The organism is Luteococcus sp., from assembly GCF_043424415.1.
Lineage (GTDB): Bacteria > Actinomycetota > Actinomycetes > Propionibacteriales > Propionibacteriaceae > Luteococcus.
Window position 1 is genome coordinate 1 of sequence record NZ_JBHWOO010000077.1, and the last position, 48,825, is coordinate 48,825.

40 protein-coding genes and 2 pseudogenes are annotated in these 48,825 nt (G+C 68.8%); 22 read left to right on the forward strand and 20 right to left on the reverse strand.

The genetic code is table 11. The annotated features are described in order from the left end of the window. Positions 1-154: 154 nt before the first annotated feature. Positions 155-1,792, reverse strand: coding sequence for an arginine--tRNA ligase (gene argS, locus ACHFFZ_RS04590; protein ID WP_394275485.1), 1,638 nt, complete (start codon positions 1,790-1,792; stop codon positions 155-157). A gap of 179 nt (positions 1,793-1,971) precedes the next feature. On the opposite strand from argS, the gene ACHFFZ_RS04595 reads away from it, so the two are divergent. The 8 genes from ACHFFZ_RS04595 (at position 1,972) to ACHFFZ_RS04630 (ending at position 9,942) form a co-directional block, all read left to right on the forward strand. Further along, positions 1,972-2,802 (forward strand): ABC transporter ATP-binding protein, encoded by an 831-nt coding sequence (locus tag ACHFFZ_RS04595; RefSeq protein ID WP_394275486.1) that lies wholly within the window; start codon positions 1,972-1,974, stop codon positions 2,800-2,802. Next, complete coding sequence (locus tag ACHFFZ_RS04600; RefSeq protein ID WP_394275487.1) at positions 2,799-3,461, forward strand: ABC transporter permease; 663 nt, start codon at positions 2,799-2,801, stop codon at positions 3,459-3,461. Before ACHFFZ_RS04595 ends, ACHFFZ_RS04600 begins: the two co-directional genes overlap by 4 nt. Next, on the forward strand, positions 3,458-4,138 hold the full coding sequence (locus ACHFFZ_RS04605) for an ABC transporter permease (RefSeq protein ID WP_394275488.1): 681 nt from the start codon (positions 3,458-3,460) through the stop codon (positions 4,136-4,138). The genes ACHFFZ_RS04600 and ACHFFZ_RS04605 overlap by 4 nt, the downstream gene beginning before the upstream one ends. Beyond that, positions 4,135-5,055: an ABC transporter substrate-binding protein gene (locus ACHFFZ_RS04610; RefSeq protein ID WP_394275489.1), complete on the forward strand. Its 921-nt coding sequence runs from the start codon at positions 4,135-4,137 to the stop codon at positions 5,053-5,055. The genes ACHFFZ_RS04605 and ACHFFZ_RS04610 overlap by 4 nt, the downstream gene beginning before the upstream one ends. An 87-nt stretch (positions 5,056-5,142) precedes the next feature. Continuing rightward, positions 5,143-5,664, forward strand: coding sequence for a DinB family protein (locus ACHFFZ_RS04615; RefSeq protein WP_394275490.1), 522 nt, complete (start codon positions 5,143-5,145; stop codon positions 5,662-5,664). Positions 5,665-5,725: 61 nt separating this feature from the next. Next, entirely contained in the window at positions 5,726-6,550 is an 825-nt protein-coding gene (locus ACHFFZ_RS04620) for an aldo/keto reductase (protein WP_394275491.1), read from the forward strand. Between the two features lie 171 nt (positions 6,551-6,721). Then, on the forward strand, positions 6,722-8,062 hold the full coding sequence (locus ACHFFZ_RS04625; RefSeq protein WP_394275492.1) for a UDP-glucose dehydrogenase family protein: 1,341 nt from the start codon (positions 6,722-6,724) through the stop codon (positions 8,060-8,062). 440 nt (positions 8,063-8,502) lie between these two features. Then, complete coding sequence (locus ACHFFZ_RS04630; RefSeq protein ID WP_394275493.1) at positions 8,503-9,942, forward strand: sugar transferase; 1,440 nt, start codon at positions 8,503-8,505, stop codon at positions 9,940-9,942. 143 nt (positions 9,943-10,085) lie between these two features. Here ACHFFZ_RS04630 and ACHFFZ_RS04635 read toward each other — a convergent pair whose 3' ends face one another. The 7 genes and pseudogenes from ACHFFZ_RS04635 to ACHFFZ_RS04665 all read right to left on the reverse strand — a co-directional run bounded on the left by ACHFFZ_RS04635 (position 10,086) and on the right by ACHFFZ_RS04665 (position 18,462). After that, a complete protein-coding gene (locus ACHFFZ_RS04635; protein WP_394275523.1) occupies positions 10,086-10,613 on the reverse strand; it encodes a hypothetical protein in 528 nt (175 codons plus the stop codon). 312 nt (positions 10,614-10,925) lie between these two features. Continuing rightward, positions 10,926-11,057: pseudogene (locus tag ACHFFZ_RS04640) on the reverse strand (hypothetical protein); the annotation flags it as partial. Positions 11,058-11,220: 163 nt separating this feature from the next. Next, the gene (locus ACHFFZ_RS04645; protein ID WP_394275494.1) at positions 11,221-11,916 is read right to left on the reverse strand and encodes a vancomycin high temperature exclusion protein; all 696 of its coding nucleotides are present in this window, start codon (positions 11,914-11,916) and stop codon (positions 11,221-11,223) included. A 2-nt stretch (positions 11,917-11,918) separates the two neighbouring features. After that, positions 11,919-14,510 (reverse strand): sucrose phosphorylase, encoded by a 2,592-nt coding sequence (locus ACHFFZ_RS04650; protein WP_394275495.1) that lies wholly within the window; start codon positions 14,508-14,510, stop codon positions 11,919-11,921. A 261-nt stretch (positions 14,511-14,771) separates the two neighbouring features. Beyond that, positions 14,772-16,448, reverse strand: a complete 1,677-nt coding sequence (gene pgi / locus ACHFFZ_RS04655) for a glucose-6-phosphate isomerase (protein ID WP_394275496.1) — start codon at positions 16,446-16,448, stop codon at positions 14,772-14,774. A gap of 94 nt (positions 16,449-16,542) precedes the next feature. Next, the gene (locus tag ACHFFZ_RS04660) at positions 16,543-17,781 is read right to left on the reverse strand and encodes an SH3 domain-containing protein (RefSeq protein ID WP_394275497.1); all 1,239 of its coding nucleotides are present in this window, start codon (positions 17,779-17,781) and stop codon (positions 16,543-16,545) included. 111 nt (positions 17,782-17,892) lie between these two features. Beyond that, positions 17,893-18,462, reverse strand: coding sequence for a TetR/AcrR family transcriptional regulator (locus tag ACHFFZ_RS04665; RefSeq protein ID WP_394275498.1), 570 nt, complete (start codon positions 18,460-18,462; stop codon positions 17,893-17,895). A 164-nt stretch (positions 18,463-18,626) separates the two neighbouring features. Here ACHFFZ_RS04665 and ACHFFZ_RS04670 point away from each other — a divergent pair, with 164 nt between their 5' ends. Further along, the gene (locus ACHFFZ_RS04670) at positions 18,627-18,911 is read left to right on the forward strand and encodes a hypothetical protein (protein WP_394275499.1); all 285 of its coding nucleotides are present in this window, start codon (positions 18,627-18,629) and stop codon (positions 18,909-18,911) included. A gap of 56 nt (positions 18,912-18,967) precedes the next feature. Then, complete coding sequence (locus ACHFFZ_RS04675; protein ID WP_394275500.1) at positions 18,968-19,882, forward strand: DsbA family protein; 915 nt, start codon at positions 18,968-18,970, stop codon at positions 19,880-19,882. Positions 19,883-19,911: 29 nt separating this feature from the next. On the opposite strand, the gene ACHFFZ_RS04680 is transcribed toward ACHFFZ_RS04675, so the two are convergent. From ACHFFZ_RS04680 to ACHFFZ_RS04690, 3 genes are read right to left on the reverse strand one after another with little or no spacing between them, the layout of a single operon-like run. Continuing rightward, positions 19,912-20,559: a bifunctional 4-hydroxy-2-oxoglutarate aldolase/2-dehydro-3-deoxy-phosphogluconate aldolase gene (locus ACHFFZ_RS04680; RefSeq protein WP_394275501.1), complete on the reverse strand. Its 648-nt coding sequence runs from the start codon at positions 20,557-20,559 to the stop codon at positions 19,912-19,914. Between the two features lies 1 nt (position 20,560). After that, the gene (locus ACHFFZ_RS04685) at positions 20,561-21,379 is read right to left on the reverse strand and encodes a cytochrome c biogenesis protein CcdA (RefSeq protein WP_394275502.1); all 819 of its coding nucleotides are present in this window, start codon (positions 21,377-21,379) and stop codon (positions 20,561-20,563) included. A gap of 20 nt (positions 21,380-21,399) precedes the next feature. Further along, complete coding sequence (locus ACHFFZ_RS04690; RefSeq protein WP_394275503.1) at positions 21,400-21,999, reverse strand: TM2 domain-containing protein; 600 nt, start codon at positions 21,997-21,999, stop codon at positions 21,400-21,402. 106 nt (positions 22,000-22,105) lie between these two features. Between ACHFFZ_RS04690 and ACHFFZ_RS04695 the strand changes: the two genes are divergently transcribed. Both ACHFFZ_RS04695 and ACHFFZ_RS04700 read left to right on the forward strand, forming a co-directional pair. Continuing rightward, complete coding sequence (locus ACHFFZ_RS04695; protein WP_394275504.1) at positions 22,106-24,661, forward strand: DEAD/DEAH box helicase; 2,556 nt, start codon at positions 22,106-22,108, stop codon at positions 24,659-24,661. A gap of 127 nt (positions 24,662-24,788) precedes the next feature. Next, entirely contained in the window at positions 24,789-25,256 is a 468-nt protein-coding gene (locus tag ACHFFZ_RS04700) for a YbhB/YbcL family Raf kinase inhibitor-like protein (RefSeq protein WP_394275505.1), read from the forward strand. Between the two features lie 65 nt (positions 25,257-25,321). Here the strand turns inward: ACHFFZ_RS04700 and ACHFFZ_RS04705 are convergent, their stop codons facing one another. Together ACHFFZ_RS04705 and ACHFFZ_RS04710 are read right to left on the reverse strand one after the other, a co-directional pair. Next, positions 25,322-26,782: an amino acid permease gene (locus ACHFFZ_RS04705; protein WP_394275506.1), complete on the reverse strand. Its 1,461-nt coding sequence runs from the start codon at positions 26,780-26,782 to the stop codon at positions 25,322-25,324. A gap of 103 nt (positions 26,783-26,885) precedes the next feature. Continuing rightward, complete coding sequence (locus ACHFFZ_RS04710) at positions 26,886-27,722, reverse strand: siderophore-interacting protein (protein WP_301408076.1); 837 nt, start codon at positions 27,720-27,722, stop codon at positions 26,886-26,888. Positions 27,723-27,960: 238 nt separating this feature from the next. On the opposite strand from ACHFFZ_RS04710, the pseudogene ACHFFZ_RS04715 reads away from it, so the two are divergent. The 6 genes and pseudogenes from ACHFFZ_RS04715 to ACHFFZ_RS04740 form a co-directional block, all read left to right on the forward strand. Next, a pseudogene (locus ACHFFZ_RS04715) lies at positions 27,961-29,391 on the forward strand (catalase); the annotation flags it as partial. A 302-nt stretch (positions 29,392-29,693) separates the two neighbouring features. After that, a complete protein-coding gene (locus ACHFFZ_RS04720; RefSeq protein ID WP_394275507.1) occupies positions 29,694-30,182 on the forward strand; it encodes an acyl-CoA thioesterase in 489 nt (162 codons plus the stop codon). A 68-nt stretch (positions 30,183-30,250) separates the two neighbouring features. Further along, positions 30,251-32,029, forward strand: coding sequence for a glycoside hydrolase family 15 protein (locus ACHFFZ_RS04725; protein ID WP_394275508.1), 1,779 nt, complete (start codon positions 30,251-30,253; stop codon positions 32,027-32,029). A 415-nt stretch (positions 32,030-32,444) separates the two neighbouring features. Further along, on the forward strand, positions 32,445-33,509 hold the full coding sequence (locus ACHFFZ_RS04730) for a methionine ABC transporter ATP-binding protein (RefSeq protein WP_394275509.1): 1,065 nt from the start codon (positions 32,445-32,447) through the stop codon (positions 33,507-33,509). Next, positions 33,506-34,180, forward strand: coding sequence for a methionine ABC transporter permease (locus tag ACHFFZ_RS04735; protein ID WP_394275510.1), 675 nt, complete (start codon positions 33,506-33,508; stop codon positions 34,178-34,180). The genes ACHFFZ_RS04730 and ACHFFZ_RS04735 overlap by 4 nt, the downstream gene beginning before the upstream one ends. Positions 34,181-34,211: 31 nt before the next feature. Next, a complete protein-coding gene (locus tag ACHFFZ_RS04740; RefSeq protein ID WP_394275511.1) occupies positions 34,212-35,036 on the forward strand; it encodes a MetQ/NlpA family ABC transporter substrate-binding protein in 825 nt (274 codons plus the stop codon). Positions 35,037-35,575: 539 nt separating this feature from the next. On the opposite strand, the gene ACHFFZ_RS04745 is transcribed toward ACHFFZ_RS04740, so the two are convergent. Beyond that, positions 35,576-36,601: a lactonase family protein gene (locus tag ACHFFZ_RS04745; RefSeq protein WP_394275512.1), complete on the reverse strand. Its 1,026-nt coding sequence runs from the start codon at positions 36,599-36,601 to the stop codon at positions 35,576-35,578. Between the two features lie 145 nt (positions 36,602-36,746). Between ACHFFZ_RS04745 and ACHFFZ_RS04750 the strand changes: the two genes are divergently transcribed. Next, positions 36,747-39,014 carry an aminotransferase class I/II-fold pyridoxal phosphate-dependent enzyme gene (locus ACHFFZ_RS04750; protein WP_394275513.1) on the forward strand — a complete coding sequence of 756 codons (2,268 nt, stop codon included), beginning with the start codon at positions 36,747-36,749 and terminating at the stop codon, positions 39,012-39,014. A 93-nt stretch (positions 39,015-39,107) separates the two neighbouring features. Here ACHFFZ_RS04750 and ACHFFZ_RS04755 read toward each other — a convergent pair whose 3' ends face one another. Continuing rightward, the gene (locus ACHFFZ_RS04755) at positions 39,108-39,314 is read right to left on the reverse strand and encodes a cold-shock protein (protein WP_394275514.1); all 207 of its coding nucleotides are present in this window, start codon (positions 39,312-39,314) and stop codon (positions 39,108-39,110) included. A 286-nt stretch (positions 39,315-39,600) separates the two neighbouring features. Here ACHFFZ_RS04755 and ACHFFZ_RS04760 point away from each other — a divergent pair, with 286 nt between their 5' ends. Further along, positions 39,601-40,002 (forward strand): SRPBCC family protein, encoded by a 402-nt coding sequence (locus ACHFFZ_RS04760; RefSeq protein WP_394275515.1) that lies wholly within the window; start codon positions 39,601-39,603, stop codon positions 40,000-40,002. A gap of 228 nt (positions 40,003-40,230) precedes the next feature. Continuing rightward, the gene (locus ACHFFZ_RS04765) at positions 40,231-41,712 is read left to right on the forward strand and encodes an ATP-binding protein (protein ID WP_394275516.1); all 1,482 of its coding nucleotides are present in this window, start codon (positions 40,231-40,233) and stop codon (positions 41,710-41,712) included. 40 nt (positions 41,713-41,752) lie between these two features. On the opposite strand, the gene ACHFFZ_RS04770 is transcribed toward ACHFFZ_RS04765, so the two are convergent. Then, a complete protein-coding gene (locus ACHFFZ_RS04770) occupies positions 41,753-41,941 on the reverse strand; it encodes a hypothetical protein (RefSeq protein ID WP_394275517.1) in 189 nt (62 codons plus the stop codon). A gap of 104 nt (positions 41,942-42,045) precedes the next feature. On the opposite strand from ACHFFZ_RS04770, the gene ACHFFZ_RS04775 reads away from it, so the two are divergent. Beyond that, positions 42,046-42,225, forward strand: coding sequence for a hypothetical protein (locus tag ACHFFZ_RS04775; protein ID WP_394275518.1), 180 nt, complete (start codon positions 42,046-42,048; stop codon positions 42,223-42,225). An 89-nt stretch (positions 42,226-42,314) separates the two neighbouring features. On the opposite strand, the gene cydC is transcribed toward ACHFFZ_RS04775, so the two are convergent. The 4 genes from cydC to ACHFFZ_RS04795 are packed head-to-tail and all read right to left on the reverse strand — an operon-like array spanning position 42,315 to position 48,048. Continuing rightward, entirely contained in the window at positions 42,315-43,973 is a 1,659-nt protein-coding gene (gene cydC, locus ACHFFZ_RS04780) for a thiol reductant ABC exporter subunit CydC (RefSeq protein WP_394275519.1), read from the reverse strand. Beyond that, positions 43,970-45,565 carry a thiol reductant ABC exporter subunit CydD gene (gene cydD / locus ACHFFZ_RS04785; RefSeq protein WP_394275520.1) on the reverse strand — a complete coding sequence of 532 codons (1,596 nt, stop codon included), beginning with the start codon at positions 45,563-45,565 and terminating at the stop codon, positions 43,970-43,972. Before cydD ends, cydC begins: the two co-directional genes overlap by 4 nt. A 16-nt stretch (positions 45,566-45,581) precedes the next feature. Continuing rightward, positions 45,582-46,589, reverse strand: coding sequence for a cytochrome d ubiquinol oxidase subunit II (gene cydB, locus ACHFFZ_RS04790; RefSeq protein ID WP_394275521.1), 1,008 nt, complete (start codon positions 46,587-46,589; stop codon positions 45,582-45,584). 10 nt (positions 46,590-46,599) lie between these two features. Further along, a complete protein-coding gene (locus tag ACHFFZ_RS04795; protein ID WP_394275522.1) occupies positions 46,600-48,048 on the reverse strand; it encodes a cytochrome ubiquinol oxidase subunit I in 1,449 nt (482 codons plus the stop codon). Between the last annotated feature and the right edge of the window lie 777 nt (positions 48,049-48,825).

Consider the following 48,825-nt stretch of genomic DNA (forward strand, 5'->3'; position numbering starts at 1 on the left):
CACTATCGCCAGCAAGATCGGCCAGAGCGCCGGCAGCAAGCACATCGGCAGCTTCCAGCAGCCCTGACCGGTTGACGCGGGCGGAGCCCTTCAGGCCCCCATCACGGTTCAGGCCCCCATCACGGTTCAGGCCCCCATCACGGTTCAGGCCCGGTCACATGCGCTCGGGCGCGTCGATCCCCAGCAGGTAGAGGCCCTTGGCGAGCACGCCGCGGGTGGCCTGGCACAGCGCCAGGCGCGAGCCGCGCACCTCGCCCTCGCTCTTCATCACCGGGCACTGCTCGTAGAAGGTGGAGTAGGCACCGGCCAGCTCGTACAGGTAGGTGCACAGCTTGTGCGGCTGCAGGCTCTCGGCCACCTCGGCCACCACCTCGCCGAAGCGGCTCAGCAGCAAGGCCAGCTGCTGCTCGGCCGGCTCGTCGAGCACGGTGACGGCCGACGGCACCTCCACCTGCTCCGCCTCGGCCTTGCGCATGATCTGGCAGATGCGGGCGTGCGCGTACTGCAGGTAGGGCCCGGTGTCGCCGGTGGTGGCCGTCATCCGCTCCGCGTCGAAGGTGTAGTCCTTCTGCAGGCTGTTGGACAGGTCGGCGTACTTGATCGCGGCCAGCGCGATGTTCGGGGCCGCGTGCTGGTTGGCCTCGTCGAGCAGGTCGTCCAGGTGGACGGCGGTGCCCTCACGGGTGGAGAACTTCTTGCCGTCGGTGCCCAGCACCATGCCGTAGCCGACGTGCTGGGCGCGCACGTCCTCGGGCAGGTAGCCGGCCTTGCGGCAGACGCCGAAGATCAGGTTGAAGTGGTGGGTCTGCTCGCTGCCCACCACGTAGACCAGGCGGTCGGCCTCGAGCTCGCCGACGCGATAGCGCAGCGCCGCCACGTCGGTCACGTCGTAGCCGTAGCCACCCTGCGAGTTGCGCATGATCGCCGGGGCGTCGTAGCCGTCGACGAAGACCACCAGCGCACCCTGGTCCAGCTTGGCGATGCCGCGGGCCTCCAGGTCCTCGCAGACCTTGGGCAGCATGTTGTTGTACATGCTCTCGCCCGCGTAGTCCTTGGGTTCCAGCAGCACGCCGAGGCGACGATAGGTGCTCTCGAAGCCGGCCTTGGAGATGGCGATCAGCTTCTCCCACATCGCCAGGGTCTCGGGGTCGCCGGCCTGCAGCTTGACCACCCGATCACGCGAGCGGGTGGCGAAGGCCTCGTCGCTCTTGAGGTGGGCATTGGCGCGCTTGTAGAGCGCCTCGGCGCCGGCCAGGTCGAGGCTGTCCAGGTCGAGGCCCTCCTCGAGGGTCTGCTCGACGAGCATGCCGAACTGGCGGCCCCAGTCACCGATGTGGTTCTGCGGGATCACGATGTTGCCCTGGGCAGTGAGCACCCGGTTGAAACAGTCGCCGATGATCGTGGAGCGCAGGTGGCCCACGTGCATCTGCTTGGCCGCATTCGGTGCCGAGTAGTCGATCACCACGCGCTGCGGCTCGTCGGCCTGCACGATGCCGGCGTGCTCGTCGGCCATCAGGTCGGTGGCCGTCCGGGCGAGCACCTGGGACTTGATGCGGAAGTTGATGAATCCCGGCCCGGCGATCTCCAGTGGCTCGCACAGGTCGTCGAGCTGCAGCTTCTCGACGATCGAGGCGGCGACCTCTCGCGGCGGCCGGCCCTCGCTCTTGGCCAGGCGCAGTGCCACATTGGACTGGAAGTGGCCGAACTGTGGCTTGGTGGCGGGACGCATCTCGGGGTCGATCCCCGTGACGGACTGGACCCGCTCGGTGAGCTGTGAGGGCAGTGAAGACATGGCAGTCATTCTTCCACGCGCCGCGCCCACGCCGCTGCGGACGCACGGACCGCTTCCAGCACACGAGATTCCACCCCTTGAGGGGGAATTATGACCACCCAGTCAGGGTTGGATGGAAGAAGGCCTACCGCACGCCAGGCACCAGCCCGCCGTCCCCCGATGGCAGCGAAGGGAGCAGGATGGGTATCGAGTTCGAGCACGTCACCAAGCAGTACGGCGAGGCCCCGCCCGCCGTCGGCGACTTCAGCCTCGTCGTCCCCACCGGCCAGACCACCGTGCTGGTGGGCTCCTCCGGCTCGGGCAAGACCACCCTGCTGCGCATGGTCAACCGCATGGTCACCCCCAGCAGCGGCCGGGTGCTGATCGACGACGAGGACATCGCCGGCCAGGACCCGGTGAAGCTGCGCCGACGGATCGGCTACGTGATGCAGAACTCCGGCCTGCTGCCCCACCGTCGCGTCATCGACAACATCGCCACCGTGCCCCGCCTCAACGGCGTCGCCAAGAAACAGGCCCACGAGCGGGCCCTGGAGCTGATGGACCTGGTGGGTCTCGACGAGAACCTCGCCCGGCGCTGGCCCGCCCAGCTCTCGGGCGGCCAGCAGCAGCGCGTCGGCGTGGCGCGCGCCCTGGCCAGCAATCCCAACATCCTGCTGATGGACGAGCCCTTCGGTGCCGTCGACCCGCTGGTGCGCTCCGAGCTGCAGCACTGGATGGGCAGGATCCAGGCCGAGCTGCACAAGACCATCCTGTTCGTCACCCACGACATTGCCGAGGCCATCGCGCTGGGCGACCAGATCGTGCTGCTCAAGAACGGCGGCGCCATCGCCCAGGTGGGCACTCCCGCCGACCTCGTCGCCAATCCCGCCGACGACTTCGTCTCGTCCTTCCTGGGCCTGGACCGCGGCGAGCTCGACCTGCACCTGCAGCAGACCGCGCACGGCACCCTGGTGCTCGACTCCCGGGGGCGGCCGGCAGGACGGCTGGCCGCAGGGCAGGAGCTGCCGTGAGCTGGCTCGCCGCCAACCTCGACCTGGTCTGGGGCCTGGCCTGGTCACACCTGCTGATGACGCTGCCCGCGGTGGCGATCAGCCTGCTGCTGGCGCTCCCGGTGGCCTGGCTGGCCAACCGCTGGCGGCCGGGCCGCGCGGCGCTGGTGGCGCTGAGCGGGCTGGTCTACGCCATCCCCTCGCTGCCGCTGTTCATCGTGCTGCCGATGGTGATCGGCACCACGGTGCGCGACCGGTGGAATGTGGTGGCAGCCCTGTCGCTCTACGGCTTCGCGCTGATGGTGCGCTCGGCCACCGACGGGCTCGATGCTGTCGGTGAGGGGCCGCGGCTGTCGGCCACCGCCCTGGGCTATGGCGGGCTGCGACGATTCCTCACCGTCGAGCTGCCCCTGGCCGGGCCGGCCCTGCTGGCCGGCCTGCGGGTGGTGGCGGTGAGCACCGTGAGCCTGGTGACGGTCAGCGCGCTGCTGGGCGTCGGCAGCCTGGGATCGCTGTTCACCGACGGCTTCCAGCGCGGAATCCTGGCCGAGGTGATCACCGGCATCCTGGCCACCGCCCTGCTGGCACTGCTGCTCGACGCGGCGCTGATGGCGATCGGGGCGCTGCTGATGCCCTGGACCCGTGCCGCCGGCAAGGCCAGGACGGAGGCCCGGCGATGAACTTCGTCCGCGAGGCCCTCGCCTGGATCGGCGATCCTGCCCACCTGCACGGCCCGCAGGGATGGCCCTCCCATCTGGCCGAGCACCTCTGGTACACGGTCCTGGCCGTGCTGCTGGCCGGCCTGGTGGCGATCCCGCTGGGCTGGCTCGTGGGCCACACCGGCCGGGGCCGCAACCTGGCGGTGCAGCTGTCCGGCATCGCCCGCGCCCTGCCCAGCCTGGGCCTGGTCACCCTCTTCGGCCTGTGGCTCGGTGTCGGCCTGCAGGCGCCGATGATCGCGCTGGTACTGCTGGCCATCCCCTCGGTGCTGGCCGGGGCCTATGCCGGCATCGAGTCGGTCGACCCCCGCGCCGTCGACGCGGCCCGTGCGCAGGGCATGACCGAGTGGCAGGTGCTTCGCCTGGTCGAGATCCCGCTGGGCCTGCCGCTGCTGGTCGGAGGCATCCGCTCGGCCACCCTGCAGGTGGTCTCCACCGCCACCCTGGCGGCCTATGTCGGCGCCGGAGGCCTGGGCCGCGACCTCTTCCTGGGCCTCAAGACCCAGGACTACCCCCAGATGCTGGCCGCCTCGCTGCTCGTGCTGGGCCTGGCCGTCGCGCTGGAGCTGCTCTTCGAGCTGACCGAACGCCTGCTGCGCCGAAGCGTCCCCACCATCCAGACCCGGGAGTCATCGTGAACCGCAATCCCCTGCGCCTGCTCGCCGTCCTCGTCTGCCTGCTGCTGGCGGCCGGCTGCGCCAGCTCCGACCCGCTGGGCACACAGAAGTCCAGTCAGACCGCAGGTGCCTCGAAGACGCTCGTGGTGGGTTCGCAGCAGTACTACTCCAACGAGATCATCGCCGAGCTCTTCGCCCAGGCGCTGGAGTCGCGCGGCTGGAAGATCACCCGGAACTACCAGATCGGGCAGCGCGAGATCTACCTTCCCGAGATGCAGGCCGGCCGCATCGACCTGATGCCCGAGTACGGCGGTGCGATGCTGCAGTACTACGACAAGGAGTCCACCGCCTCGGCCACCAGCCAGATCATGACCGACCTGCGCAGCGCCCTGCCCGCCGGACTGATGGCGCTGGAACCGGCCGAGGCCACCGACCAGGACTCCTTCAATGTCACCCGCGGGACCGCGCAGAAGTACGGCCTGCAGACGATCGCGGACCTCAGGAAGCTGCCGGAGGTGACACTGGCCGCCAACTCCGAGATCGCCAAGCGCCCCTACGGACCCACGGGCCTCAAGCGGGTCTATGGGGTGGACGCCACGGTGCTGCCGGTGGAGGACTCCGGTGGCCCGCTGACGGTCAAGGCGCTCACCGACGGCAAGGTGCAGGTGGCCGACATCTACTCCGCGAGCCCCTCCATCAAGGCCCGTGACCTGGTGACCCTCTCGGATCCCAAGAACCTGGTGCTGCCGCAGAACGTGGTGCCGGTGGCCAGCTCGAAGGTGGGGGCCGATGCCGCCTCCGTCGTGGCGCTCGTCACGGCGCAGCTGACCACCGACGAACTCACCGAGCTCAACGCCCGCAGCGTGGAGAGGCAGGAAAGCTCGGCGACGATCGCGAAGGCCTGGCTCACCCGCAAGGGGATCATCGCCCAAGGCTGAACCAGGCCCTGACGGCTGGCCCACCGGCCGCCGGCGCGGCACAGTGGAAGGCAACGCACGTCGAGGTCGAGCACAGTGGGAGGACCCATGGATTCACGCGAGTTGTTGCGCGACAGTTTCGAGCGCGTCGCCGACGACCTGCCGGCCGTCCTGGACGGGCTGGATGCCGACACGGTGAACCGCCCGCCCGCGCCGGGGGCGAACTCGATCGGCTGGCTGGCCTGGCACCTGGCCCGGGTCGAGGATGCCCAGGTGGCCGACATCGCCCAGAGCCTCGGCCTCGGTGACGGCTCCCAGGTCTGGCACGACGGCTGGTACGAGCGCTTCGGCCTGCCCTACCCGATCGAGGCGCACGGCTATGCCATGTCGGCCGAGGACGCGGCGGCCTTCGCCGTCGACGACCCGGAGCTGCTGGCCGACTACCACCGGGCCGTGCACCAGGCCACGCTGCAGCTGCTGGAGCAGCTGGACGAGAAGTCCCTGGACCGCATCGTCGACGACTCCTACCAGCCCCCGGTGACGGCCGGGGTGCGGCTGGTGAGCACGGTCAACGACATCACCCAGCACCTGGGCCAGGCCGGCTATGCCAGGGGCCTGCTCGGCCGCTGACGGCTGCGGCACCCGCGACCAACCACACCAACCCCACCCATCCATCCATCCAAGGAGAAGCATGAACAGCATTCCCGAGGTCACCCTCAGCGACGGCAAGAAGATCCCCCAGCTCGGCTTCGGCGTCTGGCAGGTGGAGGACGAGCAGGCCACCCCCGCCGTCGCCAAGGCCCTGGAGACCGGCTACCGCCACATCGACACCGCCGCCATCTACGGCAACGAGGCCGGCGTCGGCCGCGCCCTGAAGAGTTCCGGAATCGCCCGCGACGAGCTCTTCGTCACCACCAAGCTGTGGAATGACATGCACCACAAGGCCGATGCCCGCAAGGCCATCGAGACCAGCCTGGAGAAGCTTGGCCTCGACCACGTCGACCTCTACCTGATCCACTGGCCCTCGACCGTCAAGCACGGCGATGCCTACATCGAGGCCTGGAATGCCATGCAGGAGTTCAAGGCCGAGGGCTTGGTGACCAGCATCGGCGTCAGCAACTTCCATGAGATGCACCTGGACAGGCTCGAGGGCGAGAGCCCCGTGATCGACCAGGTGGAGCTGCACCCCACCTTCCAGCAGACCGAGCTGCGCCGCGTCCTGGACGACCGCGACATCCGCACCGAGGCGTGGAGCCCGCTGGGCCAGAGCAAGGACCTGGGCAATGACACGATCGCGAAGATCGCCGAGAAGCACGTCCGCACCCCTGCCCAGGTGATCATTCGCTGGCACCTGCAGCTGGGCAATGTGGTGATCCCCAAGTCGGTCACGCCGGAGCGCATCGAGCAGAACTTCGACGTGCTGGGCTTCGAGCTGGACCAGGCCGACATGGAGGCCATCGCGAAGCTTGACGAGGGCAACCGCCTGGGCGCCAACCCGGAGGATGCCGACTTCTGAGTCGGTCACGCTTGCGAGTCCGTCGCGCGGCCCGGAAGGCAACACCGGCTCTGAGGAGCGACGGCCACCACGTGTGAGGGCCATGAGCAGCAGGGCCCCGACCTCGGTCGGGGCCCTGCTGCCCTCGCGGATCTTCATCTGCCCTTCATCTTGGGTGACTAGGCTCATCCCATGCGTCTGTCCACGATTGGTTGCGGATACCTGGGTGCCGTGCACGCTGCGTGCATGGCCGAACTCGGCCACGAGATGGTCGGCCTCGACGTCGACCAGGCCAAGGTCGACAAACTCTCCCGAGGCGAGAGCCCCTTCCACGAGCCGGGCTTCCCGGAACTGCTGCGGCGCAATGTGGAGTCCGGCCGCCTGCGCTTCACCACCGACCCGGCCGAGATCACCGATGCAGAGATCCACTTCATCGGCGTCGGAACGCCCCAGATGAAGGGGCGCTATGCCGCCGACCTGAGCCAGGTCGATGCCGCGGTGTCCACGGTGCTGGAGCACTCCCGCCCGCGGGGCGAGCGCCCGGTGCTGATCGCCGGCAAGTCGACGGTCCCGGTGGGCACCGCCGAGGGGATCGCCGAGCGCGCCGCGGCCAGCGGCAAGGACATCGCGGTGGTCTGGAATCCGGAATTCCTGCGCGAGGGCTTCGCGGTGAAGGACACCCTGCACCCGGACCGGATCGTCTACGGCCTGCCTGAGGATCGCGTCCGAGGCACCGTGATCCGCGAGATCCTCGACGAGTGCTATGCCCAGCTGCTCGAGGAGCAGATCCCGCGCCTGCTCACCAACTACCCCACCAGCGAGCTGGTGAAGGTGGCCGCGAACTCCTTCCTGGCCACGAAGATCAGCTTCATCAACGCGATGGCCGAGCTGTGCGAGGCCACGGGCGGCGATGTCACCAAGCTGGCCGAGGCGATCGGACACGATGACCGGATCGGCAAGAAGTTCCTGCGGGCCGGCATCGGCTTCGGCGGTGGCTGCCTGCCCAAGGACATCCGCGCCTTCATGGCCCGCGCCGGCGAGCTGGGCGTCGACCAGACCCTCACCTTCCTGCGGGAGGTGGATGCCATCAACCTGCGTCGCCGCGAGGGCACCGTGGAGCTGGCGGCGGGACTCTTCGGGGGCCGCCTGGTTGGCCGCAAGGTGGCCGTGCTGGGTGCCGCCTTCAAGCCAGATTCCGACGACCTGCGAGACTCCCCCGCCCTGGACATCGCGACACGGCTGTGGGCACGGGGGGCCGATGTGGTGATCACCGATCCTGCCGCCGGCGACGGCCTGCGACGTGCGCGTCCCGACCTGTACGTGGTCGACACCGTCGAGCAGGCGGTCAAGAATGCCGACCTGGTGATGGTGCTCACTGAGTGGAAGCAGTTCACGGAGCTGGATCCCGCGGAGCTGCTGCCCAGGGTGCGCGGGCCGCGCATCATCGACGGCCGCAATGTGCTCGATCCACACCGTTGGCACGAGGCCGGCTGGGACTACCACGGCATCGGCCGGGGGGTGTCCACCTGGTGACCGTTTCGTGTCCACGAAAGGATTCCGCTGGCCATGATCCGGACAGAACCGTCCGGGACCCAGACACGCCCCCGTTCAGGGAGACAGGGGCACTGATTCTGACGGAATGCTGAGTCGACGTGAAGAAGGTTGGTGCAGAATTCTTCAGCCTGACATCTGACATATGAGATTCTGGCTAGGTCGTCGACCCCTACATGGCCGCGTGAAGCACTCCTGGAAGCCCGCCGGAGCCCCTGCAGACAGAGGTTCGTCCCGATAGACTCCGAACCGTAGTTCGGGGGAGCACACACACGTCAATCGTGGCAATCCCGCATACCGCCCAGGGACTCTGGGCGGAACGCGAATTTGAACTCGGGGGAGTCAGTGTCATCCCGGCCAGCGCGTCGGGCCAGATCTGGCCGCCCGCCTCCAGGGGTGGAGCAATGCTTTTGAAGAACAACGTGAGCCCAAGCCGGCTGAGGATTCCACGGCGCGTCACGCACCGCTCACGCAGCGTCGCACCATGGCTGCTCGCCGCGAGCGACGCACTGACCGTGCTGCTCGCGACCCTGGTGGCCCTCGCCTTCCGCAATGTCGTGCCCGGCTTCCAGGACCCCATCCAGGTCAACTACAGCGTCTCGCTGCTGTGGCCGCTGGCCGTGGTCATCTGGATCGCGTGCCTGTTCAGCGCCGGCGCCTATTCCGACAAGAACCTCGGGGCCGGCACCGACGAGTACGCCCGGGTGGTGCACTCCAGCCTGATGGCGGCCGCCTTCATCGGCATCTGCTGCTACCTGACGCGCTTCGACCTCTCGCGCGGCTTCTACATCCTGCTCTTCGCCTTCGGCACGCCCCTGTTGGTGCTCACCCGCTGGATGGTGCGCCGTGGCATCCACATCCTGCGCCGCCGCAACTGGCTGACCCGTCGCGTGGTGCTGGCCGGCAACCCGCAGAACATCCAGGAGATCCTGACGGTCGCGCGTCGCGAGGCCTGGCTGGGCTACTACATCGTCGGCGCGATCCTGCCCGAGGGCACCCAGCGCGGCGAACTCGACCTGCCGGTGCTCGGCACCATCGGCGAGACCATCGACATCGTCGGCCAGCGCGACATCGACATCGTGATCTTCGCCGACGGCTCCTTCCCGTCCTCACGCGGCTTCCGCCGGATGGCCTGGGCCCTGGAGTCACACCGCGCCCAGATGGTCGTCGCCCCCGCCCTGACCGACATCGCCAGCCAGCGCATCCAGGTGCGTCCCGTCGCCGGCATCCCGCTGGTGCTCGTCGAGCCGCCCACCACGCAGCAGGCAGGCCGCTGGGCCAAGCGCACCTTCGACATCGTGGTCGCCTCCCTGATCCTGCTGGCCATCAGTCCGATCATGATCGGCACCGCCGTGGCCATCTGGCTGGACGACCACGGACCCGTGATCTTCAAGCAGGTGCGCGTGGGCAAGAACGGTGAGCACTTCGAGTGTCTCAAGTTCCGCTCCATGGTGACCAATGCCGAGGAGATCCTGAAGTCGCTGCAGAACCAGGGCCCCAATGCGGTCATGTTCAAGATGGAGAACGACCCCCGCATCACCAAGGTGGGCCACTTCATCCGTCGCTTCTCGATCGACGAGCTCCCCCAGCTGTGGAATGTGGTGCGCGGCGACATGTCGCTGGTCGGCCCCCGCCCCGCACTGCCCAAGGAGGTCGCGCAGTATGCCCCGCACGTCAACCGTCGCCTCGAGGTGCGCCCCGGTCTGACCGGTCTCTGGCAGGTCTCCGGCCGCTCCAACCTGAGCTGGGACGACACCGTGCGCCTCGACCTCTACTACGTCGACAACTGGTCCATGACGCAGGACCTCACCATCCTGGCGATGACCCTCAAGGCCGTGCTGGCCTCCGACGGCGCCTACTGATCCCCCACCCAGAACCAGCTCCACCCGCCTGGACGCGCACAGTGGACTGTGCACGCCCACCCGACAAGGGCACCCGCTGCAGCACGTGCCCCGGTGATCAGCAAATGCCGTGTCGGCTCTGCACGTCGATGCCGCGGCGCTCATCAGGCCGCCGGACGACGGGATCCAGCCAACGCCTGCTGGATCCGTCCACACAACACCTTGGGTCTTGCAAGGTCTGGGCCCATCCACCGGACCTGCCGCCATCCACGGTCTGCCAAGGCATTGTCCCGGTGCTTCTCCGCCATCAGCACCTGTCGCGCCGTCTGTCCCGGCGCCAGCAACTCGTCGTACTTCACGGCTCCGTCGCACTCCCCGTAGACCTTCTCCTCCAACCAGGCGAAGTCCAGGCGGGCAATCACGTGCCCGTGATCATCGACGACCACGTGCTGCAGCACCGGCCTCGGAAGGCCATGCCGCCACATGATGATCCGGCTGCGGCTCTCCAGGGGACTGCCAGAGCGCCCGTCGGCAAAGGCCAGCGCATCACGGGCCATCTTGACCCCGGGCACTCGCCGACTGCGCGCGATCTCACCCTCGAGTTCTGCCCTGAACATCGCAGATTCCTCTCCAGGATGGTCGGGGCTGCGCAGGGCGGCATCCAACAGGACCACGGCATCGTCGAAGCTCATCCCCCGAGCCACATCGACCAGTGTCCTCGCCCGTGCGGTCACCCTGAAGCCCTCCGCCGTGACGATGTCATCCGCGGCCAGCCAACCACCATGCGTGTGGACCACCTGGTTCCGCTGACCACCACCCGGTGTTCGTCTGGTGCGCGTGACCTGGACGAGTTCCCCGGGCCCGTGCGGAAGGTGGAGACCGTGCAGCACCGCGGCCGACTCATGACTGAGGACAACATCACCCAGGCATGGGGCAGTCGCCTCAATCAGCAGCCGGTGTCGCTCCACCGGCGTGTCCGGTTCCTCGTCGCTATAGACGCCACGTCGGATGCGGACCAGGTGGCCATTGCCAACGGCTCGTCGCAGGTCCCGGTCCGTCCGCCCCTCAGCCAGCAGGTCCTTCGTGGTGCGAAGTGTCATGCTCCCATTCCACGGCCCCTGCTCGGAGTGCACCATGGCTGGGAGCGGACGGACAACACTGGGACAACACCTCGCTGCTGTCGGGCCGATGTGCGCAGTGGACTGCGCACGCCCACCCGACAACGGCCCCCGCTGCAGCGCGTGCCCCCGGCGGTCAGCACGGGCGGGGTCAACTCCGCACGCGAAAGCAACAACCGGGTCAGCGACCCAGGGCGTCGTGCACCCCGGGCTCAGGGTCGCCCATCGTGGGCATTCGACGAGAACCCACGTCCCACAGCATCTTGAGGTTGGCGGGCAGCTCCCGCACCGCGAAACGGGCCCAGCCCAGACGCCACAGCACCGGGACGTCGTGCAACGAACCCAGGCCCTGCACGCTCCAGTCCCCCACGCCGACCGCGTCGACGCCGACCAGCCGGCAGGTGGTGACCGCCCGGGGCAGGTGGTAGCCCTGGCTGACCACCACCAGCTCCTCGACCCCGAAGATGCGGCGGGCCCGCACGCACGAGTCATAGGTGTCGAAACCGGCGAAGTCCACCACCACGTCCTCGGGTGGGATACCGGCCTCGACGAGGTAGCGCTTCATCGCGGTGGGTTCGTCGTAGTGGTCGATGCCGTTGTCACCACTGACCAGCAGCACGTCCACCAGGCCGGCCCGGTGCAGCTCGACCGCCCGGTCCAGCCGCCCGCGCAGGAAGCGCGAGGGGCGGCCGTCGGGATGGACCTGGGCGCCCAGGACGAGGGCCACGCGGGGCCCCTGGACGGTGGCCGTCGCGGTGCGATGCTCCTCCACGGTGCGCACCCGCCCCGTGGAGCTGGCGACAGTCAACAGCCAGGGCAGCCCCAGGACCAGGGTCCCGCAGGCCGCCGCTGTGCCCACCACCCGCCGCCAGCGCATCCTCAGACCTCCTGGCCGTCAGCGGTGATCGTGAAGCTCCTGCTGGCCAGGTCGGCCTTCAGCACGGCCTCGTGCCCGTCCTTGGTCCAGCTCACCTGCAACTCGTGGGCGGGGGTCTCGGCGACGATGCACTCGGCATCCCAGCCGAAGGCCGCGAAGCTGTTGCGGAAGCGCAGCAGCTCCAGCTGGCGCTGGGCCAGCGGGGTCCCCAGGGCCTCGCGCACCTGCTCACGGGTCAGGTTGGTGCGGTTGATCTCCTTGTGACCGCCCGCTCCGGCACGCTCCACCGCGGCATGGTCATTGCGTCCACCGAACAGGTCGAGGTACCAGACCTGGGGCTTGCCCGGCATGAAGAGCTGGATCGCGCGGGCCAGCAGCATCGCCTCGTCGCTCTCGCCCAGTGCCGAGTAGTAGGTGGCATTGACCTGGTAGTACATCTTCTTCTGGCCGTGCAGGTCCTTGACGTGGCCGCCCCGGTCCACGACGGTGGCGATCAGCTGGTCGATCTCGTCGTCGGTGAGCAGGCCCTTGAGATCGAGCAGCGGGATGCCGTCGTGGCAGCCCAGCATGTTGACGGTGTGGATCTTCTTGTCGACCAGCTCGCCGATCCAGCGCTCGAGGTGGCGGGCATCGGCCTTGGCCAGGGCGTCGATCACCAGGCCGGGCAGGAAGAAGTCGTAGGTGAGGTAGCCCTTGGAGCTGAGCAGCTCGTGGATGCCCTCCTCGTAGCGGGAGTGGATCTCGGGCAGCAGCTTGAGGCCCCGGTCACGCGCCAGGGTGTTGACGCGGTCCAGCAGCTGCCAGGTGCCGGGATCGTTGAGGAAGTTCTTCTCCCCCGGCTCCTTGGGGGCGTAGGCAAAGGCGTCCAGCCGCACGATCTCAGCCCCGTAGCCCGACAGCTTGTCCAGCACGTCGGCGTAGAAGTCCCAGACCTTGGAGCTCTTGATGTTGAGGTCCATCTGGCCCAGGTAGCTGCGGGTGGAGTCCAGCAGCTCGACGACCTGGTCGCGGGCCTGCTCCATCTCGCCCAGCTCGAGCTCGGCCGGGGTGCGCCCGGCCTCCAGCTGCTCGGCGATCGAGGGCGCCAGCGCCACTGCCTGCTGGTACTGCAGGCCGGTGGCACGCATCAGCTGCTGCGCGTCGGGAGCGGAGTAGCGCACCTCCTGGTAGAAGGTGTTCCAGTAGGGCTTCTCGGTGCCGTCGGGCATGCGGACCATGAGGATCGGCAGGCCGGGCTTGCGGAAGAACATGTCCTTGATCAGCTCCGGATCGGGCTGCACATAGCCCTCGGGCGTCATGGTGCCGTGGCCGGCCCAGAACTTGTTCCAGTCGATGAAGAAGTCCGCGAACTCGCTGCGCGCGCCCTTGGCCAGCAGGTCCTGGAACTGCGGCGAGAGCACCGAGGCGTGGTTCAGGATGAAATCGAACTTCAGCCGGATGCCGGCAGCCTGCAGCGCCGGAAGGTCCTGCGGCTGGGTGTAGAGCTTGCTCAGCTCGTAGTCGATCACCGAGAAGCCGCGGTCCAGGTCGGTGTTGAAGACGCTCGGCAGCAGGTAGGCCGAGGTGAAGGCCCCCGCCACCGCCGGGTCGGTGAGGAAGTCGACCTCGTCGCCCACCGTGCCGCCCAGGCTGTCGGGGTAGACGTTGAGCATGGCGCCGTGCTCGGGCAGGTGGCGGCCCATGGAGCGCAGATAGGTGTCGTACGAGATCACCTCACCGGCCTTGGTCACGATGATCCGCGCCCGGTGGGCCTGGTCGTGCAGGTGCTCCTGCTCGATCGCCAGCACCAGCGAGGTGAAGGGGCTGTCGGTGGCGCCATCGCGGGCCCGGGAGCGGCGATGCGCCAGGGTCTCGGCCGGGGTGGAGTTCAGCAGGACCGGGATGTCGACGCCCTCGACGTGCTGGGAGTTGCCGTGGGTCCACTCGACCACGAGCACCTGAACCTCACGCAGGTCCATCCGGTCGTACCAGAGCTCACCGGGTTCGCGCCCCATCCGCTTGAGCAGCAGGCTCTCCGCACCGCCCTTGAAGGCGGTGATGATGGCGTTGACCTCGTCGAAGTCGATCTCGTCCTGGCTGCCCAGGTAGTCGTCGAGGGCGCGGGCACCTGCGGCACGGTAGGTGGTCAGCCACGGGTCCTCGTGGGCCTGGTCGACGGCCGCGTCTCGGTCGGCGACCTGCAGCTCGGCCAGGCGGGCGCGCACCTGGTCGTCGTAGAGTCCGGCGGCCACCAGGCCCTTCACGCCGGCGGCGCGGAAGGTGCGCAGCCGCTCGGCGTCGTTCTCGCGGGGGATGCGGTGCGGATAGTTGTCGCCGCTCATCACATGGGCGCCGATGCCGTTGTGGCGCATCACGTGGGCCAGCACCGAGCCGATCTCCGACTTGCCGACGCCCGAGCCGCCGTGGACGGCAATCACTGCCCGGTGTGCCGGGCTCTGCTCCAGTGCCTGCTGCAGCATGGGCCACAGCTCGGGCAGGATCGCCTCGGCCCGCTGCAGGTGGTCCTGGCCGATATCCACCTTGTCACCGGGCATGTCCCCGGTGGGGATCTGTGCGGTGTCGTCGATGGTGGGCAGCCGGTAGGCGTCGCTCATGGTGTGGTCCCCGTGGTTCGTGGTGGTGCAGCGCGACTGCGCTCCACCCAGCCTACCAAGGGCGCCGGTGCCCGGCGGTGGATGGTCATCCACGATCTCGTGGGCATTTCCGGTGGGTACTCCAACAGGAGATGCCCACGGCATGGGCCCCGACACGCGACGAGCCCCGCCCCCGTTACCTTTCTGGTGACCCCGTGAGGGCGGGAGGGCGGGGCTCGTGGTGCTCAGCGGATCACTCCGGGCGTCGAACCGGAGGTTCGCTCACTTCTCGCGCTTGGCCAGGTAGTAGTCGATCAGCGCCTGGGTGGAGGGGTCCTGCTCCAGCTTGGCGGCCTCATCGCCCTGGACGGCGGGGGCGATCTTCATGGCGAGCTGCTTGCCCAGTTCGACACCCCACTGGTCGAAGGAGTCGATGCCCCACACGATGCCCTCGACGAAGGTGATGTGCTCGTAGAGGGCGATCAGCTGGCCGACCACCGAGGGGGTCAGAGCAGGCGCCATGATCGAGGTGGTGGGCCGGTTGCCCTCGAAGACGCGGGCCGGGACGACCTCCTCCCTGGTACCCTCGGCGCGCACCTCGCCGGCGGTCTTGCCGAAGGCCAGCGCCGCGGTCTGGGCGAAGAAGTTGGACAGGAAGAGCTCGTGGACGTCGGTCTCGCCGTCCTTGAGCGGGTTGGCCGGAGTGGCCACGGCAATGAAGTCGGCCGGGATCAGGCGGGTGCCCTGGTGGATCAGCTGGTAGAAGGCGTGCTGGCCGTTGGTGCCGGGCTCGCCCCAGAAGATCTCGCCGGTGTCGGTGGTCACCGGGGTGCCGTCCCAGCGCACGGACTTGCCATTGGACTCCATGGTGAGCTGCTGCAGGTAGGCCGGGAAGCGGTGCAGGTACTGCGCATAGGGCAGCACGGCATGGCTGGCGGCCTTGAAGAAGTTGACGTACCAGACATTGAGCAGGCCCATCAGCAGCGGCACGTTCTTCTCCGGCGCGGCGCTGCGGAAGTGCTCGTCGATGGCGTGGAAGCCGGCGAGGAAGTCACGGAAGTTCTTCGGTCCGATGGCGATGGCCAGCACGGTGCCGACGGCGGAGTCGACCGAATAGCGCCCGCCGACCCAGTTCCAGAAGCCGAAGGCATTGGCGGGGTCGATGCCGAAGGCCTCCACCTTGTCCAGGGCGGTGGAGACCGCGACGAAGTGCTTGGCGACGGCCTCCTTCTGGCCCGCCTCCTCATCGATGGCACCGGCCTCGGCCAGGCGCTCCAGCAGCCAGGCTCGGGCCAGGCGTGCATTGGTGAGCGTCTCCAGGGTGGTGAAGGTCTTGGAGACGACGATGAACAACGTGGTCTCGGGGTCCAGGTCGCGGGTCTTCTCGGCGATGTCGGTGGGGTCGATGTTGGAGACGAAACGGCACTCCAGGTCCTGCTGCACATAGGGCTTGAGGGCCTCGTAGACCATGACGGGGCCCAGGTCGGAGCCGCCGATGCCGATGTTGACGACGGTCTCGATGCGCTTGCCGGTCACGCCGGTCCAGGCGCCGGAGCGGACCTTCTCGGCGAAGGCGTCGATGCGGTCGAGGACCTCGTGGACGTCCTTGGCGACGTCCTGGCCGTCGACGATGAGCCCGGCGGAGGGATCGGGCAGGCGCAGTGCGGTGTGCAGCACGGCGCGGTCCTCGGTGACATTGATGTGCTCGCCGCGGTACATGGCCTCGCGGCGCTCGGCCAGGCCCACCTCGTCGGCCAGCTGCAGCAGCGCGGGCAGGACCTCGTCGTCGAGGAAGTTCTTGGACAGGTCGACGTGCAGGTCGGCGGCGTCGAAGGTGTAGCGACGAGCCCGCTCGGGATCGTCGGCGAAGGCCGCCTTCAGGTCGGGCGTGTAGCCCTCGTGGAGGGTGGTCAGTTCGGCCCAGGCGGCCGTGGACGTGGGATCAACCGGAGTCTGCATGGCACCCAGCCTATGACCACGGCCGTGCCACCGGCAGGGCTTGAACGACACCCGGCCGCCGTTGCCGGGGGCCGGGTGTCGTCGTGCCAGTGGGTCAGCGCACGGTGACGTGCACGTGGTCGTAGTGGTTGGCGGTGGCCGAACCACGATCGGACATGGAGCGCCAGCCCTCGCCGGAGCGCTGCGTGGTCCAGATCTGCTGGGAGTAGATGACCTCGGTGATGCCCAGGCGGGAGGCATTGGCACGCGCCCAGCGCGCCACCTCCCAGCCCGTCTGGCCGCTCACCATGATGTCAATGGCGTGGCCGCTGCCGTGCGCATCGGCCGAGCCACGCACGCCGCCGAAGCTCTTGATCGACGGGAAGTTGGCACAGACGCCGCGGTGCACGGCCACGGCATTGGCCACCAGTCCCCGCTCGACGGCATAGGAGCTGCAGGTGCCGCCTGCGGCGCTGCGGGCCTTGGTGGCGCTGGGCCTGGTGCTGATCCGGGTGCCGGTGCTCGGCTTCGGGGCGGCGCTGGCGCGGCTCGTCGACGTGGCGCCGCTCGTCGCCACGGAACGGGGAGCCGGCTTGTCGTCGGTCAGGTAGGCCGAACGGACCCAGCCGGGCTTCCCGTCGAGGGAGACCTGGCGCCAGCCGTCCTGGCGCAGGCTGGTGACCTTGACCGACTCGCCCTGGTCGAGACTGCCGATCTTGCGGGCCTCGGTGCTGGGCAGCGAGCGCACGTTCACGACGGTCGTGCTCCAGCGGGTGCCGATGACCTCGGCGAGCGGGGCGGGCCGCGCCGCGACCTTCGACGAGGGAGCCTTCGTGGCCGTCCGCTTGGTGGCCTTCGGTGTGCTGGCCCGGGTGGCCTTGGCACTGGACCGGGCAGTCCTCGGGGTGGCCTTGGCGCTCGGGGTGGCCTTGGCGCTCGGGGTGGCCTTGGCGCTCGGGGTGGCCTTCGCGCTCGGGGTGGCCTTCGCGCTCGGGCTCACGCTGGCGCTGGCACTGGGCGTGGCACTGGCGCTGGGCGTGATGACCGGGCGCTGCTGGGAACGGCTCACCGCGGCCTGCTCCTGGCGTCCCAGGGCGGGCGAGGTGGCCTCGGCAGCCTCGTCGTTGACCGATCCCGGCAGCAGCCAGGCGCCGGTGCCGACGGTGGCCAACCCGACCACCAGGGCCAGCGGAGCCAGCCCACGGCGGCGGGGGCGGGGGTCGTCCTCGATCTGTTCGGCGGCATCCGTCGCGGGTCCGACGACCACGCTGTCCACGACACCGGCTTCGTCGATGGGTGCGGTGTGCTCGCCGGTGGTCTGCGGCAGGCCGGAGGGTTCGTTGCTGGTGGTCACCGTGGGAGGTCCTGTTCGTGGCTGTGGGGCTGGCACCCGGTTCGCTCTCAGCGTGATCGGGCCTCCCGAGCCTAACCCAAGCCTGAGAAAAACCCCAAGATCCCCTCAGTTTCACCCCAGGAGGGCAAGCCAGACATCCATTGCCCGGCGGGAGGCCTCTTCGTCACGGTGCACCAGGTAGTCCTGCAGCAGGCCGTCGGCCATCACCACCAGGGCGGCGGTGAACTGCCCCAGGTGCTGCCCCTGGAGCCCCTCGACGCCCTCGGCTGCCATTGCGACCTTGTGCCCCAGGCAGTCCAGACGGGCCTGGCGCCAGCGCGGCGCCAGTTCCTGCATGCCCTCGGTGCGCATGGCGTGGTCGAGCAGCTCCAGACGGCTCCAGTGCTGGTTGGTGCGCGCGACGATGTCGTCCAGCATCGAGCCCATCAGGGAGCGGGCGATCTCCTGCCGAGAGTCGCCGGCCACCTCCAGGGACTTGCAGGCTGCGAGCTCCAGCGACTGAAGGCGCTCGATGGCCGCGCCCATCAGGGCCTGGTGGGAATCGAAGGCATAGTGGAAGCTCGCCAGGGGCATCCCTGCCTGCGCGGCGATGGCGCGCGTGGTGCCCGAGGCCACGCCGTTGCGGGCCACCACCTCCAGCGCGGCATCCAGCAGCTTCTCGCGCCTGTCGGCCAAGCTCATCCTCGTCATTGACATCACTCCCCCCGTTTCGCCTGGTTCCCAACCGTCACAGGCATTTTCTCGATGACCCCGACGCCCCCGCGCCGAGAACCACATCTTGACAAGTGTGGCATCCCGGCGTGTGCCGCAACGACTTCCCGGGGCGATCCGTAGGGTGACCGGCGATGACCTGCCCACTTCCCGGCCCTGTTGGCCGCACTCCCAGCCCCCCGGCCACCCGCCCCATGGCCATCTTCGCCCTCGGCCTGGCACTGGCCCTCGGCCCCGCTGCCGGCCTCGCCTGGGCCGACGAACCCGACGCCGTGCGCACCGTGCAGGCAGAGGTGCTGCCCCGCGCGCTGCGCTGGGCGATGGCCCTGCTCGCCGCCCTGGGCGTGGTCGTCGGTTTCGGGGCGGCCAGCCTCAGCCTGCGCGAGCCCGAGCGCCACCGCGGGCGCCTCATCGACTGAGTTCGCCCGCCGCGCGCCGGGCGTGCCGCCGTGCGCGGGCCATTTAGGCTGGGGGCATGCCCAGCTCCTCCCCCCAGCAGCAGCCCGACGCCTACCTGCCGCCCGACGGTGACGCCACCACTCCCGGCGGCCCCGACGAGGCCCCCGGGGGTACCGGTGGGTTGCGCCCGGGTCAGGGGTGGGCACCGGGCAGTGACCGCACCGACCGGTCTCGTACCCGCTCGGCCGCCCGTCTGCCGTGGGTGCTCGTCGCCATGCTGGGAACGCTCAGCCTGGTGCTCGGCAGCCTGCTGGTGGCTCAGAACGGTGAGCTGCAGGACTTGCGCCGCATGGCCGAACAGGCCCCCGCCCCAGCCGCGACGGCCGCACAGCAGGCACCCCAGCAGACCCAGGCCACGCCGGCACCGGAGGCGGTCGCCGCGATGAAGAAGCTGCCGCGCCGCGTCAAGGACGACCCCACCGCACTCGGCAAGGTCGACGCGCCGGTCACGATGATCGTCTGGTCCGACTACCGCTGCCCCTTCTGCTCGGTCTGGGCGCGCGACACCTTCCCCCAGCTCAAGCCCTATGTGGATTCGGGAAGCCTGCGCATCGAGCACCGCGACCTGGTGCTCTTCGGTGAGCAGTCCATGGCCACCGCCATCGCCGCGCGAGCCGCCGGCCAGCAGGGCAAGTACTGGGAGTTCTCGCACGCCGTGCACGCCGCAGCCCCCACCAGCGGCCACCCGGAGATCACCGCCGCCGACCTCAAGGTCTTCGCCCAGCAGGCCGGAGTGCCCGACCTGGCGAAGTTCAGCGCCGACTCCACCAGTGCCGGCCTGAAGGCCTCGGTGGAGAAGGACGTCACCGAGGCACGCCAACTGGGACTGACCGGCACGCCCTTCTTCGTCATCAACACCACTCCCCTGTCGGGGGCCCAGCCGCTGCAGGTCTTCACCCAGACCCTCGAGGCCAACGGGGCCCACAAGTAGGCCGGCCGGCAAGCGCCCGGGCCCGGGCCTCAGCCCTCGTCGACGGCGGTGCGGAAGGTCTGGCAGCGCTCGCGCAGGCTGCCCAGGGATCCGCCGCCGAAGGCATCGCCCAGCAGCGCATCGTCGAGCCAGACCGCCGTCGCGCCCGCTTCGGCCCAGCGACGGGCCGAGTAGGCGCCCAGGCCGCCGCGGGCACACAGGTCGACGCCCGGCGCGAGCTGCACCAGTGCCTCGGGATAGCCCGAGCCCATCACCTCGGCGGGCACGACGAGCACGGCCGAGACCCCGCTGCGCCATGCTGCCTGCACCTCGGTGGGGGTCAGCGCCGAGACCAGGAAGGGAACCCCGGCCTCGCGGATGCGCGCGGCCAGGGATTCGTCGGGACCCGCCAGGGCCAGGAAGTTGACGCCCGCCTCCAGCGCCTCGTCCAGCTCCTGCCCGCTCGAGATGTCGTGGACTCCAAGGGTGGCCCGGGGCCCGAAGACCGCACGCAGCCGCGCGGCCTGCTCCACCTTGCCCGCCGGCAGACTGACCACGCCGATGCCCTCCTGCACCATCACCTCGACGGCGGCCACCAGCGAGGGCATCGCCCGGTCGGGCAGGGTGCCCACCAGGCGCTGCTGCAGGAGCCGTTCGGGTAGCTGGACGGGGCTGGCGTCGTTCCCGGGAGTGCTCATGTCAGTCATTGTCCCGCACCCGGTCGCGCTCGCCCAGCCAGATCCAGGTGAGCACCCCCACCAGGGCGATGACCAGCACCAGCACGGGCCAGTCCCCCAGCGCCTGGCCGATGCCGTGCAGGCGGTTCTCCAGCCGGTACTGGCCCTGGGCGTCCAGCACCGAACCCGCCTGGCCGCCGCTGACGAGCAGGAATACCCCCAGTGCGACGAAGACCAGCCCAATGACGAGCTGACCCACAGTGGTGCGCGCCCGGCCGAGCTGCACCGGCCGCGGACGCAGCCAGCCGCGCGCCGACGGCCCGACCTGCTGCCACAGCAGGCTCAGCACCATCAGCGGCAGCGTCATCCCCAGGCTGTAGGTGGCCATCAACAGGGCGGCCAGCACCGGGCTGGCCCCCATCGCCGCCAGGGTCAGCACCGATCCCAGGATGGGGCCGGTGCAGCCGCTGGCCAGCCCGTAGCTGGCGCCCAGGGCCAGGATCGCCAGCGGGTGGGCGGGGTCCTTGGCCTGACCCCGCAGACCCGGCAGGGACAGGCTGGCGCCCGAGGCCGTCACCAGTCCCAGGAGCACCAGGACCACGGCCCCGACCTTCAGCAGGCGGGCCGGGTCGACGGGCAGGGCGCTGCCCAGTGCACCGGCAGCCATGCCGAGCGGCACCATGGTGGCCAGCAGCCCGGCCAGGAAGAGCAACAGGCGGCCGACCATGGTCAGGGTGCGGGAGAAGGCGAAGGCGAAGAAGCTGGGCAGCAGCAGTGCCGCGCACGGGCTGAACAGCGCGGCCAGGCCGCCCAGGAAGGCCACGGCGAAGGAGGTCTGCATGGTGGTGCTCCGGTCCGGGCTCAGTCGCGCAGGGGACGGCCCTGGCGGTCGAGCGGGCGGCCAGTGAGCATCAGGATGCCGTCGATGAAGGGCCACAGCGCCCCGATGCCGAAGGTCACCAGGGTGACGACCACCTGCGCGATGCCGATGCCTACGTCGCCCTTGTAGAAGCGGCCCACTCCCAGCCCGCCGACCAGCAGCTGCAGCACGCCGGCCACCACCTTGCTCTTGTCGGAATAGGGCAGGCCGGTGGTCGGCTCGTAGCCATAGGGCGCGGCCGGGTTGGGGCCGGGCCAGGGAGTCATCTGCCATCCCTGCGCCTGCTGGCCGAACTGGGCCTGGCCCGGCTGGACCTGGCCGAACTGGATCTGCCCAGGGGCCGGCTGGGGAGGCGGCGCGAAGCCGGCTTCCTGGGGCTGTTGGGGCGCGGCCGGCTGCGGGGCCGGCTGCCCGACCTGCGACCAGGCCGGCTCGGCACAGGGATCGAAGTCGGGCAGCGAGCCCTGCGAGGACCACGGGGACGGCCCGCTCGGCCACGAGGAGTGGTCCTGTGAGGACGAAGGGTTCTGGGACGAAGTGCCCCGCGTGCCCTCGGGCATCGGGATGGTCGGCTCGCTCATGCGCCCCAGACTAGGACCCCCGCGGTCCCGAGCCCCGGCACCGGCGCGGCCACGGCAGCGGATCGTCAGAGGACCAGGGCTCGCCTCGTGGGACGATGGAGGCACCATGCGCCTCATCGACCAGCTCCCTGCCCTGGGCACCAACCCCGGCCCCGACGCCATCCACGACGCCTTCACGGCGTGGACCACCAGCAATGGCGTGACCCTGTACCCGCACCAGGAGGAGGCGATCCTCGAGATCCTCAGCGGGAACAATGCCGTGGTCATGACGCCCACCGGCTCCGGCAAGAGCCTGATCGCCATCGCCGCCCACTTCGCCGCGCTGGCCACCGACGGCGTCAGCTTCTACACCGCCCCGATCAAGGCGCTGGTGAGCGAGAAGTTCTTCGCCCTGTGCGAGGTCTTCGGCGCCACCAATGTGGGCATGGTCACCGGCGACGCCTCGGTCAACGCCGACGCCCCCATCATCTGCTGCACCGCCGAGATCCTGGCCAACATCGCCCTGCGCGAGGGGCGCGAGGCCGACGTCACCCAGGTGGTGATGGACGAGTACCACTTCGTCGCCGAGCCCGAGCGCGGATGGGCCTGGCAGGTGGGCATCACCGAGCTGCCGCAGGCCCAGCAGGTGCTGATGAGCGCCACCCTGGGTGACGTCAGCCAGCTCACCAAGGACCTCACCCGCCGCACCGGCCGCGAGACCGCCGTCATCGACGACGCGGTGCGCCCGGTGCCGCTGACCTACCGCTGGTCACTCACGCCGGTGCACGAGACGGTCGAGGAGATCGTCGCCACCGGCCAGGCGCCGGTCTACATCGTCCACTCCACCCAGGCCGCTGCCCTGGAGCGGGCGCAGGCCCTGCTGAGCATCAAGCTGGTCAGCACCGAGGAACGCCACCAGATCGTCGAGGCGATGGGCCACTTCCGCTTCGCCGGCGGCTTCGGCCAGACCCTGTCCAAACTGGTGCGCGCCGGCATCGGCGTCCACCACGCCGGCATGCTGCCCCGCTACCGGCGCCTGGTGGAGACACTGGCCCAGCAGGGGCTGCTCAAGGTGATCTGCGGCACCGACACCCTGGGCGTCGGCATCAACGTGCCCATCCGCACCGTGCTGTTCACCTCGCTGAGCAAGTTCGACGGCCGACGCTCCCGGATCCTGCGCAGCCGCGAGTTCCACCAGATCGCCGGCCGTGCCGGGCGCGCCGGTTTCGACACCATCGGCTACGTCGTGGCCCAGGCACCCGACCACGTCATCGAGAACGAGAAGGCACTGGCCAAGGCCGGTGACGACCCGAAGAAGCGCCGCAAGGTGCAGCGCAAGAAGGCCCCCGAGGGCTTCGTGAACTACTCCGAGGAGACCTTCCAGAAGCTGGTCGACTCCACCCCGGAGACCCTGCACGCCCGCATGAAGATCACCAATGCGATGCTGCTGAACATCCTGGAGCGCGAGACCGACACCGCGGCTGCGGTGGTGGCGCTGATCGACGAGTCGGTGCCGGACGAGGCGACCCGTCGCAAGCTGAAGCGACGCGCCGTCGCCCTGGCCCGCTCGCTGCTGCAGGCCGGCGTGATCACCCGCCTGGACCGACCCGAACAGTCGGGGCGCCGCTACGAGCTGGCGGTGGACCTGCAGGACAACTTCGCCCTCAACCAGCCGCTGAGTGCCTTCGCGATGGCGACGATGGACCTGCTGGACCCCGATGCCGATGGCTTCGAGCTGGATCTGGTGAGCATCATCGAGGCCACTCTCGAGGACCCGATGTTCATCCTGGTTCAGCAGCAGTACAAGGCCCGGGGCGAGGCCGTCGCGGAGATGAAGGCCGACGGCTACGACTACGAGGAGCGGATGGAGGCGCTGGAGGACGTCGAGTGGCCCAAGCCGCTGGCCGAGCTGCTGGAGCAGGCCTACGAGACCTACCGGCTGACCCATCCGTGGATCGCCGAGAACCAGCTCTCGCCCAAGTCGATCGTGCGCGACATGTACGAGCGCGCCATGGGCTTCGGTGAGTACGTCGCCCACTACAAGGTGCAGCGCAGCGAGGGCCTGCTGCTGCGCTACCTGTCCGATGCCTACCGGGCGCTGCGCCAGAGCGTCCCGGAACGCTATGTCACCGAGGACTTCACCGACCTGGTGGAGTGGCTCGGCGAGGTGATCCGCCAGACCGACTCCTCGCTGCTGGACGAGTGGGAGGCGCTCACCGATCCCGACGCCGACCCTGAGGACCGCCTCAAGGCGCTCACCCACCCGGCCGAGAAGCGCCACCCGGTCACCGGCAATGAGCGCGCCTTCATGGTGATGGTACGCAACCTGATGTGGCGCCACGTGGAGCTGATGGCCTACGACAAGGTGGACGAGCTGGCCGAGCTCGATGCCCGCGACCCCGCCGCGGTGATGGATGCCGATGCCTGGGACGAGGCCTTGGGTGCCTACTGGGACGAGCACGACGACATGGGCCTGGACGGCGATGCGCGTGGGCCCAGGATGCTGCGCATCGAGAAGTTCGGCGGCAAGGGTGGCGAGCCGCGCACCTGGCGGGTCGCGCAGGTGGTCGACGACCCCGAGCATGACCACGACTGGCAGCTGCAGGCCTCCATCGACCTGGACGCCTGTGACGAGGCCGGGGAGCTGGTGCTGCACGTGCTGGGCTTCAGCAGGATCGACTGATCGGTGCCGAGGCCCTGCCCCTTCAGGCATCGGAGCACTAGGCTCGAGGCATCCACGCGGTGCACTGCAGGCGCAGTGCCATCCCCGAGCGGAGGGCCCACTCGGCCCCCTGGACGAAGGAGCAGCCATGGAACTGACCAGCACGTCGATCACCGAGGGCGCCGAGATCGCCCGGAAGTACGCCACCGAGGACGCCGGCGGGCAGAACGTCAGCCCGCAGCTGTCCTGGAGCAATCCCCCGGAGGGCACCAAGAGCTTCGCCATCACCATCTACGACCCCGACGCCCCCACCGGCTCGGGCTTCTGGCACTGGGTGATGGCCGACATCCCCGCCGAGGTCACCGAGATCGCCGAGGGCGGCCCGGTGCCCGAGGGCGCCCGCGAATGGGTCATCGACTACGGCTTCGCCGGCTACGGCGGCCCCTGCCCGCCGCCCGGGCCGGCGCACCGCTACATCCACACGGTGCACGCACTGGGCTGCGAGGAGCTGCCGGTGCCGCTGGAGGCAACCAACACCCAGGCCCGCTTCGCCATCCACGCCCATGAGCTGGGCCGGGCGCAGGTCACCGGCCTGTTCGCCGTCGACGAGAGCTGACCCCAAGACGCACTGGTGCCCGCCACCCCTCGGGGCGGCGGGCACCAGTCGTGTCCGGGGGACGCTCAGTCGGTGCGCGACAGGTCCGCGGTCTCCAGCCGCACGCTGGGAGCGCGGGTGACCAGCTTGTGGCCGGCCCACAGGGCCAGGAAGACCGGCAGGCCCAGGTAGCTGGCGAACAGGCCCTCGACGTCGACGTCCCCGACGAAGGCCTGGTAGTTCTGTCCAGCCACCACCACGGCGCACATGGCCAGCGCCACCAGCGGGCCGAGCGGGAACCACTGGGCGCGGAAGGGCAGCTCGTCGAGGGACCGCCCCTGCGCGACGAAGGCGCGCCGGAAGCGGTAGTGGCACCAGGCGATGCCCATCCACGTGATGAAGCCGGCCAGGCCCGAGGCATTGACCAGCCACAGGTAGGCGCCGCCGTCGCCGATCAGGCTGGCGATGAAGCAGAAGGCACCGACGAGGGTGGTGGCCAGCAGCGCCGCCATCGGCACGCCCCGCTTGGTGGTGGTGCCGAAGACCTTGGGCGCCTTCCCGGAGCGCGCCATGCCGTACAGCATCCGGGTGGAGACGTACATGCCGGAGTTGCCGGCGCTGAGGATGGAGGTCAGGATCACCGCATTCATCAGCGATGCGGCACCGGCGATGCCGGCCCGCTCGAAGATCAGGGTGAAGGGGCTGACGGCAATGTTGTCGACGTCTGCGGACAGCAGCCGCTTGTCGGTGTAGCTGATCAGGAAACCGACCACCGCGATGGCACCGATGTAGAAGAGCATGATGCGGTAGAAGACGGCCTTGATGGCGCGCGGGATGGACTTCTCCGGGTGCTCGGCCTCGCCGGCTGCCACACCGATCATCTCCGTGCCCTGGAAGGAGAATCCAGCGATCATGAAGATGCCCAGCATGCCCTGCCAACCGTTGACGAAGGGGGCCTCGCCCTGGGTCCAGTTGCTGAAGCCTGCCGAGCGGCCGCCCATGATGCCCAGGATCATTGCCAGGCCCACGACGAGGAAGATGATGACGGTGACCACCTTGATGGAGGCGAACCAGAACTCGCTCTCACCGAAGGTGCCGACGCTGGCCGCATTCAGCAGGAAGAGGATGGCCAGGAAGATGGCGCTCCAGACCCAGGCCTGCACGTCGGGCAGCCAGTACTTCATCACCAGGGATGCGGCCACCAGTTCGGCCGCGACGGTGATGGCCCAGTTGAACCAGTAGTTCCAGCCCGTCGCGAAGCCGAAGGACGGGCTTACGAAGCGGGTGCCGAAGGCCTCGAAGGAGCCGGCGACGGGAAGCCAGGTGGACATCTCCCCCAAGGACTGCATCAGCAGGTAGACCATGAAGCCGATGGCGGCATAGGCCAGCAGTGCGCCGCCCGGACCGGCCTCGTTGATGGTCTGACCGGAGGCGACGAACAGGCCAGTGCCGATGGCACCGCCGATCGCGATCATGTTGAGGTGGCGCGCCCGCAGTCCGCGGTGGAGCTGGTGCTCGTCGCGTGCAGGTGTCTCGGTCTGGGCCATGGGCCGTCCTTCGTGAAGTGTTCAAGCATCACACGGGTGACCCCGGGACGTTACCAAGAACCCGGCCGAAGACCGAGGCGGGTCCACGGGACGGTGCCGACCTTCAGGACCCCGAGGTGGTCTCCTGCTCCATCTGGGCGACGAAGTCCTGCTTGCTGGCCTGCCAGTGGTCCTCGTCGAGACCGGGGCGCCAGTAGCCGGACAGGGACAGGTGTTCGCGGGGCATGGCACGCTCGCCCAGCAGGTGACGCCGCAACAGCCTGACCATGTCCGCCGAGCCGTGCACGAAGGCCTCCAGCCCATCCCAGGGCAGTTCGAGCCGCTCGACGGCGGCCAGGACGGGTTCGGCACCGGGCTGCTCGTCGCGGTGCAGCCAGATCACGTCCAGCCCCGGCAGGGAACGCAGGGGCAGGTGCACCGAGGCATCGGCCACCTGCAGGACCGCCGTCGCGGAGGCGCCGTGCGGGAGGTCGTCCAGTGCGGCACCGATGGCAGGCAGGGCCGTCTCGTCCCCCACCAGGAGGTGGTGTGGCGCGTCGGGCCGCGGGGCCCAGCCACCGCCCGGCCCGCGGAAGACGACGGACTCCCCCGGCTCCGCCCTCATGGCCCATGGGCCAGCGATCCCGGCGTCGCCGTGGACGAGGAAGTCGATGCTCATCCGCCCGGCGTCCAGGTCATGGTGGCGCACGGTGTAGGTGCGGCTGACCGGCCACTGCTCCCGCGGGTGTTCGTCCTGCACCCGGTCCGGGTCGAAGGGCAGCGTGTAGCCGGCACCCGATGGTGGGAAGAGCAGCTTGACGTAGCTGTCGGTCTTCTCCAGGGGGCCGATCTGGCGCAGGTCCGCCCCCTCGAAGTGGACGCGCACCATGTCCCGGGTGAGGACCTCCTTGCCGGTGACGGTGGCGTGGCGGGCAGGGCGGGGCTGGCGTGGGGCGTTCATGTCATCCTCCAGACATTTAGGTGAGGCAATCCTAACTTAAATGCCTTGCGGCTTAGATCCTTCGTCGACCTCTTGAAGTCCAGGGCCAGCCCGCCTAGCATCCAAGTCAGAACCCTTCCAACATTGGAATGGTTCCATCTTCCAGGAGGCTTACATGGCTGACATGACCGATCCGATGGCGAAGAACGGCGTGGGAGACCACCTGCCGAGCCGCAACAATGTGGTGGGCGAAGGCCCGATGACCATGGCCAATGGGTCGCCCGTGGTCGACAACCAGGACACGGCCACGGCCGGCGTGCGCGGGCCCGTCGTCCTGCAGGACGCCTGGAACATCGAGAAGCAGGCCCACTTCAACCGTGAGGTGATCCCCGAGCGGCGGATGCACGCCAAGGGCTGGGGCGCCTTTGGCGACTTCACCGTCACCCAGGACATCACCGACGTCTCCCACGCCAAGATCTTCTCCGAGGTGGGCAAGAAGTGCGAGATCTTCATGCGCTTCTCGACGGTCGCCGGCGAGCGGGGCGCCGCCGATGCCGAGCGTGACATCCGCGGCTTCGCGGCACGCTTCTACACCGAGGACGGCAACTGGGACGTGGTGGGCAACAACACCCCCGTCTTCTTCTTCCGCGACCCCAAGAAGTTCATCGACCTGAACCACGCCGTCAAGCGCGACCCCCGGACGAACCTGCGCAGCCCCAACACCAACTTCGACTTCTGGACCTCGCTGCCGGAATCCCTGTTGCAGACCACGATCATCATGTCCGACCGCGGCATCCCGTCGTCCTTCCGGTTCATGCACGGCTTCAGCTCCCACGCCTACTCGATGGTCAACGCCGCCGGAGTACGCACCTGGGTGAAATTCCACTTCCGTTCCCAACAGGGCATCCAGAACCTGACGGACCAGGAGGCTGCGACGGTCGTCGGACAGGACCGCGAGTCCAATGGGCGCGACCTCTACGAGGCCATCGAGAAGGGCCAGTTCCCCCAGTGGAAGCTCTACATCCAGACCATGACGGTCGAGCAGGCCGATGCGATGGAGACCAACCCCTTCGACCTCACCAAGATGTGGCCGAAGAAGGACTTCCCGCTGCGCGAGGTCGGCATCCTGGAGCTCAACCGCAATGCCGAGAACTACTTCGCCGACGTCGAGCAGGTGGCCTTCACGCCGCAGAACATCGTGCCCGGCATCGGCTACTCCCCTGACCGGATGCTGCAGACCAGGCTCTTCGCCTACGGGGACGCGGCCCGCTACCGCACGGGCATCAACCACCACCAGATTCCGGTGAACCAGCCCAAGGGCGTCGGCTGCCCGCACTCCTTCCACCGCGATGGCCAGATGCGCGTCGACGGCAACCGCGGCTCGGAACTGCACTACGAGCCCAACTCCTATGGCAACTGGGCGGACTCGCCGCAGCTGGCGGAGCCGACGCAGGCCGGCGGTGACATTGCGATGTACGACTACCGCGCCGACGACCACGACTACTACACCCAGCCCGGGATGCTGTGGCGTGCCATGACACCGGAACAGCAGCTGGTGACCTGTGAGAACACGGCACGGGCCATGGGCGACGCCACGCTGCAGGTGAAGCATCGCTACATCTACAACTGCTTCCACGCAGACCCCGCCTATGGCGAGGGCGTCGCGAAGGCCCTGGGCATCGACATCTCCACCGTCGACCTGACCGGCACGCCGGCCAACTCCCGCGCGGAATGGCTGGCGCGCAATGCGGTGGGCAAGGAGCTGGACCAGCCCACCAAGCCCACCGAGCCGGCCACCGCCGCGGACCTGCCACCAGCCGGTCGCGACACGAATGCGGCCGATCCGAAGAGCCTGTCCAGCTGGGAGGACGACCCCTACCTGCTCTGATCCACCTGCCCTGAGCCAGCGATCAGCACGTCGCCGGCCCCTGACCGATTCGGGGGCCGGCGGCCTTTTCCTGTCCTCAGCATGGAGTGACTAGGCTTGCCCCCGTGCCGAATTCCATGAATTTTCACTCGCGCAAGTGGGTCAAGCCCGAGGACCTCAACGCCAACCACTCCCTGTTCGGGGGGAGCCTGCTGCGCTGGATCGACGAGGAAGCCGCGATCTACGCCATCATCCAGCTCGGCAACGAACGCACCGTCACCAAGTACATGAGCGAGATCAACTTCGTCTCCTCGGCCCGGCAGGGTGACATCATCGAGATGGGCCTCAGCGTCGTGCGTTGGGGCCGCACCAGCCTGACCCTCAAGGCGGTGGTGCGCAATGTCTTCACCGGCGAGGTGATCATCTCCATCGACAAGATCGTCATGGTCGCCCTGGACGATGACGGAAATCCCAAGCCGCACGGCTATTCCACGGTCTCCTACAATCGAGACCGGGTGCCGCACCGCCTGGTGACCCGCCGCGCGAGCGATGCGCAGCTGCGCGCCACGATGGACGAGGACGCCTTCGCCGCCCGGACGAAGCCTTCCGAGTAGAGCCTCGCCCGGCGTGACCGGTGGAGCTGTGCGCGTGCCCGCCCCCCCCCGACGCACAGGAGACCTGGATGAGCACGCACACCCCGATCGAGGACTACGCCCTGCTGAGCGACCGCCGCACGGCGGCGCTGGTGAGCAGACAGGGCTCGATCGACTGGCTGTGCCTGCCCCGCTTCGACGACGAGGCCGTCTTCTGCGCCATCCTGGGCGACCGCGAGAACGGCCGCTGGCTGATGGCACCGGTCGACGGGGAAGTGGTGGAGCGGCGCTACCGCGACGACACCTTCGTCCTCGAGACCCGCTGGCGCACCCCCAGCGGCGAGTGCCTGGTCACCGAGTTCATGCCGCAGGCCAATGACCGCGCCGACCTCGTGCGCCACGTGACCTGCACCAGCGGCACCGTCACCATCGAGCACGAGCTGACGCTGCGCTTCCGCTACGGCCAAAGCCTCCCGTGGATGCGGCGGGCCCCCGACGAGCAGGGCGAGCAGGCGCTGGTGGCCATCTCCGGGCCCAATGCCCTGGTGCTGCACGGACCCGACCTGCACCCGGACGACGCCCACCACGCCGGCCGTTTCGAGCTGGACTCGGGCGAATCCGCCTGCTGGACCCTGACCTGGTTCGAGTCGCACCTGACCCCACCGGCCGCCCCCGACGTGGCCGCGGAGCTGGACAAGACCGTGGGCGACTGGCAGAAGTGGGCCGACGACATCCTCTCCGACGACCACTGCCGTGAGGCCCGGCGCTCCCTGCTGGTGCTGCGCGCCCTGACCCACCACGAGACGGGCGGGATCGTCGCGGCCCCCACCACCTCGCTGCCGGAGGACTTCGGGGGCGAGCGCAACTGGGACTACCGCTATGTGTGGCTGCGCGACTCTGCGCTGACCATGGAGGTGATGCTGGACCACGGCCTGACCGAGAAGAGCTGGCGTGACTGGCTGCTGAGGGCGGTGGCCAGTGACCACCACGACCTGCAGATCATGTACGGCGTCGGGGCCGAGCGCCTCGGCCAGGAGCAGGAGCTGGACCACCTGGCAGGCCATGCCGACTCCCGCCCGGTACGCATTGGCAATGGTGCCGCCGGCCAGTACCAGGCCGACGTGATCGGCGAGGTGATGCTGGCGCTGCAGAAGATGCGCGAGCACGGCATCGCCGAGGACCGCTTCAGCTGGGCACTGCAGGCCGTCCTGCTCGACGAGACGCTGGAACGCCTGGACGAACCGGACCACGGCATCTGGGAGATGCGCGGCGACCTGCACCACTTCACCCACAGCCGGGCCATGATGTGGGCGGCCTTCGACTGCGGCGTCCGCGCCGTCGAGCAGTACGGCTTCAAGGGCAATGTGGAGGCCTGGCGAGAGGCGCGTGACCGCCTCCACGACGAGATCTGGGACCAGGGCTTCAACACCGAGCTCAACAGCTTCACCCAGTCCTATGGCAGCACCGAGGTGGACGCCTCGCTGCTGGTGCTGCCCGGCACCGGCCTGGTCAGTGCCGACGACGAGCGGATGCTGGGCACCGTGGCCCGCATCGAGCAGGACCTGGTGGACGAGGACGGTTTCGTGCACCGCTACCGCACCGAGGCCAAGCTCGATGGCCTGGAGGGCGACGAGCACCCCTTCCTGCTGTGCACCTTCTGGCTGGTGACGCAGTATGCGCGCAGTGGCCGGCTCGACGAGGCCCAGGCCCGCTTCGAGAAGCTGGTGGCGCTGGGCGGTGAGCTGGGGCTGCTGGCCGAGGAGTACGACCCCGCCACCGGGCGCCACGCGGGGAACTACCCGCAGGCCTTCAGCCACCTGGGGCTGGCGCAGGCCGCCGCGGCGCTGCGCAAGCACGACCGTCGCTGACGGACATCCCCCTGCAGTCAGGCCCCGTCGGGCGTGCTGAGGGCGGTCATGGTCCTGCCCTGATCCCGACTCCCGTGGCCATCAGAGGATGATTTCAGCACGGAGCGGCGACCTTTGAATATCTCAGGGACTGCGCCTAGGGTTGCGTACATCACGACGGAGGTATGAGTATGCGTACGCGCGAAGAGTCCGACATCCGGGCTCCCTTCGACGTCGCCTCCCCCGTCATTCCTCTCGCTGGCGCCTGCTGCGCCTGTCGCGAGCACTGAGACCCGCACCTGCACGTCGCCCAGCACGGTCCAAGGACTATTTCATCAGTCGTGTCCCACAACTCGACCGCAAGGCCACTCCTGCGCACCACTAGCCGTGCTGGCCCTCCATTGCTCATCGCTAGACCAACAGACAGGCACGATCCTTGATCGAACTCGACCATGTCTCCCGCCGCTTCTCCGGACGCCGTTCGGTAGTGGCCTTGGACGACGTGAGCCTCCACATCCCTGAAGGGGTCATCTACGGGCTCATCGGCAGTTCAGGTGCTGGGAAGTCAACGCTCCTGCGATGTATCAACCTGTTGGAGAGTCCTGACCGGGGCACCGTCTTGGTGGAAGGCGTCAATATCGCCGAACTGTCGGGGCGAGAACTCGCCAAGCAAAGACGTCGGATCGGCATGGTCTTTCAACAGTTCAACCTGCTGGAAAGCTCCACGGTCTTCGAGAACGTGGCGATGCCGATGAAGCTGGCCGGAGCAAGCAAGAGTGAGATCCGTGCCAGGGTGGACGAACTGCTGGGTTTTGTCGAACTCACGGACAAGGCCGACGCTCGTCCAGCGACGCTGTCGGGCGGTCAGAAGCAGCGCGTGGGAATTGCGCGCGCGCTGGCCAATGCTCCTTCGATCCTGCTTTGCGACGAGGCAACATCTGCCCTCGATCCTGAGACGACCGATTCGATCCTCGCGCTGTTGCGCCGGATCAATCGGGAACTCGGAGTTACCATCGTGGTGGTCACCCACGAAATGAATGTGATTGCAAAGGTGTGCCACCAAGTGGCCGTCATGAGCCAAGGACGCATCGTCGAGCAGGGCCCTGTCCTGTCGGTCTTCTCACACCCGCAGGCGGCGATCACACGCCGCTTCGTGCGGACCATCATCGACGACCGCGTCCCCCATGCGCTGGTGGCCGGCGTCCAGGCCACCACTGAGCCCAATGAGCTGTGGCGCCTCACCTACACGGGTGGGGCCTCCACAGGGCAATGGCTCTCGGAGATCAACTCGCGTTTCGAACTGCGAACGGCGCTGCTCTACGCCACCGTTCACGAGATCGACGAGCAGGTCCTCGGAGTCCTGGTGGTTCAGGCGATCGGCGACGAGGCGCAACGAGCGGCAGCACGTCGCCTCCTCGAAGACGCTGGTGTCGATGTCGCCCACCAACCCTTGGCGGAGCTGACCGCGGCTCCGGAGCTCAACGACGGGAGACCGCTGTGACCGATTTCATTGCATCCTACTTCGGCATTGGTCCAGATCAGCTCGCAAGGGCAGCGGTCGACACCCTCTACATGGTCGGATGGTCCCTGGTCCTCGGCACCATCGTGGCCATTCCCTTGGCACTTGCCCTAGTGCTGTGGCGGCCCGGCGGGATCAAGTCCAATCCTTTGGCGCATGGCTTCATCAACGCGATGGTCAACATCGTGCGATCACTGCCATTCATCATCCTGATGGTCGTCCTGATGCCCTTCACCAAACAGGTGGTGGGCACGCGAATCGGGACCACGGCAGCCTTGGTACCCCTCACAGTCTTCATCGCACCATTCATGGCGCGCCTGCTCGAGACCTCCCTGCTTGAAGTGCCCCGCGGGATCGTCGAGGCAGCTCAGTCCATGGGGGCATCCACTTGGCAGATCATCCGCTACTTCCTGCTGCCGGAAGCACGCGCCTCCATCGTGCTCGGGCTTACGACGGGCACCGTCTCCTTGGTGAATGCAACTGCCATGGCGGGTGTCATCGGGGCCGGTGGTGTGGGTGACCTTGCACTCACCTACGGCTACCAGGCCTTCAACACGCCTCTGATGCTGCTGACAGTGGTGGTGCTCATCATCTTGGTCCAGGCCATCCAGTCCATTGGGAATGCCATTTCCCGCCACCTGCGCACCCGCTGACAACATCCAACCCCACAAAGGAAACAAAACCATGAAGAAGCTCTTCGCCCTCGTGGCCGTCGTTCTCACGTTGGGACTGACACTCTCCGCCTGCGGCGGCTCCAGCAGTGCAGATGACCCCAACAAGACAGAAATTCGCTACGGCAAGGCCCAAGGCCCGTACACGGTGCTCTTCGAAGAGGCCATCATCCCGATCATGCAGAAGCAGGGCTACACGTTCACCAGGACCGACTTCTCCGATCTCGTCCAGAATGATATGGGTCTCAACGAGAAGAGCATCGACGTCAACGTCGAGCAGCACACCGCCTACATGAAGAACTTCAACGAGAAGAATGGCGGGGCGCTCGCCGCTCTGGGACCGATTCCCACCGTTCCTGCCGGCATCTACTCGCAGACTCACACATCCTTGGATCAGATCAGCGATGGCGCGAAGATCGCCGTTCCCAACGACGCAGCCAACACCTCTCGCGCCTACGCCCTGTTGCAAAAGGCGGGCTGGATCAAGCTTGACCCGGCCAAGGACGTGTCCACCGTCACCAAGAGCGATATCGTCTCGAACCCCAAGAAGCTGCAGTTCACCGAGCTCCTGAACACCACCATCCCGACCACGCTTGGTGACTTCGACTATGGCGTCATCACGGGATCGATCGTCTACAACGCCAAGATGGATCCTTCCAAGGCACTGCTGCAGGAGGACATCCTGCCCCACCTCGTGCTGCAGGTGGTGGTCCACGAGGACAACAAGGACGCGAAGTGGGCCAAGGACATTGTCTCGGCCTACAACAGCCAGGAATTCAAGGACTATCTGGCCAAGAACAACAATGGCCTCTGGTGGATCCCGGAGGAGCTGCGCTGACCGTGCGAGGGGCTAGACACTGACTGCAGTTCTGGTCATTCATGACCAGAACTGCAGTCAGACCTTCCAGCACTCGAGTGATGGCGTGTGTGCACATGCTCGCGCGACGTCTTCGACCGTCGGCGCCAGCTTCGACGGGAGCACCAGGCAACCAGGACCCGCGATGACGGCCACTGCCAGTCCGAGTGGCAGGACGACCTGCCGGTGGGCCGCCTGACCCTTGAGCATGCGGACGACGAAGTGGTAGCGAACTTGGTTCGAGCTCGCCGCACCCTTGGCAGGGTCGACGGACTCCAGGCGACAGGAGAAGACCGTCCCCGCCCCGGCGACTGACTCGGCGGGGGGCAGCTGCGCGCACGAGCAGGCGCAGACGGGCCGGGCGGGGCAATCAGCAGCAGGGGCACCGTGACCGTCAGCGCCGCGAGGACGCGTGGGCACGGTGCCCGTGACGCCCTGTCGCAGGACGTTTCATGGCCCCACTGAGCCCCGCCGTTCGGGATAGCGGGCCGAGTTGCCGACGAATCGTGACGGGCGAGTGGTCAGGGCTGGGTGATGCGCGCCCAGTTCGCTCCGGCCTCATTGGGCACCTCGGAGACCTTGGCCAGCCGGCCGCGGTCGTCGACGCGCCACAGCTGCAGCACGGCGGCCTTCTCGCCGGGCACCAGGGCATGCTGCTCGTCGGGGGTGACGACGAAGCCACGCGGCTGGGTGCTCACCTCGGCCAGCGAGACGGCATCGGCCAGGGTGCCGTCATCGGCCACCGGCAGCACGGCCAGCGTCGACTCGGTGCGCTCGCTGACCAACAGCCACCGCCCCTCGGGACCGGCCAGGTGCAGGTCGGCTCCCCAGATGTAGTGGTTCTCCAGCGGGTCCTCGTCGATGACGCTGTGCTTGAGGCCACGATCGGTGGCGTGGGCGGTCACCTGCTGCACCAGCTCGATCTGGCCGCTCTTCGGGTCGCGGGCGAAGCGCAGCACCTCGCCGGAGAACTCGGTGACGACGTAGAGGTTGCGGCCGTCGGTGCTGGTGATGGCGTGGCGGGGGCCGCTGCCGGCGGGGCAGGCGACGGTGTGGTCCGCCAGCGCCTCCAGCTGACCGTCCTCGGTGAGGCGGTAGCAGGCCACCAGGTCCTCGCCGAGGGAGACGAAGTAGACGAACTGGTCGTGCTGGATGACGCAGTGCAGCCGCTCGAAGCTGATCCGGTCGGTCGGCTCGCCCAGGCTGCCGTCGTCCTGGATCGGCCAGACCAGCCCGAGGCCAGCGCCGTAGTCGGCGCCGAGCAGCAGGCCGCCGTCGTCGCTGACGCGCAGGTAGCTGGGATGGCTGGGCAGTTCGCGGTGGCTGCTGGTGGTCCAGGTCCCGGATTGCTGGTCCAGGTCGATGGTGGCCACGCCCGTGGGTTCCTTGAGCGAGACATAGGCGCGTCGGCCGCTGTGGTCGACGGCCATCGCGGAGACGCCCTTGCCGATCGGGCTGGTGGCCTTCGGTGTGAGGTCCTCGCCGTCGAGGACGAAGGTGGTGATGGTGCCGTCGGCGGCGCAGGTGGTGCTTGCCAGGTAGCTCATGGGCCCAGCCTAGGAGGCACGACTGCCGAGCACACCACTTGAACAGTGTTCAATTTCTGGTGCTAGCCTGAGGCAGGCACGCGGCCCCACGACGCGGTGGGGCCGGTGCAGAACCGGCCTGACAGGGCAGAACGGGGTGCGCGACATGGACCAGTGGCTGGAATGGGCAACCCACCGGGCGCACAGGGCGGAGCGCACCGGCATCGAGCGCAGGACGCGCACGGCACCGCCCGATGCCCTCGACCTGGCCTCCAATGACTACCTCGGCCTGGCACACCACCCGGAGGTCCGCCGGGCCGCCGTCGGCCACCTGCAGGACGGCCCGCTGGGCGCGGGAGGCTCACGGGTCGTGACGGGCACCCACCCGGCCCACGAGCTGCTGGAGCAGGAGCTGTGTGCACTGACCGGAGCCCGCGCCGCACTGGTCTTCTCCTGCGGCTACACCGCGAACATGGGTGCCCTGGGTGCCCTCGCCGGCCCCAGGAGCCGGCTGCTGCTCGACGCCCAGGCCCACGCCAGCCTGCACGACGGCGCCCGCCTGGCCCATGCCGAGGTCGCCACCTTCGGCCACGACGACCTCGACGAGCTGCGGGCCCTGCTGGCGCAGACCGGTCGCCGCACCACTGTCGCGGTCGAGTCGGTCCACTCGGTGCTCGGCGATGCCGCCGACCTCGCCGAGTTGCACCGCCTCTGCCGAGAGGCAGGAGCCGCCCTGCTGGTGGACGAGGCGCACACCATCGGCACACTGGCCGAGGGCAGCTGGGCCGCTCGCGACGGACTCTTCGACGACCACCCCGAGGCCCCGCCGGTGGTCGTGACCGCCACGCTGTCGAAGGCGCTGGGCGCCCAGGGCGGGGCCCTCCTGTTCGGCGGCAGCGATGCGAAGCTGTGGCGGGCACACATGGTGAACCTGGCGCGGGGATTCATCTTCGACACCGGCCTGTCACCCGCCGTCGCGGCCGGGGCGGCACGCGCCTGCCAGCTGGCCGGCGACGGCGACCTGGTGGCGCGGCTGTCGGCCACCCGGGAGCGCACCATCACGGGGCTTCGTCGTCGCCCCCTGGTGGCCAAGCACCTGGAGCCCGGCGCGGGGTCGGTGGTCTCGGTACGGATGCCCTCCCCGGCCGCCGCGGTGGAGGCAGCCGACGTGCTGCGCGAGCGTGGGGTCCTGGTGGGCTGCTTCCGCCCGCCGAGTGTTCCCGACCGGATCGCCCGGCTGCGGCTCACCTGCCATGCCGACACCGATCCAGACCGTCTGGAACTGGCACTGGCGCAGGTCTGTGACGTGGTGGAACTGGCCTGGGGAGCGCCAGCCACGTGCCCCTTCCGCCACGCCGACGGCCGGCCCGTCGAGCACCGCGAGGACCATCGGCTCGTCCAGGAACCGGGGCTGGTGCGTGAGGTGTTGGCCAGGCCTGAGGACTTCGCCGCCGACAATGCGCTGCAGGCCCTGCGTCCCTTCTCCCGGGAGGCCGCCCGGGTGCTGGTGCGTGCCGGTTTCCGACTGCCGCCGGTGCTGGCCTCGGCCAATGGCGAGCTGCACCGCGCCGTACGGCGCGTGCTCACCCCCTTCTTCTCGCCTGCCCGCGTCAAGGCCCAGCGCGGGCTGGTGCAGCGCCTGGTGCGCGAGCAGCTCGACGGGCTGGCCGGCGAGCTGGACCAGGGCCTGGACCTTGCCACCACCGTTGCCGCCCATGTCCCGGCACAGATCGCCTCGACCCTGAGCGGGGTGCCGAACCCGCCGCACGACGAGCTCTCGCGGTGGAGTGCCGACTCGCTGGAGCTCTTCTGGGGCTGGCCCGACGACGAGCGCCAGCTGCAGCTGGCCACGTCGGCCGCCGACTTCCACCCGTGGCTGCGCGAACAGGTGCGACGCAGCACTGGCTCCGGGAACCTCTTCGGGGCGTTGGCGAAGGCCGGCATCGACCAGGACCGGATCGTCTCGTTGGGCTACTTCCTGGTGATCGCCGGCCAGGAGACGACGCGCATGCTGATCGCCACCTGCCTGCACCTGGCCCTGTCCGAGCCGGGGCGATGGGCGGCCTGCGGGGATGAGGAGGATGGCCTGCAAGCCTGCACCGAGGTGGTGCGCCAGGCGCTCGCGACCAGTTCCTCGACGCCCACCTGGCGACGGGTCGCCAGCAGCGACACCCAGCTGGGCGACGAAGCGATCCGAGCCGGCGAGCAGGTCCTGGTGCAGTTGTCGGGAGGGCCGGACGGCGACTGGTCGCTGGCCTTCGGGCACGGCATCCACCGCTGCCTCGGAGCAGGCCTGGCCGAGATGGAGGCGACGGTGATCCTGTACGAGACCGCCCGTGCCCTGCCGCGGGCACAGCTGATCAGCCAGGAGGTGCCGTGGTTGCGCCTGTTGAGCTTCCAGGCGCCGCGCAGTGTGGTGGTGCGGGCCGTCTGAACGGCTGCAGGCACGACGAAGGCCGCCACCGGGTGAGGTGACGGCCTTCGTGGATGCTGGACCGGCGAGCGGTTCAGCGACGCATTGCTGCGATCAGCGCAGGACGGAGATGTTCGACGCCTGGGGGCCCTTGGGGCCCTGGGTCAGCTCGTACTCGACCTTGTCGTTCTCGTCGAGCGAGCGGAAGCCGCCGGAGTTGATCGCGGAGAAGTGGGCGAAGACGTCGGCGGAGCCGTCGTCCGGCTGGATGAAGCCGAAGCCCTTGTCAGCGTTGAACCACTTCACGGTGCCTGTAGCCATGATATTTCCTTCGTTCTGTGGAGCGACCACGTCTTGGTCGCTACCGGGGACTTGCTCGTCACACATTTCAGAAGGAACTACCAACTCTCACGAGTTGCTACCGCGATGAAGCCAAACCAACTGCCGAACAATGAGATCAGCCTACGCGGGATTTCGGGCAGCCCTGACCAATTCGTCGCCCGTCGGTGAACTTTCACGGCATAACCCGTAGCCACAGCCCTGGAAATAGTTTCTGGAGGTACCCGAAAAGCCCCTCACACCGGCCATGTCTGCCACAATTCCCGCCATGGGCACCCACTTCGTCGTCGAGGCCACCAGCAGCCTGCCGCCCGAGCAGGCCCTGGCTCGCGTGCTCGACCTGGACCGCCACCGACCGCCCCTCACGACGCTGCACTGGCAACGCCCGCTGCGGCCCGGATCGACGGTGGTGGCCCGCACCGCTCTGGGCCCGCTCGGCTTCGACGACACCATGGTGGTGCGCGAGCTCGACGCACGCCACGCCCGCCTGGAGAAGACGGGGCGCGTGGTGCGAGGCATGACGACGATCGCTGTCGCGGCCATGCCCAGCGGGGGGAGCCGGGTGCACTGGCAGCAGGAGCTCTCGGTGACGGGCATGCCGTGGGCGCTGCCCGTGCGGGTGGCCGGACGGATCTTCTACCGGGGCCTGCTGCGTCGCAGCCTGGGCTGATTGGCAGGACGTGAATGAACCCAAGCAGTTGAGCGTTCCACCGCCCTCGAAAACCCTTCACCCCCTGGCAGAACGCGCCGCTCGCCCCGACCGACGGGAATCAGGGACTGGATGTGAAGGACCTGAGTCTTCAACTCTCACTACAACTCTCATTCATGATTGCACTGAGAGTTGTAGTCTGCCAGTGAGAATTGGAGTGACGAGAGGCTGGCCGAGGCGATCACGCAGATGCGTGATCGCCGTGGAGACACGACCTCCATCGAGGTGAAGCGCGCCGCCGGTGGCGTCCCGGTGATGCCAGAAACCCTTGCAGCGTTCGCCAACATGCCCGACGGTGGCACCGTCATCCTCGGCCTCGACGAGGCGGGTGGACGATTTGACGTGGTCGGCGTGCCCGACATCGCAACTCTTGAGGCAGGCCTCGTCTCCATCGCCCGTCAGGCAGTCCATCCAGCGCCGCTCCTGGACTTCCAGACCTTTCAGGTCGATGGCCACTCGGTCCTGGTCGCCCACGTGGCACCGCTCCACATCGCCGACAAGCCCGCCACCGTGGCCGGACGTGCGTACCTTCGTCAGGCGGACGGCGACTATCCCATGCACCCGCATGAGCTCCGGATGCTCGAGGTGGCGAAGCTCCACAGCGACGAACAGGTGAACCACGACCTGGCTCCCGCCATCGGACGCGGGCGGGCAGATCTGGATGCGGATCTGGTTGCCAAGTACCTTGACAACGTCCGCCGTCACGACCGGCGGCTGCGTGATTGCACGGACGCCCAGATCCTGCAGATGACCAATGTGCTGAACTCTTCTGACGAGCCGACCGTGGCTGGCCTCTACTCGCTCGGGACATACCCCCAGGGCCAGTACCCCGCGCTCACGGTGACTGCTGCAGTACAGCTGGCCGGCGGGGAGGGCCAGGCCCGTAACCGCAATCTGCAGGACTTCACAGGCCCAGTCCCAGCCTTGCTCGAGGACATCCTCGGCTGGGTCCAGAACAACCTCGACACGGTCCACCGCTACCGTGACGACGGTCACATGGAAGAGATCCCGGAGCTGCCCCTCAATGCCGTCCGCGAGCTGGTCGCCAACGCCTTGGTACATCGCGACCTCGGCCCGAGCACCCTGGGCACAGGCAAGCAGATCCAGATCCGACTCACTGCAAAGAGCTTCTTCATTCACAGTCCGGGTGGCCTTCGGGGGGTTTCACTGACTCAGCTGGTCAGCGTCGAGCACGCCCAGGCTGCGGTGAACCAGCGGCTGTACCAGATCGCCAAACGCCTGACGAGCTCGGACGGCGCCTCCATCATCGAGGGCGAGGGCGGGGGTATTCGAGAGGTCTTCCGCTCTGTGCAGGACCGAGGCCTGTCACGCCCCCAGCTGGTCGACACCGGAGTTCAGTTCAAGGCTCTGCTCTGGCGCCCGCGCAGCGGTTCCGATACCGCCTCGCCACCCGCCGTCACCTCGCAGAGCGGACCAGTGGTCACCGCATCGCTGCGAAGCACCTCGCCCACCCGCAATGAACCTCTCGTGCTCTCAACCCTGGGCAACAGCACTGCGCCCCTGACCATCCACGAACTGGTCAGCGGGACCGGGCTGACGATGGGACAGGTGCGCTATGCCCTGGACCAGCCACTACGGGATGGCCTCGTGGTCATGGACGGGCAGCAGGGGTCCCGGTCAACCCGTTACCGGCTCTCCGGTGACGAGTGACCCAAGGACCGGCCACTCCACCCGAACTGGGGACAGAGCGTCACCCCTGCATCGCCCCACGACCCGACACCCGAGTCCGGTGGTCGACGATGCGGTAGGCGATGGTGGCCACCGTCAGCCACGCGGGGGCGACCAGAAGCTCCCCGGCCGCTCCCGACCACGGGCTTCGACCGGCCAGACTGGCACGCATCGCGTCGAGGGCGTGCTGCAGCGGCAGAAAGCCACCCACGGTGTGCAGCGCCGGGTGTGAGCAGGGCTCCCGAGGTGAGGACCAGGAGGCTCCCCGCCGTGTTGTGGATGAGGTCCTGCGACTGGTTGCCGATGGCGCGGGCAATGATGGCCAGCCCGAAAGCGGTGCAGGCCACCACCGCAGGCAGCAGGATCCAACTGCGTTGCAGTACTGGCAGCACCATTGCCGGGCTGCCCATGACCATCGCGACCACCACGCACATCTACCCAAAGCTCCCCAAGAAGCCCGAACGCATGGCGAATGGCCGCACACCGATCTGGTGACATGCCGGCACCAGGAGTCCCCCAGTCAGAGGATGAGGCCCTGGGTGCCGCCCTCACATCCATGCCACTGGGTTCCGCATGCACGGATACTACGGTGCGGCCAGACCCACCCGGCCACTGGCGTGCTGGACCCCCTCGTCGTGATGGCTCACCAGCACGACGGCCCGGTCGGACAGTGCCTTCGCCAGGTCTTCCATGACGACCTGGGCCGTGACCGGGTCGAGGTGGGCCAGCGGCTCGTCGAGCAGGACCACCGAACGCTCCGAAAGCACGGCCCTGGCCAGGCCGAAGCGGGCGCGCTCTCCCCCCGAAAGCCGCCTGCCACCGGCCCCCAGGAGTTCGTCGAGCCCCCCGGGGAGGCTCTGGAACCAGCTCCCCAGACCCACTGTCTGCAAGGCTCCCAGCAGCTCCCGGTCCGTCGCGGAGGGACTGGCCAGACGAAGGTTCTCGCGGACGGTGGAGGCGAAGACGTGCACCTCGTCGTCGACCAGCACCAGCCCCCGACGTGCCACCGCGGGCGGCTCGGCCAGGGCATCGCGCCCCTCCAACAGGTAGCTTCCGCCGGTTGGGTCGAGGTGGCGGGCCAGGACCGCCAGCAGGGTCGACTTGCCCGAGCCGCTGGGCCCCTGCACGACGACGAACTGGCCCGGCTCGACGCCGAGGTCGGTGGGTGCCAGGGCCGGACGTTCACTGTCCCAGCGGGCCGTCAGCCCGTGCGCGTCGAGAATCCGCGGCGCCCCATCGGCGGGGAGCTCGCGTGCCGGCTCCGACCCCTCCTCCGGAATGATCTCGGCGCCCGCCACGGCCGGCTCCATGGCCAGCAGCCCTTCCAGTCGTCTACCGGCGGCCCGGGCACGGGCGAGGGAACCCACTGCATCCGGGATGCCACCGATCACCTCGCCCAGGGCGACGGGGGTCAGCACCAGCAGTGCTGCCACCGGGGTCGACATGCCCCGCGCCAGCCAGGGTTCCACCACCGCTGCCATCCACACCGCATGGCCGACCGTGACGACGGGCACCAGCCCCACACCCACCGCACGCCCCCACGCCTGGCGGCTGACGGCCCGGGCCAGCCGCTGCTGGGCCTCGTCCAGCGCCCGCAGCGCCCACGCCTGGCCACCGGCTGCCGCCACCTCCGCCTCGACCCGCACCACCACGGCCGACAGGGTGGCCACACTCGCCCGCGCGGCGACCACCGAGGCCTGGCCGCGGCTCTCGAGCCACCAGCCCACCACGCCCACCACAGCGGCACAGACCATCGAGCTGAGCACCACGGGCACGGCGGGCAGGAAGACGAGGGCATCGATGAGGGCCGCCGCACAGCCCGCCACCACCAGCGAGACCAGGGGGACGACCACCCTGACCTGGGCCTGGGTGACGTCCTCGAGGTCGTCGACCACCCCGGCCAGCAGGTCGCCCCGGCCCCGACGCCCCAGCCGTGCGGGAGCCAGCGGAACCAGGCGCTGGTAGACCCGTCCGCGCTCCTCGGCGAGGGCCGACAGGGCGGCATCGTGGGAGCGGACCCGTTCCCGGTAGCGCAGCACCGGGCGCGCCATGCCGAAGGCCCGCACCCCCACGATGGCCGTCATCAGCGTCAGGATCGGCGGGCGCAGGGACGCCGCCACCACGAGCCAGCCCGACAGTGCCGTCAGTGCAACACCCGAGGCCAGGGCGAGCCCTCCCTCGATCGAGGCCGGCAGGATGCCGGGCACCAGACGTCGCACGCGGTACCGGCCGGCGCCCATCATCGCCCCCTCGCAAGGGCTGCGCCGTCGCCGACACCGACGACGGCATCGGCCGCGGCGACCAGGGAAGGCCGGTGGGAGGCTGCGACGACGATGTGCTCCCGGGCCGCCTGCCGGACCACGTCGTCGATGACGGCCTCGGTGCCGGCATCCAGGTTGGCGGTGGGCTCGTCGAGCAGCAGCAGCGGAGCGTCGGACAGCAGGGCACGTGCCAGGGCGACTCGGGCCCGCTGCCCGGCCGACAGCCCGAAGCCGTCCTCGCCGAGGGTGGTGTCGAGCCCCCGGGGAAGACTGGCGAGCAGGTCGCCGAGCGCCACCCGGTCGAGCACCTCGCCCAGCTCCCGGTCGCTGACCGGCCGCGGCGACGACAGTGTCAGGTTGGTCCGCAGGGAGGCCGGGGCGAGGAAGGGTCGTTGGGTGACCAGGTGGGCGCGGGGTGCCAGGACCTGCCCCGAGGTGGGGACGCGTAGCCCCGCCAGCAGTTCCAGGGTCGTCGTCTTGCCCGATCCGGACGGCCCCACGAGCACGGTCAGCCCTCGCTCCGCGGTGAAGGACAGGCCGGTCAGGACGTCGGAGGAGGTCGGGGCGTGCCGGAAAAAGACCTGGTGGACGATGGCGCGGTCCTCGTCGCGTCGGCCCTCCTCCGGCACATCGACGGGGCCGGCGAGGATCGTGGCGATCGTCCCCAGTGCCGTCGCCCCGTCGGCCGCACTGTGGAATTCTGCGCCGACGCGCCGGATCGGCCAGTAGGCCTCGGGGGCCAGCAGGATCAGCGGCAGCCCCACCGCCAGGGACATGCCGCCCTCGGCCAGCCGGATGCCGGTGAGCACCGCCACGATCGCCACTGAGAGGGTGGCCAGCAGCTCCAGGGCAGCCGAGCTGAGGAAGGCGATGCGCAGGGTCTCGACGGTGGCCCTGCGGTGGGCATCGCTGACCGTGCGGATGGTGCCTGACTGGAGGTGCGCACGGGAGTGCGAGACCAGGGTCGGGAGTCCTCGCATGATGTCCAGGAAGTGGTGCGAGAGCTGTTCCAGGGCCTGCCACCGCTGTTCGGTGGCATCCCGGGTCGCCATGCCGATCAAGGCCGCGAACAAGGGCAGCAAGGGGATGGTGAGCACGGGCACCAGGGCCGTCCACGGGTCCAGGAAGACCATGGCGAGCACCACGCCGAAGGGGACGACGACGGCGGAGACCAGCGACGGCAGGTAGCGCGAGACATAGGGTTCGACCGAGCCCACGCCTTGGGTCAGCAGCGTCACCGTCTCGTGCTGGTCCTCGTCATCCCGGCGCAGCCCCTGAGCCATGGCATGGTCCGCGAGCCGCCGGCGAAGGCCACCGGAGACGACCGTCCCCGCCCGTGCCGCGACCAGTTCACCGACGGCCACCACCAGGCCCCGGGCGACGAAGGCGAGCACCACCCGCAGTCCCGCGGAGTGCAGAGCCTCGCCCTGCACCACGGCCAGGACCAGCCCTGCCACCGCCAGCGCCTGCGCGATGGCCGCGACACCCGAGAGCACCCCCAACACCGTCAGCGCCGCCAGGTGCGGTCGGGCTCCAGGCACCAGGGCGAGCAGCCGCCGGTCGAAGGGTTCCATGCGCGGTCGGGGCCCCTCAGCCGTGGGCTTCTGCAAGGTCCTCGACGCTGATCCGGCGCCGGAAGACCCAGTAGGTGTAGCCGGTGTAGAGCAGCACGACCGGGGTGATCACCCCTGCCGCGCCCGTCATGATCCTGAGCGTCAGCGGGCTGCTCGCGGCGTTGAGGTGGGTCAGGGACCATGCGGGATCGAGGGTGGAGGGCATCACGTCGGGGAAGAGTGCCGCGAACAGGCTGGCCACCCCCATCGCGATGGCCACGCAACTGGCCAGGAAGGCGGGCCGCTCGCGCCCGCCGGCCAGGAGCACCGACAGCACGAGGGCGACGGCCGCGATGGCGAACAGGACCCAGGCCCCGGTGCTCGAACGCTGGCTGAGGACGGTGAGGAGCCAGACGGCCACGAGACCGACGGCGGGGATCCCCAGGCGACGGGCGGCGCGGCGGGCCGCGTGGTGCAGGGCACCCCCGGTCTTCAGGGCGAGGAAGAGGGCACCGTGGAAGAGGCACAGCACCGCCATGGCGATGCCACCCAGGAGCGCCAGCGGGTTGAAGAGCCCGAGCAGGCCGCCCACGTATTCCATGTCGGCATCGATCGGAACCCCCACCACGATGTTGGTGAAGGCCACTCCCCAGACGAAGGCCGGGACCCAGGAGCCGATCATGATCCCGGCATCACACCACCGGCGCCAGGCCTCGTCGCTGCGCTTGGGGCGGTACTCCAGCGCGACGCCGCGCATGATGAGGGCCACCAGCACCAGGAGCAGGGGAATGTAGAAGCCGGAGAAGAGCGTCGCGTACCAGTGGGGGAAGGCCGCGAAGATGGCTCCTCCCGCCGTGATCAGCCAGACCTCGTTGCCGTCCCAGTGCGGCCCGATGGTGGTGAGCATCACGCGTCGACGGTCGGGGGACTCGGCAGGGTCTCCGTCGAGGATGGGCAGCAGCATGCCCACACCGAAGTCGAAACCCTCCAGGACGAAGTAGCCGATCCACAGCACGGCGATGGTGGAGAACCAGAACAGTTCCATGGCAATTTCCTCAGTAGGAGAAGACGAGTCGCTGGTCGGATGGCCTGCCGGTTCCGCTCGGCCCGGACGGAATGGGCACCGGCACGGCCCCCTGGCGCACATAGCGCAGCAGCAGCTTCACCTCGACCACGGCCAGTGCCCCGTACAGCAGGGTGAAGGCGCTCATCGAGACCAGGACCTCCACCGTCGAGACCCCCGGGGAGACTGCGGATGCGGTGGTCATCAGGCCGAAGACGGCCCACGGCTGGCGTCCCGTCTCGGTGAAGATCCAGCCGAAGGAGTTGGCGAGCAGCGGCAGGAGGGGGGTGGCCATGATGAGCCAGTGCCACCACGCTTGGCGCAGTGCGCTGGTGGATGCCGACCGTCGAGTCATCCACAGCACCAGCGCGCCCACGCCCATGGCGGCGAAGCCGGTGCCCATCATGAGGCGGAAGGTCCAGTAGGCCAGCGGGATGTTCGGGGTGTAGCGCGAGCCCGTGTCGGCGGTGAGCTCTCCTGCGCCATAGGTCTGCGCGTACTCCTCCCGCAGGTTGTCGATGCCCTCGATCTCGGCAGTGAAGTCGCCCTTGCCCAGGAAGGAGAGCAGGCCGGGGACCTCGATCCAGTGGTGGGCATTCTCGCCGTTGAGGTCGCCGGTGCTCAGCACGGAGAAGGGGGCGCCCGACGAGGTTTCGTAGTGGGCTTCCGCCGCCGCCATCTTCATGGGCTGAACCTCGGTCATCACCTTGCCCTGGAGGTCACCCGATCCGACCACGAGGGCTCCGGAGGCCAGCATCACGATGGCGGCGCTGCGCGTGGCACGCCGGTACATGCCCAGATCCGCGGACTCGCCGGGACGGCGCAGGTGCCACAGGGCCGCGGCGAGCACGAGTGCCGCGCCGGTCATGTAGGCGGCAGCCATGACGTGGGGGAAGGTGACCAGCTGGACCTTGTTGATCAGGACGGCGACGAAGTCGGTCATCTCGGCGCGCCCGGTCTCCGGGTTGAAGCGGTAGCCCACCGGGTGCTGCATGAAGGAGTTCGCGGCCAGGATGAAGTAGGCCGACAGGGCCGTCCCGATGTGGACGATCCACATGCTGGCGGCGTGCAGCTTCTCCGGGATGCGCCCCCAGCCGAAGATCCACAGGCCGAGGAAGGTGGACTCGAGGAAGAAGGCCAGCAGCGCCTCGAAGGCCAGCGGGGCGCCGAAGATGTCCCCCACGAAGCGGGAGTAGTCGGACCAGTTCATCCCGAACTGGAACTCCTGGACGATCCCGGTGACGAGCCCCAGGGCGAAGTTGATCGTGAACAGGCTGCCGAGCCACTTCGTCATGCGCAGGTGCTCCGGCTTGTGGCTCCGCACCCAGGCCGTGTGATAGGCGGCCACGAAGGCCGACAACCCGATCGTGATCGGCACAAACAAGAAGTGGTACACGGTCGTGATGGCGAACTGCCACCGAGCGAGGGTGACTTGGTCCACGGTTTTCCCCTGCCACGAGTCCTCAGATGTCAGGAAATCCAGACACCATGGCGTCAGGATAACCCGACACCTGGGGAACTCAACCGGCGATCCAGCAGGGGCACGCGCCGCAGCGTGGCAGCCGTCAGGAGAAGGTCAGCTACCTCGAGGACGATCCTTGGGCAGCCCTTGCGGCCGCGCCACTGCCTCGCACCATGCGCCGGCTGCGAGCCTGGCCCTGGACACACAGGCAACCCTCGGAACCCCAGGCCGGACATTCACACTCAGCCTGGGCCTGACCCTTGCAGCTCACATGTCCCCACCGTTCATGCGCCGACTGCCGGGTCATCCCGGTGGCCTCTCCGATGGCAGCCCACGACGCCCCAGCAATCCGGGCAGCAGCCACGGCGGCGTCCAGCCTGTCCTGCGCCTGGAGCACGGAGCGACGGGCTGCGACCACGGCCTTCAGCGTGGGATCTGGCGACATGACATGACTCTCTCTGACGGGCGATGCTCACGACCGAGGGGCCACCATGCTACCGGTGCCCACACAGGCCTTGCGCGCCCGGGCGACATGGACTGCCCCGCGGAACAGCTGCCTGGGTTGGGGTCGCGGGCACGAAGCTGCCGAGCACCTGCTTGGGTCAGCACCGGAGGCGCCACACATCCCGCTGCCGCCCGACAGTCGGCGCCAGTCAACACTCGCGGCAGGCCCCTGGCAGCACCCGCACACGACGAAGGGCCCCGATCCGAAGATCGGGGCCCTTCCGTGATGTGCGCGAGAGAGGAGTTGAGCCG

Coding starts and splice junctions, on each gene's coding strand:
- argS (WP_394275485.1), bottom strand. CDS start 1,792: ATGTCTTCACTGCCCTCACAGCTCACCGAGCGGGTCCAGTCCGTCACG.
- ACHFFZ_RS04595 (WP_394275486.1), top strand. CDS start 1,972: ATGGGTATCGAGTTCGAGCACGTCACCAAGCAGTACGGCGAGGCCCCG.
- ACHFFZ_RS04605 (WP_394275488.1), top strand. CDS start 3,458: ATGAACTTCGTCCGCGAGGCCCTCGCCTGGATCGGCGATCCTGCCCAC.
- ACHFFZ_RS04615 (WP_394275490.1), top strand. CDS start 5,143: ATGGATTCACGCGAGTTGTTGCGCGACAGTTTCGAGCGCGTCGCCGAC.
- ACHFFZ_RS04620 (WP_394275491.1), top strand. CDS start 5,726: ATGAACAGCATTCCCGAGGTCACCCTCAGCGACGGCAAGAAGATCCCC.
- ACHFFZ_RS04625 (WP_394275492.1), top strand. CDS start 6,722: ATGCGTCTGTCCACGATTGGTTGCGGATACCTGGGTGCCGTGCACGCT.
- ACHFFZ_RS04635 (WP_394275523.1), bottom strand. CDS start 10,613: ATGAGCTTCGACGATGCCGTGGTCCTGTTGGATGCCGCCCTGCGCAGC.
- ACHFFZ_RS04645 (WP_394275494.1), bottom strand. CDS start 11,916: ATGCGCTGGCGGCGGGTGGTGGGCACAGCGGCGGCCTGCGGGACCCTG.
- ACHFFZ_RS04650 (WP_394275495.1), bottom strand. CDS start 14,510: ATGAGCGACGCCTACCGGCTGCCCACCATCGACGACACCGCACAGATC.
- pgi (WP_394275496.1), bottom strand. CDS start 16,448: ATGCAGACTCCGGTTGATCCCACGTCCACGGCCGCCTGGGCCGAACTG.
- ACHFFZ_RS04665 (WP_394275498.1), bottom strand. CDS start 18,462: ATGAGCTTGGCCGACAGGCGCGAGAAGCTGCTGGATGCCGCGCTGGAG.
- ACHFFZ_RS04670 (WP_394275499.1), top strand. CDS start 18,627: ATGACCTGCCCACTTCCCGGCCCTGTTGGCCGCACTCCCAGCCCCCCG.
- ACHFFZ_RS04675 (WP_394275500.1), top strand. CDS start 18,968: ATGCCCAGCTCCTCCCCCCAGCAGCAGCCCGACGCCTACCTGCCGCCC.
- ACHFFZ_RS04680 (WP_394275501.1), bottom strand. CDS start 20,559: ATGAGCACTCCCGGGAACGACGCCAGCCCCGTCCAGCTACCCGAACGG.
- ACHFFZ_RS04685 (WP_394275502.1), bottom strand. CDS start 21,379: ATGCAGACCTCCTTCGCCGTGGCCTTCCTGGGCGGCCTGGCCGCGCTG.
- ACHFFZ_RS04690 (WP_394275503.1), bottom strand. CDS start 21,999: ATGAGCGAGCCGACCATCCCGATGCCCGAGGGCACGCGGGGCACTTCG.
- ACHFFZ_RS04695 (WP_394275504.1), top strand. CDS start 22,106: ATGCGCCTCATCGACCAGCTCCCTGCCCTGGGCACCAACCCCGGCCCC.
- ACHFFZ_RS04700 (WP_394275505.1), top strand. CDS start 24,789: ATGGAACTGACCAGCACGTCGATCACCGAGGGCGCCGAGATCGCCCGG.
- ACHFFZ_RS04705 (WP_394275506.1), bottom strand. CDS start 26,782: ATGGCCCAGACCGAGACACCTGCACGCGACGAGCACCAGCTCCACCGC.
- ACHFFZ_RS04710 (WP_301408076.1), bottom strand. CDS start 27,722: ATGAACGCCCCACGCCAGCCCCGCCCTGCCCGCCACGCCACCGTCACC.
- ACHFFZ_RS04725 (WP_394275508.1), top strand. CDS start 30,251: ATGAGCACGCACACCCCGATCGAGGACTACGCCCTGCTGAGCGACCGC.
- ACHFFZ_RS04740 (WP_394275511.1), top strand. CDS start 34,212: ATGAAGAAGCTCTTCGCCCTCGTGGCCGTCGTTCTCACGTTGGGACTG.
- ACHFFZ_RS04745 (WP_394275512.1), bottom strand. CDS start 36,601: ATGAGCTACCTGGCAAGCACCACCTGCGCCGCCGACGGCACCATCACC.
- ACHFFZ_RS04750 (WP_394275513.1), top strand. CDS start 36,747: ATGGACCAGTGGCTGGAATGGGCAACCCACCGGGCGCACAGGGCGGAG.
- ACHFFZ_RS04755 (WP_394275514.1), bottom strand. CDS start 39,314: ATGGCTACAGGCACCGTGAAGTGGTTCAACGCTGACAAGGGCTTCGGC.
- ACHFFZ_RS04760 (WP_394275515.1), top strand. CDS start 39,601: ATGGGCACCCACTTCGTCGTCGAGGCCACCAGCAGCCTGCCGCCCGAG.
- ACHFFZ_RS04765 (WP_394275516.1), top strand. CDS start 40,231: ATGCGTGATCGCCGTGGAGACACGACCTCCATCGAGGTGAAGCGCGCC.
- ACHFFZ_RS04775 (WP_394275518.1), top strand. CDS start 42,046: ATGATGGCCAGCCCGAAAGCGGTGCAGGCCACCACCGCAGGCAGCAGG.
- cydC (WP_394275519.1), bottom strand. CDS start 43,973: ATGATGGGCGCCGGCCGGTACCGCGTGCGACGTCTGGTGCCCGGCATC.
- cydD (WP_394275520.1), bottom strand. CDS start 45,565: ATGGAACCCTTCGACCGGCGGCTGCTCGCCCTGGTGCCTGGAGCCCGA.
- cydB (WP_394275521.1), bottom strand. CDS start 46,589: ATGGAACTGTTCTGGTTCTCCACCATCGCCGTGCTGTGGATCGGCTAC.